Annotated in this window: 58 protein-coding genes and 1 tRNA gene (2 of these 59 cut by a window edge); 30 read left to right on the forward strand and 29 right to left on the reverse strand. The window is 61.0% G+C overall.

What is annotated here, in order from left to right:
* The 3 genes from fabI to ACQZ60_RS03610 form a co-directional block, all read right to left on the reverse strand.
* Positions 1 to 488 carry the 5' portion of an enoyl-ACP reductase FabI gene (gene fabI / locus ACQZ60_RS03600; protein ID WP_003521090.1) on the reverse strand. The gene continues 331 nt to the left of window position 1, outside the view, so 488 of the gene's 819 nt are visible here — the first part of the coding sequence; it begins with the start codon at positions 486 to 488; the stop codon falls past the left edge of the window.
* A 131-nt stretch (positions 489 to 619) separates the two neighbouring features.
* The gene (locus ACQZ60_RS03605; protein ID WP_448734773.1) at positions 620 to 1735 is read right to left on the reverse strand and encodes a DnaJ C-terminal domain-containing protein; all 1116 of its coding nucleotides are present in this window, start codon (positions 1733 to 1735) and stop codon (positions 620 to 622) included.
* A 211-nt stretch (positions 1736 to 1946) separates the two neighbouring features.
* A complete protein-coding gene (locus ACQZ60_RS03610) occupies positions 1947 to 2396 on the reverse strand; it encodes an RT0821/Lpp0805 family surface protein (RefSeq protein ID WP_059760835.1) in 450 nt (149 codons plus the stop codon).
* A gap of 56 nt (positions 2397 to 2452) precedes the next feature.
* On the opposite strand from ACQZ60_RS03610, the gene pdxH reads away from it, so the two are divergent.
* The gene (pdxH, locus tag ACQZ60_RS03615; protein ID WP_003521093.1) at positions 2453 to 3073 is read left to right on the forward strand and encodes a pyridoxamine 5'-phosphate oxidase; all 621 of its coding nucleotides are present in this window, start codon (positions 2453 to 2455) and stop codon (positions 3071 to 3073) included.
* A 31-nt stretch (positions 3074 to 3104) separates the two neighbouring features.
* Here the strand turns inward: pdxH and ACQZ60_RS03620 are convergent, their stop codons facing one another.
* Positions 3105 to 3884: a sulfite exporter TauE/SafE family protein gene (locus ACQZ60_RS03620; RefSeq protein WP_448734774.1), complete on the reverse strand. Its 780-nt coding sequence runs from the start codon at positions 3882 to 3884 to the stop codon at positions 3105 to 3107.
* A 154-nt stretch (positions 3885 to 4038) separates the two neighbouring features.
* Here ACQZ60_RS03620 and ACQZ60_RS03625 point away from each other — a divergent pair, with 154 nt between their 5' ends.
* Complete coding sequence (locus tag ACQZ60_RS03625) at positions 4039 to 4344, forward strand: pyrophosphohydrolase domain-containing protein (protein ID WP_448734775.1); 306 nt, start codon at positions 4039 to 4041, stop codon at positions 4342 to 4344.
* A gap of 54 nt (positions 4345 to 4398) precedes the next feature.
* Here ACQZ60_RS03625 and ACQZ60_RS03630 read toward each other — a convergent pair whose 3' ends face one another.
* The 5 genes from ACQZ60_RS03630 to ACQZ60_RS03650 form a co-directional block, all read right to left on the reverse strand.
* Positions 4399 to 4776, reverse strand: coding sequence for a hypothetical protein (locus ACQZ60_RS03630; RefSeq protein WP_448734776.1), 378 nt, complete (start codon positions 4774 to 4776; stop codon positions 4399 to 4401).
* Between the two features lie 138 nt (positions 4777 to 4914).
* On the reverse strand, positions 4915 to 5580 hold the full coding sequence (locus tag ACQZ60_RS03635; RefSeq protein WP_196379531.1) for an HAD family hydrolase: 666 nt from the start codon (positions 5578 to 5580) through the stop codon (positions 4915 to 4917).
* Between the two features lie 3 nt (positions 5581 to 5583).
* Positions 5584 to 6021, reverse strand: coding sequence for a bleomycin resistance protein (locus ACQZ60_RS03640; RefSeq protein WP_448734777.1), 438 nt, complete (start codon positions 6019 to 6021; stop codon positions 5584 to 5586).
* Positions 6022 to 6222: 201 nt separating this feature from the next.
* Positions 6223 to 7638, reverse strand: coding sequence for a metalloprotease TldD (tldD, locus tag ACQZ60_RS03645; RefSeq protein WP_448734778.1), 1416 nt, complete (start codon positions 7636 to 7638; stop codon positions 6223 to 6225).
* Between the two features lie 82 nt (positions 7639 to 7720).
* Positions 7721 to 8245, reverse strand: a complete 525-nt coding sequence (locus ACQZ60_RS03650) for an invasion associated locus B family protein (RefSeq protein WP_003521101.1) — start codon at positions 8243 to 8245, stop codon at positions 7721 to 7723.
* A gap of 443 nt (positions 8246 to 8688) precedes the next feature.
* Between ACQZ60_RS03650 and coxB the strand changes: the two genes are divergently transcribed.
* From coxB to ACQZ60_RS03710, 12 genes are all read left to right on the forward strand, one after another.
* Positions 8689 to 9552 carry a cytochrome c oxidase subunit II gene (coxB, locus tag ACQZ60_RS03655; RefSeq protein WP_003521102.1) on the forward strand — a complete coding sequence of 288 codons (864 nt, stop codon included), beginning with the start codon at positions 8689 to 8691 and terminating at the stop codon, positions 9550 to 9552.
* Positions 9553 to 9568: 16 nt separating this feature from the next.
* The gene (gene ctaD / locus ACQZ60_RS03660) at positions 9569 to 11269 is read left to right on the forward strand and encodes a cytochrome c oxidase subunit I (protein ID WP_003521103.1); all 1701 of its coding nucleotides are present in this window, start codon (positions 9569 to 9571) and stop codon (positions 11267 to 11269) included.
* 386 nt (positions 11270 to 11655) lie between these two features.
* A complete protein-coding gene (gene cyoE / locus ACQZ60_RS03665; protein ID WP_003521104.1) occupies positions 11656 to 12609 on the forward strand; it encodes a heme o synthase in 954 nt (317 codons plus the stop codon).
* Complete coding sequence (locus tag ACQZ60_RS03670; RefSeq protein WP_003521105.1) at positions 12609 to 12740, forward strand: hypothetical protein; 132 nt, start codon at positions 12609 to 12611, stop codon at positions 12738 to 12740. Before cyoE ends, ACQZ60_RS03670 begins: the two co-directional genes overlap by 1 nt.
* Before the next feature lie 29 nt (positions 12741 to 12769).
* Positions 12770 to 13387 (forward strand): cytochrome c oxidase assembly protein, encoded by a 618-nt coding sequence (locus ACQZ60_RS03675; RefSeq protein ID WP_448734779.1) that lies wholly within the window; start codon positions 12770 to 12772, stop codon positions 13385 to 13387.
* A gap of 61 nt (positions 13388 to 13448) precedes the next feature.
* Positions 13449 to 14324 (forward strand): cytochrome c oxidase subunit 3, encoded by an 876-nt coding sequence (locus ACQZ60_RS03680; RefSeq protein WP_003521107.1) that lies wholly within the window; start codon positions 13449 to 13451, stop codon positions 14322 to 14324.
* A 317-nt stretch (positions 14325 to 14641) separates the two neighbouring features.
* The gene (locus tag ACQZ60_RS03685) at positions 14642 to 15028 is read left to right on the forward strand and encodes a DUF983 domain-containing protein (RefSeq protein WP_003521108.1); all 387 of its coding nucleotides are present in this window, start codon (positions 14642 to 14644) and stop codon (positions 15026 to 15028) included.
* 10 nt (positions 15029 to 15038) lie between these two features.
* Positions 15039 to 15773 (forward strand): SURF1 family protein, encoded by a 735-nt coding sequence (locus ACQZ60_RS03690; RefSeq protein WP_448735310.1) that lies wholly within the window; start codon positions 15039 to 15041, stop codon positions 15771 to 15773.
* Between the two features lie 77 nt (positions 15774 to 15850).
* The gene (gene ispH, locus ACQZ60_RS03695) at positions 15851 to 16897 is read left to right on the forward strand and encodes a 4-hydroxy-3-methylbut-2-enyl diphosphate reductase (protein WP_003521111.1); all 1047 of its coding nucleotides are present in this window, start codon (positions 15851 to 15853) and stop codon (positions 16895 to 16897) included.
* Positions 16898 to 16989: 92 nt separating this feature from the next.
* Positions 16990 to 17958 carry a homoserine kinase gene (locus ACQZ60_RS03700; protein ID WP_448734780.1) on the forward strand — a complete coding sequence of 323 codons (969 nt, stop codon included), beginning with the start codon at positions 16990 to 16992 and terminating at the stop codon, positions 17956 to 17958.
* Positions 17955 to 18395 (forward strand): ribonuclease HI, encoded by a 441-nt coding sequence (gene rnhA / locus ACQZ60_RS03705; protein ID WP_425647741.1) that lies wholly within the window; start codon positions 17955 to 17957, stop codon positions 18393 to 18395. The genes ACQZ60_RS03700 and rnhA overlap by 4 nt, the downstream gene beginning before the upstream one ends.
* A 135-nt stretch (positions 18396 to 18530) precedes the next feature.
* Complete coding sequence (locus tag ACQZ60_RS03710) at positions 18531 to 18839, forward strand: Dabb family protein (RefSeq protein WP_003521114.1); 309 nt, start codon at positions 18531 to 18533, stop codon at positions 18837 to 18839.
* A gap of 147 nt (positions 18840 to 18986) precedes the next feature.
* Here the strand turns inward: ACQZ60_RS03710 and ACQZ60_RS03715 are convergent, their stop codons facing one another.
* Together ACQZ60_RS03715 and ACQZ60_RS03720 are read right to left on the reverse strand one after the other, a co-directional pair.
* On the reverse strand, positions 18987 to 19472 hold the full coding sequence (locus ACQZ60_RS03715) for a peroxiredoxin (RefSeq protein WP_003521115.1): 486 nt from the start codon (positions 19470 to 19472) through the stop codon (positions 18987 to 18989).
* 122 nt (positions 19473 to 19594) lie between these two features.
* On the reverse strand, positions 19595 to 20443 hold the full coding sequence (locus ACQZ60_RS03720; protein ID WP_059754112.1) for a protein-disulfide reductase DsbD domain-containing protein: 849 nt from the start codon (positions 20441 to 20443) through the stop codon (positions 19595 to 19597).
* Between the two features lie 161 nt (positions 20444 to 20604).
* Between ACQZ60_RS03720 and ACQZ60_RS03725 the strand changes: the two genes are divergently transcribed.
* From ACQZ60_RS03725 to ACQZ60_RS03735, 3 genes are all read left to right on the forward strand, one after another.
* On the forward strand, positions 20605 to 21210 hold the full coding sequence (locus tag ACQZ60_RS03725) for a YqgE/AlgH family protein (RefSeq protein ID WP_003521117.1): 606 nt from the start codon (positions 20605 to 20607) through the stop codon (positions 21208 to 21210).
* A gap of 106 nt (positions 21211 to 21316) precedes the next feature.
* Entirely contained in the window at positions 21317 to 21508 is a 192-nt protein-coding gene (locus tag ACQZ60_RS03730; protein WP_003521119.1) for a CsbD family protein, read from the forward strand.
* Between the two features lie 432 nt (positions 21509 to 21940).
* Positions 21941 to 23035 (forward strand): zinc-binding metallopeptidase family protein, encoded by a 1095-nt coding sequence (locus tag ACQZ60_RS03735; RefSeq protein WP_448734781.1) that lies wholly within the window; start codon positions 21941 to 21943, stop codon positions 23033 to 23035.
* Positions 23036 to 23179: 144 nt separating this feature from the next.
* Here the strand turns inward: ACQZ60_RS03735 and ACQZ60_RS03740 are convergent, their stop codons facing one another.
* The 4 genes from ACQZ60_RS03740 to thrC form a co-directional block, all read right to left on the reverse strand.
* Positions 23180 to 26095 carry an EAL domain-containing protein gene (locus ACQZ60_RS03740; RefSeq protein ID WP_035262976.1) on the reverse strand — a complete coding sequence of 972 codons (2916 nt, stop codon included), beginning with the start codon at positions 26093 to 26095 and terminating at the stop codon, positions 23180 to 23182.
* On the reverse strand, positions 26092 to 26691 hold the full coding sequence (locus ACQZ60_RS03745; RefSeq protein ID WP_003509108.1) for a GNAT family N-acetyltransferase: 600 nt from the start codon (positions 26689 to 26691) through the stop codon (positions 26092 to 26094). The genes ACQZ60_RS03740 and ACQZ60_RS03745 overlap by 4 nt, the downstream gene beginning before the upstream one ends.
* A gap of 93 nt (positions 26692 to 26784) precedes the next feature.
* Entirely contained in the window at positions 26785 to 28083 is a 1299-nt protein-coding gene (locus ACQZ60_RS03750; protein ID WP_448735311.1) for a M16 family metallopeptidase, read from the reverse strand.
* 21 nt (positions 28084 to 28104) lie between these two features.
* The gene (gene thrC, locus ACQZ60_RS03755; RefSeq protein WP_111784582.1) at positions 28105 to 29502 is read right to left on the reverse strand and encodes a threonine synthase; all 1398 of its coding nucleotides are present in this window, start codon (positions 29500 to 29502) and stop codon (positions 28105 to 28107) included.
* Positions 29503 to 29765: 263 nt separating this feature from the next.
* Between thrC and ACQZ60_RS03760 the strand changes: the two genes are divergently transcribed.
* The gene (locus ACQZ60_RS03760) at positions 29766 to 30305 is read left to right on the forward strand and encodes a PilZ domain-containing protein (protein WP_448735312.1); all 540 of its coding nucleotides are present in this window, start codon (positions 29766 to 29768) and stop codon (positions 30303 to 30305) included.
* A gap of 72 nt (positions 30306 to 30377) precedes the next feature.
* On the opposite strand, the gene ACQZ60_RS03765 is transcribed toward ACQZ60_RS03760, so the two are convergent.
* The 3 genes from ACQZ60_RS03765 to ACQZ60_RS03775 form a co-directional block, all read right to left on the reverse strand.
* Entirely contained in the window at positions 30378 to 30692 is a 315-nt protein-coding gene (locus ACQZ60_RS03765) for a BrnA antitoxin family protein (RefSeq protein WP_035262978.1), read from the reverse strand.
* Positions 30671 to 30949 carry a BrnT family toxin gene (locus ACQZ60_RS03770; RefSeq protein WP_035262980.1) on the reverse strand — a complete coding sequence of 93 codons (279 nt, stop codon included), beginning with the start codon at positions 30947 to 30949 and terminating at the stop codon, positions 30671 to 30673. Before ACQZ60_RS03770 ends, ACQZ60_RS03765 begins: the two co-directional genes overlap by 22 nt.
* A 71-nt stretch (positions 30950 to 31020) precedes the next feature.
* Positions 31021 to 31710, reverse strand: coding sequence for an HAD family hydrolase (locus ACQZ60_RS03775; protein ID WP_003520496.1), 690 nt, complete (start codon positions 31708 to 31710; stop codon positions 31021 to 31023).
* 222 nt (positions 31711 to 31932) lie between these two features.
* On the opposite strand from ACQZ60_RS03775, the gene ACQZ60_RS03780 reads away from it, so the two are divergent.
* Together ACQZ60_RS03780 and ACQZ60_RS03785 are read left to right on the forward strand one after the other, a co-directional pair.
* On the forward strand, positions 31933 to 32613 hold the full coding sequence (locus ACQZ60_RS03780; protein ID WP_035262986.1) for a GntR family transcriptional regulator: 681 nt from the start codon (positions 31933 to 31935) through the stop codon (positions 32611 to 32613).
* A gap of 45 nt (positions 32614 to 32658) precedes the next feature.
* Entirely contained in the window at positions 32659 to 33120 is a 462-nt protein-coding gene (locus ACQZ60_RS03785; protein WP_059775492.1) for a DUF1284 domain-containing protein, read from the forward strand.
* On the opposite strand, the gene ACQZ60_RS03790 is transcribed toward ACQZ60_RS03785, so the two are convergent.
* Positions 33080 to 34180 (reverse strand): hypothetical protein, encoded by a 1101-nt coding sequence (locus tag ACQZ60_RS03790; protein WP_035262989.1) that lies wholly within the window; start codon positions 34178 to 34180, stop codon positions 33080 to 33082. The two genes, ACQZ60_RS03785 and ACQZ60_RS03790, sit on opposite strands and share 41 nt — an antisense overlap.
* 237 nt (positions 34181 to 34417) lie before the next feature.
* Between ACQZ60_RS03790 and ACQZ60_RS03795 the strand changes: the two genes are divergently transcribed.
* Positions 34418 to 35563, forward strand: a complete 1146-nt coding sequence (locus tag ACQZ60_RS03795) for a site-specific DNA-methyltransferase (RefSeq protein ID WP_035262992.1) — start codon at positions 34418 to 34420, stop codon at positions 35561 to 35563.
* 331 nt (positions 35564 to 35894) lie between these two features.
* Here the strand turns inward: ACQZ60_RS03795 and ACQZ60_RS03800 are convergent, their stop codons facing one another.
* Positions 35895 to 36509, reverse strand: coding sequence for an HAD family hydrolase (locus ACQZ60_RS03800; protein WP_448734782.1), 615 nt, complete (start codon positions 36507 to 36509; stop codon positions 35895 to 35897).
* Positions 36506 to 37618, reverse strand: a complete 1113-nt coding sequence (mutY, locus tag ACQZ60_RS03805) for an A/G-specific adenine glycosylase (protein WP_448734783.1) — start codon at positions 37616 to 37618, stop codon at positions 36506 to 36508. The genes ACQZ60_RS03800 and mutY overlap by 4 nt, the downstream gene beginning before the upstream one ends.
* Here mutY and ACQZ60_RS03810 point away from each other — a divergent pair.
* The 6 genes from ACQZ60_RS03810 (at position 37531) to ACQZ60_RS03835 (ending at position 43772) form a co-directional block, all read left to right on the forward strand.
* Positions 37531 to 37767: a hypothetical protein gene (locus tag ACQZ60_RS03810; RefSeq protein ID WP_269314890.1), complete on the forward strand. Its 237-nt coding sequence runs from the start codon at positions 37531 to 37533 to the stop codon at positions 37765 to 37767. The genes mutY and ACQZ60_RS03810 overlap by 88 nt on opposite strands.
* The gene (locus ACQZ60_RS03815) at positions 37745 to 38209 is read left to right on the forward strand and encodes a hypothetical protein (protein WP_035263001.1); all 465 of its coding nucleotides are present in this window, start codon (positions 37745 to 37747) and stop codon (positions 38207 to 38209) included. The genes ACQZ60_RS03810 and ACQZ60_RS03815 overlap by 23 nt, the downstream gene beginning before the upstream one ends.
* 27 nt (positions 38210 to 38236) lie before the next feature.
* A complete protein-coding gene (locus ACQZ60_RS03820; RefSeq protein WP_448734784.1) occupies positions 38237 to 38761 on the forward strand; it encodes a DUF721 domain-containing protein in 525 nt (174 codons plus the stop codon).
* A 112-nt stretch (positions 38762 to 38873) separates the two neighbouring features.
* Positions 38874 to 39332: a hypothetical protein gene (locus tag ACQZ60_RS03825; protein WP_035263012.1), complete on the forward strand. Its 459-nt coding sequence runs from the start codon at positions 38874 to 38876 to the stop codon at positions 39330 to 39332.
* Between the two features lie 207 nt (positions 39333 to 39539).
* Positions 39540 to 40220: a DsbA family protein gene (locus tag ACQZ60_RS03830; protein ID WP_003520487.1), complete on the forward strand. Its 681-nt coding sequence runs from the start codon at positions 39540 to 39542 to the stop codon at positions 40218 to 40220.
* Positions 40221 to 40304: 84 nt separating this feature from the next.
* Positions 40305 to 43772, forward strand: coding sequence for a chromosome segregation SMC family protein (locus tag ACQZ60_RS03835; protein WP_035263003.1), 3468 nt, complete (start codon positions 40305 to 40307; stop codon positions 43770 to 43772).
* A gap of 424 nt (positions 43773 to 44196) precedes the next feature.
* Here the strand turns inward: ACQZ60_RS03835 and ACQZ60_RS03840 are convergent, their stop codons facing one another.
* On the reverse strand, positions 44197 to 45174 hold the full coding sequence (locus ACQZ60_RS03840; RefSeq protein WP_035260602.1) for a VOC family protein: 978 nt from the start codon (positions 45172 to 45174) through the stop codon (positions 44197 to 44199).
* A gap of 228 nt (positions 45175 to 45402) precedes the next feature.
* Between ACQZ60_RS03840 and ppdK the strand changes: the two genes are divergently transcribed.
* Positions 45403 to 48129, forward strand: a complete 2727-nt coding sequence (gene ppdK, locus ACQZ60_RS03845; protein WP_059754071.1) for a pyruvate, phosphate dikinase — start codon at positions 45403 to 45405, stop codon at positions 48127 to 48129.
* Here ppdK and ACQZ60_RS03850 read toward each other — a convergent pair.
* The 3 genes from ACQZ60_RS03850 to ACQZ60_RS03860 form a co-directional block, all read right to left on the reverse strand.
* Positions 48107 to 48379 carry a hypothetical protein gene (locus tag ACQZ60_RS03850; RefSeq protein WP_035260597.1) on the reverse strand — a complete coding sequence of 91 codons (273 nt, stop codon included), beginning with the start codon at positions 48377 to 48379 and terminating at the stop codon, positions 48107 to 48109. The genes ppdK and ACQZ60_RS03850 overlap by 23 nt on opposite strands.
* A gap of 191 nt (positions 48380 to 48570) precedes the next feature.
* Positions 48571 to 48969: a hypothetical protein gene (locus tag ACQZ60_RS03855; protein ID WP_035260595.1), complete on the reverse strand. Its 399-nt coding sequence runs from the start codon at positions 48967 to 48969 to the stop codon at positions 48571 to 48573.
* A 151-nt stretch (positions 48970 to 49120) separates the two neighbouring features.
* Positions 49121 to 50485: a dicarboxylate/amino acid:cation symporter gene (locus ACQZ60_RS03860; RefSeq protein ID WP_035260593.1), complete on the reverse strand. Its 1365-nt coding sequence runs from the start codon at positions 50483 to 50485 to the stop codon at positions 49121 to 49123.
* 519 nt (positions 50486 to 51004) lie between these two features.
* Between ACQZ60_RS03860 and ACQZ60_RS03865 the strand changes: the two genes are divergently transcribed.
* A complete protein-coding gene (locus ACQZ60_RS03865) occupies positions 51005 to 51925 on the forward strand; it encodes a DUF1499 domain-containing protein (protein ID WP_035260590.1) in 921 nt (306 codons plus the stop codon).
* A gap of 265 nt (positions 51926 to 52190) precedes the next feature.
* Here ACQZ60_RS03865 and ACQZ60_RS03870 read toward each other — a convergent pair whose 3' ends face one another.
* The gene (locus ACQZ60_RS03870; protein WP_035259880.1) at positions 52191 to 53099 is read right to left on the reverse strand and encodes an MBL fold metallo-hydrolase; all 909 of its coding nucleotides are present in this window, start codon (positions 53097 to 53099) and stop codon (positions 52191 to 52193) included.
* A 202-nt stretch (positions 53100 to 53301) separates the two neighbouring features.
* Here ACQZ60_RS03870 and ACQZ60_RS03875 point away from each other — a divergent pair.
* Positions 53302 to 53376: transfer RNA gene (locus ACQZ60_RS03875), tRNA-Gln, on the forward strand.
* A gap of 12 nt (positions 53377 to 53388) precedes the next feature.
* Here ACQZ60_RS03875 and ACQZ60_RS03880 read toward each other — a convergent pair.
* The 3 genes from ACQZ60_RS03880 to mqo form a co-directional block, all read right to left on the reverse strand.
* Positions 53389 to 53700, reverse strand: a complete 312-nt coding sequence (locus ACQZ60_RS03880; RefSeq protein WP_035259882.1) for a type II toxin-antitoxin system RelE/ParE family toxin — start codon at positions 53698 to 53700, stop codon at positions 53389 to 53391.
* Positions 53690 to 53971 carry a type II toxin-antitoxin system ParD family antitoxin gene (locus ACQZ60_RS03885; protein ID WP_035259884.1) on the reverse strand — a complete coding sequence of 94 codons (282 nt, stop codon included), beginning with the start codon at positions 53969 to 53971 and terminating at the stop codon, positions 53690 to 53692. Before ACQZ60_RS03885 ends, ACQZ60_RS03880 begins: the two co-directional genes overlap by 11 nt.
* A 184-nt stretch (positions 53972 to 54155) precedes the next feature.
* On the reverse strand, positions 54156 to 54688 hold the 3' portion of the coding sequence (gene mqo, locus ACQZ60_RS03890) for a malate dehydrogenase (quinone) (protein ID WP_448734785.1). 1216 nt of this gene lie beyond the right edge of the window; only the last 533 of its 1749 coding nucleotides appear in the window; the start codon falls outside the window, past its right edge; its stop codon occupies positions 54156 to 54158.

The raw sequence follows: 54688 nt of genomic DNA on the forward strand, positions 1-54688 counted from the left end.
CCCATGACGTTATAGTTCGGCATGACCTTTTCGGCGCCGTAATAGGTCAGCGTGATGATCGAGCCGCCGTCATTCATGACCGGCTCGGCGCGCTTGGCAACGGCGGCCAGCGAGAAGACGGAAATGTCCATGGTGCGGTTGAAATTATCGCGGCTGGTATCGAGGTAACGGCCGGTCAGCTCATCCTTGTCGGAAAAGGCGATGGCGTGCACGACGAAGTCGATCTTGCCCCAGTGCTTTTCCAGCCCGGCAAAAACCGCATCGATCGTCTCGAGATCGGTCACATCGCAGTGACCGGCCATGAAGGCGCCCAGTTCCTGCGCCAGCGGCTCGACACGCTTCTTCAGCGCGTCGCCCTGCCAGGTCAGCGCAACTTCCGCGCCCGCGTCGGCACAGGCCTTGGCGATGCCCCAAGCGATGGAACGATTATTGGCGACACCCATGATGAGGCCGCGTTTGCCAGCCATGAGGCCGGATGCCTGAGCCATTTTATGCTCCCTAGTACTTTTGATCGGTCCTGCCTATGGCATAGGCTGCAATCCTGTTCAAGATTGCCAAAGATCATCAACTGTTAGGGAGCGTAACAAAGGGTGCGTTGTCCCGGCTATTCGCAAAACTTTCACAAATAAAGGCCTTCGCGCATGTGCCGCATCAGGTCGGTCACCTTTTCATCCGGCTTTTCCAAGAGAACGATGCGCAATTCGATGACGAGATCGCCCTGTCCGCCCTTACCGTCGGTAAGGCCCTTGCCGGTAAGCCTCAGCACACGATCCGAGCCGGACCAGGCCGGAATGGTGATGTTTTCCTCACCGAGCGGTGTCCTGACTTTCGTTTCACACCCCAGAACCGCGTCGCTGAGCGATATCGGCAATGTCGTGTGAATATCGAAGCCACGAAGGGAAAAGGCGTCGTCACGGGCGGTCAGCAATGTCACGGCAAGGTCGCCGCGCGCCATGTTGGGAAGTTTCAGCCCCTGTCCCTTCAGCCGCAACACGTGTCCGTCGGTCATGCCGGCTTCGAGCTGGAAGCGAACCTCGCGTTCGTCGGCAAGCGACACGGTAACCCACTTGTGTTCCAGCAGATCGGCGACCGTGACGGTGGCCTCCGCAGTGATGTCCGGCGCTTTTTCGGGAGCCGGCTGCTGCGTGCGGAACCGGCGCACGAGAGCGCCGAAGAGATTGGCGGCGAGCGATGCAGGCGCTGCCCTGTCATCGCCTGCGCCGGGCTGCGCGGTCTCGCCGGCGCCCGGAATATCGCTTTTTGCGGCGCCCGCGGCAGCCTTTGCCGCTTCCGCCGCCTGCTGCACCTTGGGATCGTTCTGTGCTTCCGCGCCAAAAATCCGTTCGACGATATCTTCGGCGGTTTCCGCCTTGGCGTCGGTTTTCTGGCCGGTCTGCGCCCGGTTGCGGGCGTCCGCACGGGCCAGTTCCTCCATCAGCTTTTCAGCCGCCTTGGCGCGCTCGGCAGCCTCGCGCGCCGCTTCCCGCTGCTGCATGATGGTTTCGCCGCGCTGCTTCTTTTCGGCAGCCCTGCGGGCCTGATCGTAGAGATCTCGCTTTTTCGGGTCTTTGAGAAGATCATAGGCCTGCCCGATCTCGGCGAATCGCGCTGAGGCGTCGGGATCGTCGCGATTGGCGTCCGGATGGACGGTTTTCGCCTTCGTGCGCCAGGCGGCCTTGATTTCCTCGTGGCGGGCGTCACGTTTTACGCCGAGGATCGAATATGGATCGCGCATGCGAAACACCAGTTACGTTGGCTCAGGCGCTGCCGCCCTTCATGGCGCAATCCTGAAACTAACCCCTCCGAAAAGGGATGCCTGCGATCATTCGCCTGCACGCCCTCGGTTTAATCAACGTCGACTGTTGCAATAAGTTGCTAATCACTCCTTTACGGAGGAAGCGCGCCGCACCGGGGCCGGCTCTATTCCATATTTAAGGGTAAACAGATTATTTCTGCTCGAAGCGGGTCAGCAGCCATTCGCCGGTTTCCGACAGGCAGGCCTGTCCCGAATAGCTCGCAACGCCCTCGAAGGAGTGGCGCGTCGTCCTGAAATCGCGGCAGACGAAGCCGCTGGATTTGTCTTCGTGAATGGCGGTGACGACGCCGGCGCTGCCGGTGGCGGCATTGGCCCAGGGCAGCGGCTGGTCGGCGAGCTTGGCGAGATCGGCCGACGTCACCGCATTGCGGATCGTCGCATCGTCCGTCTGCGGCGCATTGTTCGGCTGGTTGGGAATGGAGGCCGTGGAAAGCGAGCGGTCGACCTTGTCGCCGCCGAACAGGTCGAGGCTGACGCAGCCGCTCAGCACCACAAGCATTGACACGACGGCGGAAACTTCCGCTACCGACGAAAGGAGGCTCTTTGTTCGACTGTTCGACTTTGCTATGACGGTCACCATCTTTCGCCAGAGATCATCTCTGGGGTCCAAATCAGCTCGGGAGCATTTTAGTCAATATGTCGGAAACGGGGTTAACATCCAGTGACTTCACGGAAGAAAATGAACCGTTCACGCTTTTTGCCGAATGGCTGAAGGATGCGACGGCTTCCGAAATCAACGATCCGAACGCGGTAGCGCTTGCCACCGTGGACGAAAATGGCCTGCCGAATGTGCGCATGGTTCTGCTGAAAGGCGTCGACGACCGCGGCTTTGTTTTCTACACGAATTTCGAAAGCCAGAAGGGTCAGGAGATACTCGGCCAGAAAAAAGCGGCCATGTGTTTCCATTGGAAAAGCCTGCGGCGACAGGTGCGCCTGCGCGGCGAGGTGGAGATCGTGAGCGACGAGGAGGCGGATATCTATTACGCCTCGCGCCCGCGCGGTAGCCGCATCGGCGCCTGGGCCTCGAAGCAGTCACGTCCTCTCGAAGGCCGTTTCGCGCTGGAAAAGGCGGTAGCCGAATATACCGCCAGATATGCCATCGGCGATATTCCGCGTCCGTCCTACTGGTCGGGTTTCCGCATCCGGCCGCTCAGCATCGAATTCTGGCACGACCGCAAGTTCCGCCTGCATGACCGCATCGAATTCCGCCGCGAGACGCCTGACGGTGCATGGTCCAAGGTCCGCATGTATCCGTAAGGGCGGTCAGGGCAGGCCATTTACGGCCTGCCTATTTCAGCAGCGAATCGAACAGCGGCAGTCCGATGACGGCGGAGATGGCGATCAGCCCATAGCAGATGCGCCGGAACGCCGCCTCGTCGGCAAGCCCGTGCAGTCGCGCGCCGGCATAAAGCCCGGCCCCGTAAAAGGGCAGGGCCAGCAGGAAAAAGACGAAGACATCGGCGGTGAACAGGCTGCTGACAAAATAGCTGCCGGTGGAGATCACGGTCGAGATCGCGAAATATAAAATGACATTGGCGCGCACGAAGGCGCCTTTGAGGGCGCCGCCGAGCCAATAGGCGACGACCGGCGGACCGCCCAGTTGCGCAGCCCCCGAAAACAGCCCGGCCAGAAACCCGGTAAAGAGGGTCAGCGGCGTCTTCGGCCGACCGCTGTAACGCCAGCCGGAAAGCAGAAACAACAGCAGCATCACGACCACGGCGGAGATGATCCAGCGCAGCGTCAGCGGATCGCCGTTGGAAAGCAGCATGGTTCCAAGCGGCACGCCGACAAAGGCGCCGGCCGCCATGATGAAGACTTCGCGCCGGTCCGCCATGCGCCATGCCGGCGGTATCATGCCGAGCGTCAGCACGGCGTCCACCACCAGCAGCACTGCCGAGGCGACACGCGGCCCGACGATGGCGCTTGCGAGCGGGATGAAGATGAGCGCCGCACCGAAACCGGAAAAGCCGCGGGCAAGGCCGGCGAGAAAGGCGGCGCCCGCAAACATGGCGAGCAGCGTCGGACTATGCGCGGTGATGAGGGACGAGAAAAAATCGAGGTGGGACATGGGCGATGGCACGGTTGTTCGAATATCTTTTCTCTATCCCGCTTGTATGTACATGTCGCGGAAATTTCAGTTCATGGCTGCGTGACGCCCTGACGGGTCGACGCCGCCAGAGAATCATGATTAGAGTTGTAGCGCATGAACAAAGGATGAACAAATGTTTGCTGACATGATGCCTCGGTTTGAAGAGGCCTCGCAAAAATATGCCGCTGAAAACGGAATATTCCGCGACCCGGACTGGTACATGCTGAAGCTTCAGGAAGAGGTTGGCGAGGTCACACAGGCCTGGAACCGGCTGACAGGACGGGGGCGCATCAAGGGCAGGAGCAAAGAGGAGATGAAGCGGGATCTCGCCGACGAAACCGCCGATCTGCTCGGCCATGTGCTGTTGCTGGCCCATTATAACGGTCTCGATATTGAAGAAGCGATCGAGCGTAAGTGGCGTTTCAAGCCGGGAGCCTGACGATGCGCCGAACGGCGGCTTGATCCTTGAGGTATCTCGCCTCTGGCGATGCGGCTAGGAGAACGCGACGATAAAGAACAGGATCGCAAGAGTGGCAGCCACAGGCGTCATCACCAGCCGCTCCGGGCGGCTTTTCGACATTGCGTTCAATCCAGCGCTCACCGCCAGATAGCAGGCGATGATCCAGAGGCCGGGTTCGATCCAGCCGGATGGCCAGATGTCTGCATAACCCGCCTTTTGCAGCGGAAAGGATGCGAAAAAGGCATAAATAAGCGGAGCCGCCACGCTGGCAATTCTTAGCCGGACCGGCAACACCCGGTGCGCACCGCCCCAGGCAAGGCGTCCGAAGGGTGCACCGGCTGCAAGGGCAATCTGGAATAAGCACAGAACCAGCAGTATCAGCGTTACGAGCGACACGGCAAAAGGCGGCATGATCACCCCGCTTATGGATGCGCCGACAAGGGCGCTCGGCAGATCTCGGCGTTACAGCCGAGATGAGCCTCATCATAAAGCCGGATGGCTAAGGACATGTGACGCCTCTCCGCGCTTTTAGCCCGATTTTCATCTCACTCAGGCTTGCGCCTTTTGCAGAAGGCCGGCCACCGCATGCAGGTCGCTTGCAACGGCAATGCACTTCTCCCGCATTTCCTCGGTCGGCGGCGCCACGTCCGGCACCATGATCGTCATCATGCCCGCCGATGTCGCGGAGCGCACGCCTGAATAGGAATCCTCCAGCGCAAGGCAGCGGCCCGGATCGAGGGAAAGCCGTCGGGCTGCGGTGAGATAGGGCATGGGTGCGGGTTTCGGCTCGGTATAGTCGCCGCGTGCAACGATGGTGTCGAAACGTCTGAGAAGATCGTGGGGGCCGAGATGGCGCGTCACCGAATCGTGCCGCGACGAGGTGGCGATGGCGCGGCGGATATCGAGCCGGTCGAGCAGATCGAGAATGTCGATGACGCCCGGCTTCAGCGCCACGCCCTCCGCCATCATCACGCCAAGATGCCGGAGCCAGGCGTCGCGGAAGCTGTCGATGGGAAAATCCGCACCATAGTCGGCAAAGATGGTGCCGGTGATGACGTCCCACGGGCTGCCGCAGACCTTCTGATAGGTCTCGACCTTCATTCCGTGGCCGCCTTCATCCGAGGCAGCCAGAAATGAATCGCGATAGAGCCTCTCGCTCTCGATCAGCAATCCGTCCATGTCGAAAACCACGGCCTGCGGAAGAAAAGGCAGCATGGCTTAACCGAACCGGAATGGGCGTTCGCCGAGGCTCTCGAACGGGCGGATCAGATAACCGTCGGGATCGGCGACGATGAATTGCCGGTTGCCCACTTCGACCGTGCCGCGCCTGTACCATTTTTCCTCCAGCGGCATGATGAGGTCGATGGAGGATCGCTCCAGCCGGGAGAGAATGGGTTGCAGGGAGGGAACGGCGAGTTGCAGGTTCATGCCGCGGCCGAGCGGAAATTCGAGCGCGGCATTGTCCGTCACGAATGTCCGGGTCGCGCCGATCTGGTCGATCATCAGCTGGGCATCTCCCAGCGCCAGATAGGTGAAACCCTCCTCGGGACGCTCATAGACCACATGAAAACCGATCAGGTCGCAATAAAAGGCGCGGCTTTTCTGCCAGTCGCTGACGGCAAGTTCAGGAACGAGGGCATTTCGTATGATGGTCATGGTCTCCTTTGCCGCGCAGGCCCGGGGTGGGAGGAGGGGCCTGCCATGAGGGATGATCTTACCGTCTTCCCGGCCGCATGCCAGAGGAAACCTCATCATGGCAGCCATGTGCGGGGTTATGGGCTGACAGGATGGCGACGCTGCGGGTGAGGACTGTCGCGGCAGGTTCGACGTCTCCCGCGACCGCGCAATGCCGTGGAACTACGCCTTCGTGCCGCCGACGGTGATCTGGTCCATGCGCAGATGCGGCTGGCCGACGCCGACCGGCACCCATTGTCCGGCTTTGCCGCAATTGCCGATGCCGGTATCGAGCTTGGAATCGTTGCCGATCATCGAGACGCGCTTCATCGCATCCGGCCCGTTGCCGATCAGCATCGCGCCCTTTACCGGCGCGCCGATCCTGCCGTTCTCGATGAGGTAAGCCTCGGTGCAGCCGAACACGAATTTGCCGGAGGTGATATCCACCTGGCCGCCGCCGAAGGAGACGGCATAGATGCCCTTCTTCACGGAAGCGATGATTTCTTCCGGCGTCTTGTCGCCTGATAGCATATAGGTATTGGTCATGCGCGGCATCGGCACATAGGCGTAGCCCTGCCGGCGGCCGTTGCCGGTGGGCTTGGCGCCCATCAGCCGGGCGTTCTGCCGGTCCTGCATGTAACCGACCAGCCTGCCGTTCTCGATCAGCACATTATAGCCGGAAGGCGTACCTTCATCGTCGATCGTCAGAGAGCCGCGGCGGCTGTCGATGGTGCCGTCATCCACCACGGTCACGCCGGGGGCGGCGACCATTTCGCCCATCAGGCCGGCGAAGGCCGAGGTTTTCTTGCGGTTGAAATCGCCTTCCAGACCGTGGCCCACCGCCTCGTGCAGCATCACGCCCGGCCAGCCGGAACCGAGCACCACATCCATGGTGCCGGCCGGCGCGTCGACGGCGGTGAGGTTGACGAGCGCCTGACGCAGCGCTTCATCCGCACCGCGCTGCCAGTTTTCCGTGGTGATGAAATCGCTGAAGCCGACGCGGCCGCCAATGCCGTAGGAGCCGCTTTCCTGCCGGTCGCCTTCGCCCGCCACGACGGCAACATTGATGCGGGTCATCGGCCGGATATCGCTGACGCGATGGCCGTCGGCCCGCAGGATGTCCACCACCTGCCAGCTTGCGGAAATGGTCGCCGTCACCTGCCGGACCTTGTCGTCCTTGTCGCGCAGATAGGCGTCGATATCGGTGAGGAGCTTCACCTTCTCCTCGAAGCTCGGGCTGCCGATAGGGTTCTCGTCGCCATAAAGCTTCTTGTTGGTGCGCTGCGGTGCGGCGGCATAGGAGCCGGAATAACCTTTGGTCACCGCGCCCACCGCATCGGAAGCGCGTTTCAGCGCGCCTTGCGACAGCTCGCCCGCATGGGCGTAGCCCACCGTTTCGCCGGCGACGGCGCGCAGGCCGAAACCCTGGTCGGTGTTGAAGGAACCGCCTTTCAGCCGGCCATTATCGAAAGTCAGCGATTCGGCCTGGGCATGTTCAATGAACAGCTCGCCATCGTCAGCACCCGCGAGCGCCTCGCCGACGAGCTTGCGCAATTGCGTTTCGTCGCAATCGAAGAGTTTTACAAGATCGTCGGTCATGGGAGGCTCCAGTCATTATCGTTCAATGACCGATTTAGGCACTGGAGCGGTCGGACGCAAGGCTGTCCGGCAATGGCAGGCTTTAAGGAAGCGCGTCGTAGCCTTCGGCGAAGCCGGAAAGCTCGATCGGAATACCGACGCGATCCTGATCCACGGCTTCGCGCAGCGCGAAAACCGCATTCTTGCCGGCGCGCAGAACCTTCAGCAGCTCGTCGTCGATATCCACTTCCACATAGCAGCCTTCGGAGAAGCAGCGGGTGAAATAGGCGCGGCCGATATTATTATTGTCGATATAAAGCTCCATGCCATCCTTCAAAAGCACGCCGAGCGGTGCGAGGATACGCAGGATGCGCGACTTGCGGTCGGCCGTCTTCAGCACCACCACCGAAAGCCCAACTTCCGGGCGGTCATCGGCAATGACGTTCTGCATCAGCGCGCATTGTTCTTCGGATGCGCCCGCCGGCTTGTCGCAGATGACAGACCATGCTCCGTGCGTCGACTTCGGCGTGCCGGGCGGCTGCTGTTGCGCCAGCGCCGCAGCGGCGGGAGCGATGATGGCAAGACCGGCGGCGGCAAGAAAAGTGCGCGCGAGCGGGGAAAGACGCATGGATACCTCTGGGATTCGAATCAGTGCGGCTATTTTGACGCCATAATCCGGAAAAAAAAGCCTCAGGCCTTCAATTCCAGCGGAGTTGGGCGGAAATAGGACCTGTCTTCCGGTATGGGCGTCTGATTTGCCCGGCGCGACATTCATTATCCGGCGATGAAACTGGCGGCAAAACCGGCTGCGAGAAGGGGCTTTCTCGCATTTGGGCTGTTTGAAACCGCGTTCGGCCGGTCCGGTGAGGCGTGGGGTGAGAGAAAGTCGCCGTGGATTGACCAATGGCAAAATTGGGGCGCATCCGTGTCCCGACGCATATTGCGGCAGAGGACAAACTGTGGTTTGAAGTTAGTACCATAAGCATGGATTCTGCGTCTGTGATTGATCTAGATCAGACGCGTGAGGGAGAGGGTACCGTGACGAATAGGATTTACGCAGCACTGGCGGGGATGACCTGTCTGCTCACGGCTGTCGGCGCCCACGCCGATCAGCCGGTGCATTGGCAAATGGGCATGCAGGAGGCCGCCACGCCGATCATGCACGAAATACGCTGGTTTGAACAATATACGCTCTGGTTCATTGTTCCGGTTACGCTTTTCGTTCTTGCGCTGCTCATCGTCGTCGCCCTGAAATTCCGCGCCGCGAAAAATCCGGTGGCTTCCAAGACCAGCCATAACACGGCGATCGAGGTGGTCTGGACGCTGGCGCCGGTTCTCATTCTCCTGTTCCTTGCTTTCCCGTCGTTCAATCTCTTGAACGCGCAGCTCACGCAGCCGGAAAACCCCGACGTGACGCTGAAGGCGACCGCCACGCAATGGCTGTGGAGCTATGAATATACGGCCGCCGAAGGCGCCGAGCCGGTTTCCTTCGACAGCTACATGCTGAAGGACCAGGATCGCGCCGCCGCGGGCAAGGAAGACAGGGCCCGCTATCCGCGTCTTCTGGCGGTAGACAATGAAATGGTCGTTCCGGTCGGCAAGACCGTTCGCCTGCTCGTCACTGCCGCGCCGACGGATGTGATCCATTCCTTCGCCATGCCGGCTTTCGGCGTCAAGATCGACGCCGTTCCCGGCCGCCTGAACGAAACCTGGTTCAAGGCGGAAAAAGAGGGCCTTTATTACGGTCAGTGTTCCGAGCTTTGCGGCAAGGACCATGCCTTCATGCCGATCGCCATTCGGGTGGTTTCCGAACAGCAGTACAACACCTGGCTCACCGCCGCCGCCTCTGACCTGAGCGGCGCGAACCGGGCGCTGATGGCCTCTGTCGATGGCGCTCCGCGCACCGTCGACGTTGCCGCCAACGAAACCAACTGACTCTGGAGTGAGGACAATGGCTGGACCTTCCGCACACGACGATCATCACTCGCATGGTCATTCCGCACATGACGATCATTCGCATGATGCGCATCATTCCCATACGCCGGGCTTCTTCGCCCGCTGGTTCCTGTCGACCAACCACAAGGACATCGGCACTCTCTATCTGATCTTCGCGATCATCGCCGGTATCGTCGGCGGCGGGCTTTCCGTCGTCATGCGCATGGAGCTTCAGGAGCCGGGCATCCAGATCTTCCACGGTCTGGCGTCCATGGTGTACGGCTTCGAGGGTGACGCCGCCATCGATGGCGGCAAGCACATGTTCAACGTGTTCACCACCGCGCACGCGCTGATCATGATCTTCTTCATGGTCATGCCGGCGCTGATCGGCGGTTTCGCCAACTGGATGATCCCGATCATGATCGGCGCTCCGGACATGGCTTTCCCGCGCCTGAACAACATCTCCTTCTGGCTGATCGTTCCGGCTTTCATCCTTCTCATTCTCTCGCTCTTCGTCGAGGGCCCTGCGGGCGCCTACGGTGTCGGTGGCGGCTGGACCATGTATCCGCCTCTATCGACCAGCGGCATGCCGGGGCCGGCGGTGGATCTGGCGATCTTCGCGCTGCACGTTTCGGGCGCGTCGTCGATCCTCGGTGCGATCAACTTCATCACCACCATCCTCAACATGCGCGCTCCGGGCATGACGCTGCACAAGATGCCGCTCTTCGCCTGGTCGGTCCTCGTCACCGCGTTCCTGCTGCTGCTTTCGCTGCCGGTTCTGGCGGGCGGCATCACCATGCTTCTGACCGACCGCAACTTCGGCACGGCATTCTTCTCGCCGGAAGGCGGCGGTGACCCGATCCTTTACCAGCATCTGTTCTGGTTCTTCGGCCATCCGGAAGTGTACATCCTGATCCTGCCGGGCTTCGGCATCATCAGCCACATCGTCTCGACCTTCTCCAAGAAGCCGGTCTTCGGTTACCTCGGCATGGCCTATGCCATGGTCGCCATCGGCGCCGTCGGCTTCATCGTCTGGGCCCACCACATGTACACGGTCGGCCTGTCGCTCGAAGCGCAGCGTTACTTCGTCTTCGCCACCATGGTCATCGCGGTGCCGACGGGTATCAAGATCTTCTCGTGGATCGCGACCATGTGGGGCGGTTCGCTGACCTTCTCGACCCCGATGGTCTGGGCGATCGGCTTCATCTTCCTGTTCACGGTCGGCGGCGTCACCGGCGTCCAGCTCGCCAATGCCGGTCTCGACCGTTCGCTGCACGACACCTATTACGTGGTGGCGCACTTCCACTACGTTCTGTCGCTCGGCGCGGTCTTCGCGATCTTTGCCGGCTGGTATTACTGGTTCCCGAAGATCACCGGCTACATGTACAGCGAATTCCTCGGCAAGCTGCATTTCTGGGTCATGTTCGTGGGCGTGAACCTCGTGTTCTTCCCGCAGCACTTCCTCGGTCTTGCCGGCATGCCGCGCCGCTACATCGATTATCCCGATGCCTATGCCGGCTGGAACATGGTATCCTCCTACGGTTCCTACATCTCGGCCGTCGGCGTGCTGATCTTCCTCTTCTGCGTCTGGGAAGCCTTCGCAAAGAAGCGGATCGCCGGCAACAATCCCTGGGGTGAAGGTGCGACGACGCTCGAATGGCAGCTGTCTTCGCCGCCGCCCTACCACCAGTGGGAACAGCTGCCGCGCATTCGCTGATGCGCGGGCCGGAAGGCGCGGGCAGGGCCTGCGAATTCCCGGCGCTGAAAATGAGGGACGGCGCGGTTCGGTCCGTGCCGTTTCCCGAACGGGCAGTCTCTCCTGCCGCGTGACATTTTGTCCAAGCGATGCCTGCCGTCCGACGTGATACACGCCCCGGACGTGATAAATGCCAAATCTGGCCTTTATGAAATGCAAGCGCAGACGAATGGCGGCATGGTGCGGCGAAAAGCCGGAAAATGGCATCGGTTTTGCCCGGCGCCGCTCATGCCAGGACGTTCGGGACCCATGAATTGACGCATCGCGCATGCCGGAAATCACATTCGTTTTCGGGCCGGTGCAGGGGATGTCGCTTCACGCGGCGTTCGAAGGAAACAGGACAGGAAATGAGCATTATCGACAATCGCGACATGCTGGGCGTGAAGGGCTCCGAACTTTCGGAAGCCGGCGCGCGCGATTATTTCGAATTGCTGAAGCCGCGCGTCATGTCGCTCGTCGTCTTCACGGCCTTTGCGGGCCTCGTGCTGGCGCCGGGTGAAATCAACCCGGTGCTCGGCATCATCGCCATTCTCTGCATCGCCGTCGGTGCCGGCGCATCCGGTGCGCTCAACATGTGGTACGATGCCGATATCGACGCCGTGATGAGCCGTACCGCCAGACGGCCGATCCCGTCCGGCCGCATCGCGCCGCGCGAGGCGCTGGCCTTCGGGCTGACGCTTTCGGCCTTTTCGGTGGTCATTCTCGGCCTTGCGGTCAACTGGTTCTCGGCCGGCCTGCTCGCCTTCACCATCTTCTTTTACGCCGTCATCTATACGATGTGGCTGAAACGCTCGACGCCGCAGAACATCGTCATCGGCGGTGCGGCCGGCGCTTTCCCGCCCATGCTCGGCTGGGCCTGCGTCACCGGCGGCGTTTCGCTGGACAGCATCATCCTGTTCCTCATCATCTTCCTTTGGACACCGGCGCATTTCTGGGCGCTGGCGCTGTTCAAGATGCGTGATTACGGCGCCGTCGGCATTCCGATGATGCCGAACGTGGTCGGCGAACGCTCGACCAAGAACCAGATGATCGTTTATGCGGTGCTGACCGCGGCCGCGGCCGTCGCACCTTATTTCACCGGCCTTGCGAGCGCCGGCTACGGCATTTTCGCCGCCGTTCTGAGCGCGATCTTCGTCTACTGTTCGCTCGATGTCCGGCGCATGCCAGAAGGCGACGAGAAGATGCTGCCGGCCAAGAAGATGTTCGCCTATTCGGTGCTTTACCTTTTTGCGATTTTCTCCGGCCTTCTGGCCGATCATTTCGCGCCGGCCCTGAAGGCCGTCATGTCGGGAGTCCTGTGATGGAAACGGTGGAACTGAGCGCGGCGCAGAAAAAATCGAGACGCGGGCGCAACATCGCGCTCGGCGTTCTGCTCGCCGGCCTGGTGGTGCTGTTCTACATCATCACCATCATCAAGATCGGCTCGCACTGACGCGCTGATCGAGGGGAGAGGAGGAGGAGATGGCGAATATGGAAGCGCAGACGGCAGGGACCGGCAGGCAGCGGGTGAGCAATCGCTCCATCCTCGTGCTTTGTCTGGTGTTTTTCTGCGCCATGATCGGCATGGCCTATGCCGCCGTGCCGCTTTATACGCTGTTCTGCCGCGTTACCGGCTATAACGGCACCACCCAGCGCGTCGAGCAATATTCCGACGTCATCCTCGACAAGACTATCAACGTCACCTTTGATGCCAATACGTCGAACGGCCTCAACTGGGATTTCCAGCCGGTCGACAAAAAGGTCACGCCGAAAATCGGCGAAACGGTGCAGGTGACTTTCAAGGCGACGAACCGTTCACCCATGGCGACCACGGGCACGGCGGTCTTCAACGTCACACCGATGGAAGCCGGCGCCTATTTCAACAAGGTGGAGTGCTTCTGCTTCACCGAAACGACGCTGCAGCCGGGTGAAACGCTGGAGATGCCGGTGGTGTTCTTCGTCGATCCTGACATCGCCACGGCGCGCGAGACCAAGAGCATTCATACTTTGACGCTGTCCTATACGTTTTATCCGGCCAAAACCGAAAAACCGGTTGCGTCCTTGCCGGTAAAGACTTCATCTGGCGAAAGCAAATTGTGAGAGGAGATCTGGCCTTTTATCCGAGGCCGGATCAGGGAAGAGACATTCGGGGATTGTCGCAATGGCAGATACGCATCAGAAGAACCATGACTACCACATTATCGATCCAAGCCCCTGGCCGCTTCTGGCCTCGATCGGCGCCTTCATCCTGACCTTCGGTGGCGTCTGTTACATGCGTTACCTGTCGGGCGGCTCCTTCAAGCTGTTCGGCGCGGAACTGGCCAATCCCTGGCTGTTCTATATCGGCCTCGTCATCGTGCTTTACACCATGTACGCATGGTGGTCCGATACGATCAAGGAAGCCCATGAGGGCAACCACACCCGCGTCGTCTCGCTTCACCTGCGTTACGGCATGATCATGTTCATCGCCTCGGAGGTGATGTTCTTCGTGGCGTGGTTCTGGGCCTATTTCGATGCCAGCCTCTTCCCGCACGAGGCCATTCAGGCGTCGCGCCTCGAATATACCGGCGGCCAATGGCCGCCCAAGGGCATCGAGGTGATCGATCCCTGGCACCTGCCGCTCTACAACACCGTCATCCTGCTTCTGTCGGGCACCTGCGTCACCTGGGCGCACCATGCCCTGCTGCACAATGACCGCAAGGGCCTGATCACCGGTCTGTTGCTCACCGTCGCGCTCGGCGTCCTGTTCTCCACCGTGCAGGTTTACGAATACATGCACGCGCCGTTCGACTTCAAGAATTCGATCTACGGCGCGACCTTCTTCATGGCCACCGGTTTCCACGGTTTCCACGTCTTCGTCGGCACGGTCTTCCTGCTGGTCTGCCTGTTCCGCGCCGTTGGCGGCGGTTTCACGCCCAAGCAGCATTTCGGTTTCGAAGCGGCTGCCTGGTACTGGCACTTCGTTGACGTCGTCTGGCTGTTCCTGTTCTTCGCCATCTATATCTGGGGTGGCTGGGGCGCGCCGCTGCACGGCTGATTGCGCCGGCTAGGGACCTGGAGCCAAAGCAAGGCATCCTGTGGAGCGAGCGGGTGCAACTTGTTTCTTCTCCCCGCCGGGGAGAAGTCCGCGGCAGCGGGATGAGGGGGCGAGGCCGGCAATTGGCGGCGACGGTGCCCCCTCATCCGCCCCTTCGGGCCACCTTCTCCCCCTCGGGGAGAAGAAACACGCGGCAACGCCGGGCAACGAACGGTTGCCCCGGTTTGGAGGCGAGCTTCCTGCAGGCTCGACGTCATCAGCGTGCTTGACCCGAGGACTGGTCAGGAGGGGTCTGGATAATTTCGCGGGAGGTCGTCATGTCTGAACCATCAAACGGCAATTTCGCGCCGGTCGATCCCATCAAGGTCGGGCTCAAAGGCTGCTGCCCGCGCTGCGGCAACGGACGGCTGTTCGACGGCTTTCTGACTATAAAACCCGCCTGCAGTGCCTGCGGACTGGATTACGGTTTTGCCGATGCGGGCGATGGCCCGGCGGTTTTCGTCATGCTGATCGTCGGTTTTCTGGTCGTCGGGCTGGCGCTCTGGTTCGATCAGCGTTTTGCGCCGCCGGTCTGGGTGCATGTCATGCTGTGGTTGCCGTTTACGGTGATTGTCTCCCTCGTGCTGCTGCGCAAGCTGAAAGGGATCATGATTGCGCTGCAATACCGCAACAATGCAAGCGAAGGCAGGCTTGATCGTGAATGACGTTTCCCACATGAAGGCGGCGGAAAGGCGGGTCTGGTTCGCCGCGCCGCTGGTGCTGCTGGCGCTTGCCATTCTTCTCGGGCTCGGCACCTGGCAGGTGAAGCGTCTCTACTGGAAAGAGGCGCTGATTGCCGATATCGAGGAGCGGCGGAGCGCGAGCCCGGTGCCGCTCTCCGACATAGAGGCGATCGCGAAAAGCGGCGGCGATATCGAATACCGCACGGTCAGTCTTTCCGGCACCTTCGATCATGCCCGCGAGCGGCATTTCTTCGCCACCCATCAGGGGCAAACCGGCTATTACATCTATACGCCGCTGACGCTTGCCGATGGCCGCATTCTCTTCGTCAATCGCGGCTTCGTGCCCTTCGAGATGAAGGAACCCGCCAAACGGCCCGACGGGCAGGTTGCCGGTACGGTGACGATCACCGGCCTTTCGCGCGCGCCGCTGGTTGCAAAACCGTCCTCGCTGCTGCCTGATAACGATATCGCCAAGAACATCTTCTACTGGAAGGATCTGGCGGCCATGGCCTCCAGCGCCGATATCCCGCCCGACCGGCTGGTCCACCTCTTCGTGGATGCTGACAACGCGCCTAACCCGGGCGGCTGGCCGCAGGGTGGCGTGACGCTGATAGATTTGCCCAACAATCACCTGCAATATGCGATAACGTGGTATGGGTTGGCGGCGGCCCTTGTCATCGTCGCCGGTTTTGCCTATTTCCGGAACGGTAAGGCGCAGGGTGAATAAAGCGCAGCCCGTCCGGTAAGGCAGCTTGTCGGGCAAGGCCATGAAGCACGGCCCAAGCAGCAGGCCAAGGAGCTGGAATGAACATCGCCGTTTCCAAACCCCCTTTGACGATAAGGCTGTGCGGACCGCGCGGCTTTTGCGCGGGCGTGGACCGGGCGATCCAGATCGTCGTGCTGGCGCTGAAGGCCTATGGCGCACCCGTCTATGTCCGCCACGAAATCGTGCATAACCGTTATGTGGTGGAAGGGCTGGAAGCCAAGGGCGCGGTTTTCGTCGAGGAACTGCATGAAATTCCGGCCGAGCACCGCGAGCAGCCGGTGGTTTTCTCGGCCCACGGCGTGCCGAAATCCGTGCCGGAGGATGCGCAGGCGCGTAATCTCTTTTATCTCGACGCCACTTGCCCGCTGGTCTCCAAGGTTCACAAGCAGGCCATGCGCCACCAGCGGCTTGGCCGCCATGTGGTGCTGATCGGCCATGCCGGCCACCCCGAGGTCATCGGCACCATGGGCCAGCTTCCGGAAGGAACGGTCTCGCTCATCGAGACGGTGGAAGATGCCGGCCGTTACGAACCGGCGGACCGCGAAAATCTCGGCTTCGTCACCCAGACGACACTTTCGGTCGATGACACGGCTGGCGTCATCGCCAGGCTGCAGGAACGTTTCCCGGCCATTCAGGCGCCCGCCGCCGACAGCATCTGTTACGCAACCACCAACCGTCAGGATGCGGTGAAGCAGGCGGCCCCCGGCTGCGACCTCTTCATCGTCGTCGGCGCGCCCAATTCCTCCAATTCCAAGCGGCTTGTGGAAGTGGCGCTGCGGGCCGGTGCACAGCGCTCCGTGCTGGTGCAGCGGGCCTCGGAAATCGACTGGAATGAAATCGGCGATATCCGCACCGTCGGCCTTTCGGCTGGCGCATCCGCACCGGAGGTCATCGTCGATGAGATCATCGAAGCCTTCAAGGCGCGTTTCGATACGACGCTCGATCTCGCCGTGACGGTCGAGGAAACGGAACATTTCCTCGTCAATCGCGAGCTGCGCAGCATCGAGCTGACGACGGACGACATGGCTTTCGTGAACGGCAATGCCAATGATGCGCTGCCGCCGAAAACCGCCGCCGGTATCTGAAGCGGGATGGCGCTGAATGCGGGCGGTTTCCGTCCCACCTGCGTCATCTCCACCCGAGATTTCCACTCCATCCTTCATCAAGAGATTTGAAATTGGCAGTTTATACGGACATCACCGAAGATGATCTGAGGAATTTCCTCACGCAATATGACGTCGGCAGCCTCACCTCCTATAAGGGCATTGCCGAAGGCGTCGAAAACTCCAATTTCCTGCTGCATACCACCAAGGACCCGCTGATTCTCACGCTTTATGAAAAGCGCGTGGAGAAATCCGATCTGCCCTTCTTCCTCGGCCTCATGCAGCATCTGGCCGCCAAGGGCCTGTCCTGCCCCTTGCCGCTGCCGCGCAAGGATGGTGAGTTGCTGGGAGAGCTGTCGGGCCGGCCGGCGGCGCTCATCTCCTTTCTCGAAGGCATGTGGCTGAGAAAGCCGGAAGCGAAACATTGCCGCGAAGTCGGCAAGGCGCTGGCCGCCATGCATCTGGCCGGCGAGGGGTTCGAGATCAAGCGGCCGAACGCGCTCTCCGTCGAAGGCTGGAAGGTGCTTTGGGACAAGTCCGAAGACCGCGCCGATGAGGTGGAGAAGGGCCTGAAAGACGAGATTCGCCCGGAAATCGATTATCTCGCCGCCCATTGGCCGAAGAATCTGCCGGCCGGCGTCATCCATGCGGATCTGTTCCAGGACAATGTGTTCTTCCTCGGCGATGAACTGTCCGGCCTGATCGACTTTTATTTCGCCTGCAACGACCTGCTCGCTTATGACGTGTCGATCTGCCTCAATGCCTGGTGCTTCGAAAAGGATGGCGCTTACAACGTCACCAAGGGCAAGGCGCTGCTGGAAGGTTACCAGTCGGTGCGCCCGCTGAGCGCAGCGGAGCTGGAGGCGTTGCCGCTTCTGGCGCGGGGTTCGGCGCTGCGTTTCTTCCTCACCCGCCTTTATGACTGGCTGACGACGCCGGAAGGCGCGCTGGTGGTCAAGAAGGACCCGCTGGAATATCTGCGCAAGCTGCGGTTCCACCGTTCCATCGCCACTGTCGCCGAATATGGGCTGGCGGGCGAATGAAACATGTCGATATTTTCACCGATGGCGCCTGCTCCGGCAATCCCGGTCCCGGCGGCTGGGGCGCCGTGCTGCGTTACGGCGAAGTGGAGAAGGAACTCTCCGGCGGCGAGGCCGAGACCACCAATAACCGCATGGAATTGATGGCGGCGATTTCGGCGCTCAATGCGCTGAAAAGCCCCTGCGAGGTCGATCTTTATACCGACAGCGCCTATGTGAAGGACGGCATCACCAAGTGGATTTTCGGCTGGAAAAAGAAGGGCTGGAAAACCGCCGATAACAAGCCGGTCAAGAACGTTGAACTATGGCAGGCGCTGGAAGCGGCGCAGCAACGCCATAAGGTCACCCTGCACTGGGTCAAGGGCCATGCCGGCCACCCGGAAAACGAGCGCGCCGACGAATTGGCGCGAAAGGGCATGGAGCCCTTCAAACGGCGGTAATGGAAGCCTGCTCTATTTCGGGCCGGGCAAATCCGCGCTGGCGGCCCCGTTATCGGGGGTTGTGAAAACCGAAACCCGACCTATCTTGTCGTCAAGGGGCGCTCCGGTAGCGCTCAACGGAGGAGAGAAATCCGGATGATCCTGCATTGTGTATTTCTACGCTTCAAGGCTGCAACGGCCTCTTCTGAAAAACACGCAATATTCGAGGCGATTGCCGCCCTGAAGGATGTGATACCCGGCATCATCGATGTGAAATACGGCCAGAATGTCTCACCCGAGGGGCTGAATGGCGGTTTTGTCGACGGTTTCATCGTGACGCTGGAAAGCCCCGAGGCCCGCGACGACTATCTCGCCCATCCCAAGCACATGGAAGTGGGGGAACGTCTCGTGTCGCTCACCGATGGCGGTCTCGCCGGGCTTCTGGTGTTCGATATGAATGTTTGAGAGAGCGGCTTCTCGTCGCTCTCTTCCGTGATGCTCGGGCTTGTCCCGAGCATCTGCAACGTCTCGATTGAATTGGACGTGATTAGATCCTCGGCACAGCGCCGAGGATGACGTCTTATCTAGGGCCAAGAGGCCTTCTTCTTAATGTCAAAGTTGCTCGATCATCGCCGCAGCGGCCGAGACCGTTGCCTGGCCGGGGTTTTCTTCCACGTTGAGCGACTTCACCACACCGTCTTCCACCAGCATCGAATAACGCTTGGAGCGCACGCCGAGGCCGCCGGCGGAAAGATCGGCGTCGAGGCCGAGCGCCTTGGTGAAAGCGGCGTCCCAGTCGGCGAGGAAGTGGATTTTGCCCTGACCGCCGGAGGATTGCGCCCATGCGCCCATCACGTGCCAGTCATTGACGGCGACGACGGCGATATCGTCAACGCCCTTGGAAAGAATGGTGTCGCGGTTTTCGAGATAACCCGGCAGGTGATTCAGCGAGCAGGTGGGGGTGAAAGCGCCGGGAACGGCGAAGAGAACCACCTTCTTGCCGCCGAAAAGCGCGTCCGTGGTGGTTTCCACCGGGCCGTCGGCCGTCTTTTCCTTGAAAGTTGCGGAAGGCAGTTTTTCGCCGATCTTGATGGTCATGTCCGTGCTCCTGTAGCCGTTCGGTTCGCGCGACTATAGAGCAACCAAATGAAACGTGTCATGCGGTTTTCGCAGGAAATTCCATTGCAGACGCGGCCGCTCAAACGTGACCGCCGAACCGATCAGGGCTTTGGAAAATGGAGCATCGTTTCCATGGCCCGGTCGCCGGATTTGACCAGGATAGGCCAGCTATTGCCCTGCACCTGATAGGTTTTCGGCAGGCCCTTGATGTTCATGTAGAAGGAGAGCTTGCGCTTGTCGCGCACCAGGTTCTGCGGCTCGTAATAGGCAAAGCCAGAGGGGCCGGCAATGAAGATTTCGGTCTCCTTCGGCGCGTTTTCCGGAAGCTGCAATTGCACGCCGAGCATGGTCTTGTCGGGCGTGATGTGGAAATCGATCACCTTGAAATCGTCGGATGCCGCCTCGGGCAGCGTTTCGCGCGCCTCCTCCAGCAATCGCCGTTCCTCGCGGTCGTCATCGCCCGCATTGCCGCGCTCGATTGAAAACTTCGCCTCGAAGGGAATGCAGATATTCTGGCACACGCCGATGAAGGCGGTGAGATCGATTTTCCCGCCTGCCGCCGGGTCCGTGGCTTTCAGCTGAAACGGAAGACTGACGGCGTGGTCATAGCCGATATCGGTGATGTCGCCGTTTTCGATCAGCTTCGGAACCGGATAAGCCATGGTGGTGAGCGCCGCGCCGCTCGCCGGATCGGGCGTGATCTGCGGCGGTATGCCCGCTTCGCCCGGTTCGCGCCAATAGGTGATCCAGCCGTCCTTCGGCTCGATCTGCAGCACGCCGCGCACCACGCCGTCGGCATCCATGGCAAGGCTTGCCACGCGCATCTGACCGCCTTCGCTTCTGGCCCAGTCGGTAATCTCGCCCTGGGCGGCTTCAGCACCGCCAAGTAGGGCAGCAAATGCCGCTGCAAAACGGAAATGTGAAAATCGAAAGAATATTCTGGCGCTCATGCTTTCCGTCTAACCCAACATCGCCCGGCGGACCAGTTACGAATTCGTGCGGTTCATCATTTTCGGTTGATTGATCGGGCGCTATGCCGCATCCTGTCCTTTGTCGAAGTGCGAACGCCGTTTTCCGTTAAACGACGGAATGCGGTCTGCTGGAGGCGCCGGTGAGCTTTTCAACCCTGATGGACAAACGCGAACGTGGCTTTCTCGATGGTCAGTTCCTCATCGCGATGCCGGGGCTGGACGACGGCAATTTTGCCCGTTCGGTGATCTATATCTGCGCCCATTCGGATGCCGGCGCCATGGGCTTCATCATCAACCGGCCGCAGCAGATCACCTTTACGGATATTCTGCTGCACCTGAAACTGGTGGACAGCAACGACGCCATCATGCTGCCCAACCGCACCCGCGAATTCCCGATCCAGTGCGGCGGCCCGGTGGAATCCGGCCGGGGTTTCGTGCTGCATTCGGACGATTATTTAAGCGAATCCAGCATTCCGGTCAGCGATGACATTTCGCTGACGGCAACGCTCGATATCGTCCGCGCCATTTCCAACGGCCGCGGTCCGCAAAGGGCGACCATGATGCTCGGTTATGCCGGCTGGGGTCCGGGCCAGCTCGAAAACGAGATCGCGAATAATGGTTGGCTGAATTGCCCGGCTGCGGAGGAACTGATCTTCGACCGCGGGCTGGACAATAAATACGAGCGGGCGCTGGCGCTCATGGGCGTCGATGCGCGCATGCTCTCCACGGATGCCGGGCACGCCTGAGCCCCTGCATATTCCCGCCCGTTTTGGCTGGAACCAAATCCCGACCCCTGACGTTACTCACCCGGAAAGCCGGACAGACAGTACGGCTCAACGAGGGAGTAGTATTATGGGTAGCACATCTGACAAGATCGCCGGTAAAGCCAATGAAGTTGCTGGCAAAGTGAAGAAGAACGTCGGCGAAGCGACGGGCAATAATGAATTGCGCGCCAAGGGTGCCGCCCAGGAAGCCAAGGGCAAGGTACAGACCAGCGTTGGCAAGGCGAAAGACGCCGTCAAGGGCGCCGTCGACCGCATGTAATTTCGCCTGACGAGTTGCGCCTCTTTCGATGCGGCGCTTCGGAGCGTATGTGTTGACCGCACATGCGCTCCTGTCGTCTGGGATGTTCCGAAGGCGGCCGCCTGTTACGCCCTTCATAGTGGCCACCGTGGGCGACCGTTGCCAATCATTGATGCTCCTGCGCTCCGGGCTTACCCCCCTCTGTCCTGCCGGACATCTCCCCCTCAAGGGGGGAGATCGACCTGAGGCGAGGTCTCGCCCATCTCAATGCTTGAGAATGGAGTGGTGGAAGAGCGTCTTGCCGATCTCCCCCCTTGAGGGGGAGATGTCCGGCAGGACAGAGGGGGGTAAGCCCGGAGCGCAGGAGCACCAATGATTTTCAGCTGTCGTCTACGATGCATGTTGGCATCGTATGTTTCCTCCACCCACCCGATCCATCGCAAGGTTTCATCGATGAAGCTTTTTTCCTGCGCATCCTGCGGCCAGCCGGTCCATTTCGACAATCGTTTCTGCGTTTCCTGCGGTCATCGTCTGGCCTTCGTGCCGGAGCGGCTTTCCATGGAGGCGCTGGCACCTGCGGGTGAGCCGAACTGGCAGATCGTCGCGGACCCGCAAAAACAGGTGCGGTTCTGTGCCAATGAAGTGAACGATATCTGCAACTGGTCGGTGCCGGCGCAAAGCGACAGCGCCTTTTGCCCGGCCTGCAGCCACAACCGTCTGGTGCCGGATATCGCGACGGATGAGGGCATCGCACAATGGCGTCGCATCAGCCAGGCGCAGCGGCATCTGTTTTATTCGATCCTGCGGCTCGGCCTTCCGCATCCCAATCGCGATGCCGATCCGGCCGGTGGGCTGGTCTTCGACTTTCTGGTGGATGAGGTGGCGCCCGATGGTTCCGTCATTCCCGCCATGACCGGTCACGATGAGGGCCTGATCGCCATCCGCGCCGCGGAAGCCGACGATGTCACCCGCGAGCAGGTCCGCGCCAATATGAACGAGCCGTACCGCACCATGCTCGGCCATTTCCGCCACGAGGTGGGGCACTTCATCTGGAACAAGCTGGTGCGGGATGAGAACCGCCTGGAGGCCTGCCGCGCCGTCTTCGGCGACGACAGCGAGGATTATGGCGCCGCTCTGCAACGCAATTACGAAGAGGGGCCGCGGCCCGACTGGCAGGAAAGCTTCATCAGCTCCTATGCGTCCGTCCACCCCTGGGAGGATTTCGCCGAATGTTTCGCTCATTATCTCCACATCGTCGATACGCTGGAGACGGCGCGCGCCTTCGGCGTGGCCATCGATCCCGATGGGCATGAAGAAATGGCGGCGGAGGTGACTTTCGATCCCTACAACGCCCGCAGCGCCGAACAACTGGTCAAGGCCTGGATTCCGCTCAGCGTCGCGATCAATTCTATCCAGCGCAGCATGGGGGAGGCGGACCTCTATCCCTTCGTGCTGACGCCGCCGGTGGTGGTGAAGATGGAATTCATTCACGACCTCCTGCATGGGAGGGTGGCGGCGGATGCGCAGCCGGTGATGATGGTTCAGTAAATATGCGGCGTGCAGATTGAAAATCCGAGACGTTGCGGGGAGCATTAGCCCTCTCCGTCGTCATCCTCGGGCTTGTCCCGAGGATGACGTGGAATTTGAGGAGGAGACTGCGCCCCCCTCGCTTCCATGTACGCAATACTCCGCTTACGAAGCTCGCTTCGTCGGCTGGAACCGTTCCCGCAGAAGCTTCAGCGCCGCATCGCCCGAAACCGGGGTGCCGAACAGGAAGCTCTGGCCGAAATGGCAATTCATGCGCGCCAGTTCGGCCGCATCCTCGGGCGTTTCGATGCCCTCCGCCACGACCTGCATGTCGAGCGCCCGCGCCATGGCGATGACGGAGCGCAGGAGCACGTTGCGCTTGTCGCTGGTATTGGCCACCAGCGCCTTGTCGAGCTTGATCGTGTCGAAGGGGAAGCGGGTCAGATAGGCGAGCGACGAATAGCCGGTACCGAAATCGTCCATGGCGAGGCTTAAGCCCGTTTCCTTGAGCTTGGAAAGCACCAGCCGCGCCTGCTCCGGGTTCTCCATGACGACGGATTCCGTCAGTTCCAGCTTCAGCTGCTGCGGATTGCAACGCGTGCGGGTCAGCATGCCGCGCACGTCATTGTACAATTCATTGTTCAGCAGCTGCGCGCTGGAAATATTGACGGAAATGAAGATCGGCATCTTCTCTATGGCGTGCTGCCAGTCCATCAGATCGGTCGCCGCCCGTTCCAGCGCGAACATGCCGAGCGGCTCGATCAGGCCGGAGGCCTCCGCAATCGGAATGAACTCGCTCGGCGGGATATTGCCGCGCTTGGGGTGCTCCCATCGCATCAGCGCTTCGAAACCGGCCAGCTCGCCATCGTCGAGCTTGACGATTGGCTGGTAGGCCAGCGACAGCTCCTTGCGCTCGATGGCGCGGCGAAGGTCGCTCTCCATCTGCAGCCGGTCGGTGCCCGACGTGCGGAAGGCGGGGCGGAAGGGCTCGACGCGATTGCCGCCGGCGCGCTTGGCGCGATACATGGCGAGTTCCGCATCGCTCAAGAGTCCGGCCGCACTTTCCTGCTGGTCGATCCACGAAACGAGGCCGATGGAGGCGGTGAGGATGATTTCGCGATTGGCGAAATTGATCGGCACCATGATAGCCTTGTTCACCGCATCGGCGAAATCGGCCACACGCTGCGGATCGCGCTCCGAGGTCAGGATCAGGCCGAACTCATCGCCGCCAAGACGCGCCAGCGTATCCTGCGGTTTCAACAGACGACGCAGACGACGGGTCAGCGCAATGAGGATATTGTCACCGGCGGCAATGCCGAGCGTATCGTTGACCAGCTTGTAGCGGTCGATATCGATGGCCATCACGGTCGGGCGCACGCCGTCGCTGTCGGAAGACAGGTTGAGGATCGATTGCAGGCGGTCGAGGAACACCTGCCGGTTCGGAAGCCCGGTCAGATTGTCGTTCATCGCATCCTGAAGCAGCCGCTCGACGGAATTCTTCTGCTCGGTAATATCGGTGATGGTGCCGACGCAGCGGATGATTTCGCCGTTGGAGCCGAGAACCGGACGGGCGCGGATTTGCAGCCAGTGGAAATGCCCGTCTTCGGCGCGAATGCGGAACTCGTGGTTGAGGCGGCCCTTGCGATGGTCGAGCAGCACGTCGAGCGTCGCCTTGAACCGGTCGCGATCGTCAGGGTGCAGGCGCGGCAGCCAGTTGCGCGCAGCGCCGTGCATGGCGCCGGGTTCCAGCCCCAGCCGGTTGGAAATATCGGGCGTGGTGACGATGCGGTCGCGCGTCACATCCCAGTCCCACACCGTATCGCCGCTGCCCGTCAGCGCCAGCGATTGCCGCTCGAGATCGGAGAAGAGACCCTGCTGATAGGCGCTGCCGGCAAACGCGTGCTGAATGACGGTGAAGCCGATCAGCAGCACGATCAGCACCAGCCCGCCGCCGAGTGCGGGCTGCACAATGTCATTGTCCAATTGCCCCGTGACCGTCAGCCAGCTGCCGAACAGCCAGACGAGGATAAGCGCCCAGGAAGGCACGAGCAAAATCGCCCGGTCGTAACGGTTGAAACCGAGATAGACGATAAGCGCGATGCCGGCCGTTGCGGTGAGCGCAAAGGACACGCGCGCAATGCCGGAGGCGACCGAGGGATCGTAGATCGCCACGCCGAACAGCAGCGCCAGACCCACCACCCAGGCAAAGGTCGCATAACCGAGATGCGCATGCCATCGGTTGAGATTGAGATAGGTAAACAGGAAGACCACGAAGCTGGAGGCGAGCGCCACTTCCGCGCCCGCCCTCCATATTCGCTGATCGCTTGAGGTGACAGTGATGAGCTTTTCGAGGAAGCCGAAATCGACGCATATATAGGCGAGCACCGCCCACGCGAGCGCGGCCGAGGCCGGCAGGACAGAGGTTCCCTTGACCACGAACAGGATGGTCAAAAGCACGGCGAGCAGGCCGGCAATGCCGAGCACGATGCCGCGATAGAGCGTAAACGCGTTGATCGTGTCCTTGTAGGCCTCCGGCTCCCACAGATAGAGCTGCGGCAGCTGCGGCGTGGAAAGCTCGGCGACGAAGGTGATGACGGAGCCGGGATTGAGGGTGATGCGGAACACGTCGGCATCCGGGCTCGGCTGCCGGTCGAGTGCGAAACCTTCGCTCGGCGTAATCGCCATGATGCGCTGCGAGCCGAGATCGGGCCAGAACAGCTTGGAATTCACGAGGCGGAAATGCGGCGCGACGATCACGCGCTCCAGCTGCTCTTCCGAAACGTTGGCAAGTGCGAAAACCGCCCAGTCGCCCTGATGGTCGGTGGAGCTGGCGCGCACCTCGATACGGCGGCGAATGCCGTCGGGGCCGGGCGCGGTCGAGACCTGAAAGGCTTCGCCCTGGTTGGCATAGATATCGGTGGTGGCCGTCAGGTCAAGCGCCGTGTCGTCACGGGAAATCTTCACCGGCTCGAAGGCGTAGGAATAGGAAGAGAAAAGCAGGAAAAGCAGGAAAAACGGCGCAGCCAGCGCGATTGCCGCCAGACGTTTCGCAAGGCAAGGCGCAGTGTGATTGTAGGTCATGTATCGTACTTCGTTCCGCCGGAGCTTTGCTTGTCGGCAAGAAGGGAAAACATCATATGATCCCGCCATTGGCCATTGATTTTCAGATATTCCCGCAGGAGGCCTTCCCGCTGGAACCCGGCATTTTCGAGAAGCCGGATGCTTTTGAAGTTTTCCGGAATACAGGCTGCCTCGATACGGTGCAACTGAAGTCCGTTAAAGATGTATGGTATTACCAATTTTAATGCGGCAGACATATGGCCTTGGGCGGCGTGCCGTTCGCCGATCCAGTATCCGATCATGCAGCTTTGCGCCGCACCCCGGCGGATGTAACCGATGGTGATGCCGCCGACCAGCAGCGTCTCTTTCTCGAATAGCAGGAAGGAAACGGCGGTGCCGGAGGAAAATTCCTGGCCGTTGCGTACCACGCGCATGCGGAAGGCGCCTTCCGTCAGCTCGTCCGGCCGCCAGGTCGGCTCCCAGGGCTGAAGAAACTGCCGGCTTTCGGAGCGCAGCACATGCCATTGCTTGAAATCGCCGTAGCGCGGCAGTCTGAGAAGGTGATTGGCGCTGCGCAGTTCGGGCGTGTCGCTATGTCGGGAAAGAAAACGCAGCATTCACGATCCCTGTGCGGCAGACATCGCCATCCGCGAGCGGGATGGCGAAAAAGATGAGCGGTCTTCGCCTTTAAATCCCGCTCTCATATCGGTTTATCCGTTCGCCTTTATCCTTGCGGGCTGCTGCGCGGAAAGCGCCGCAGTGATGTCGGAAAGAGGCGGCAGATGTTCGAGTGGGCCAATTGCGGACAATGTCGGAACTGTATCGAAAAACAGCCGTCCCGCAAGATCGGTCAGGCGCGCGCGGGTGATGTCGCCAAGGCGCTCCATCATCTCCTCATTGGGGATGGGCCGGCCGTAAAGCATCATCTGCCGGGCCATCTGGCCGGCGCGGGCGGCCGGGCTTTCCTGGCCCATCAGCAGCTGCGCGCGGATCTGCGCGCGAGCACGGTCGATTTCCTCCTGATGGATGACCTGCGAGGACTTGCGCAGCTCCTCGACAATGACCGGCACCAGTTCCGGCAGGTCGTTGCCGCCAGTGGCCGCATGCACGCCGAAGATGCCGGTATCGGAAAAACCCCAATGAAAGGCGTAGACCGAATAGCACAGGCCGCGATATTCGCGCACTTCCTGGAACAGGCGGGAAGACATGCCGCCGCCCAGGATATTGGCGAGGATCTGCGAGCAATAGAAGTCGCGGGCGTGATAGGCCTTGCCCTCGAAGCCGAGAAGCACCTGCGCGTCCATGAGGTCGCGGGTCTCGCGGATTTCGCCGCCGGTATAGATTGCCTTTTCCATGACCGGTGTTGCCGCCGGCAGCTGCGGCAGCGAGGCGAAACGTTCTTCCACCTGCTTCACGAAGCTTTCGTGGTCGACAGCACCGGCCGCCACGACGAAAATGCGGTCCGTCGTGTAGTTGCGGGCGAGATAATGCCTGATCTGGCCTGTCGTGAAGGATTGAACGGTTTCCGGCGTGCCGAGGATCGGGCGGCCGATGGTCTGGTCGCGATAGGCGACACCGGAGAAATTGTCGAAGATCACGTCGTCGGGCGTATCTGTGGCTGCACCGATCTCCTGCAGGATGACGTTTTTCTCCCGCTCCAGCTCTTCTTCGTCGAACAGCGATTCCGTCAGGATGTCGGCAAGGATATCGACGGCGAGGGGGACGTGGTCTTTCAGGACGCGGGCGTAGTAGGAGGTTGTTTCCGTCGATGTCGCGGCGTTGACTTCACCGCCGACATTTTCGATCTCTTCGGCGATCTGGCGGGCGGTGCGGCGCGCCGTACCCTTGAAAGCCATATGTTCGAGAAGATGGGCGATGCCGTGTTCGGCAGTCGTCTCGTTGCGGGATCCGGATTTGATCCACACCCCAAGAGCGACGCTTTCGAGATGCGGCATTTTTTCCGTGACAACGGTCAACCCGGACGAAAGCCGGGTCACATTAACTCTCATACTCAACGTCTTTCCGCGTCTCTATTTGCCGGCGCGTGCATGGCTGCCGATGAAGGTTTCCACGGCTTTCAGCTCTGCATCCAGAATGTCGAAACGCTCCTCCCGGTTCATAATGTCAGCTAACCATACTGGAAGCGCAGGCTCGATTGCGCAAGCGGATTTTACAGCGGCCGGGAATTTAGCCGGGTGAGCGGTCGACAGGACAACCATCGGGCTTCCCGCTTTTTCGTGCTTTTCCGCCACGAAAACACCGGTCGCCGTATGCGGATCGATGAGGTAGCCGGTTTTCTCAAGCGTGTCGCGGATCGTTGCCGCCACCTGCTTTTCGGTGGCGCGGCCGGCGCGGAAATCCTTCTTGATGAATTTCAGCGCATGCGGCGGAATTTCAAATGCGCCGGACTGCTTCAGCCCGTCCATCGATGCCTTCACCGCGGCGGAATCACGGCCATAGGCTTCAAACAGCAGCCGCTCGAAATTCGAGGAAATCTGGATGTCCATCGAAGGCGAGGTGGTGGGCTTGACGCCGCGCATCTCGTAACGGCCGGTCTTCAGCGTGCGCGCCAGAATGTCGTTGTCATTGGTGGCGATGACGAGCTTGTCGATCGGCAGGCCCATCTTCTTGGCGACGTAACCCGCGAAAATATCACCGAAATTGCCTGTTGGGACGGTGAAGGAAACCTTCCTGTCGGGACCGCCGAGCGAAAGCGATGCGGTGAAGTAATAAACCACCTGCGCCATGATGCGCGCCCAGTTGATGGAATTGACGCCGGAAAGCTTCACGCCGTCACGGAACTTCACGTCGTTGAACATTTCTTTGACCAGCGTCTGGCAATCGTCGAAATTGCCATTGATCGCCAGCGCATGCACGTTGGAGGCGGTGGAGGTCGTCATCTGGCGCTGCTGCACCGGGGAGACCTTGCCGTTCGGGAAAAGGATGAAAATGTCGGTGCGCTCACGCCCGGCAAAGGCGTCGATTGCCGCACCGCCCGTGTCGCCTGATGTGGCGCCGACAATGGTGGCGCGCTCGCCGCGTTCGGAAAGCGTATAATCCATCAGGCGGGCGAGAAGCTGCATCGCCACATCCTTGAAGGCGAGCGTGGTGCCGTGGAAAAGCTCCAGCACGAAGGTGTTCGGGCCGGTCTGCGTCAGCGGCACGACGGCCGGATGGCGGAAGGTCGCATAGGCGTCGTCGATCATCGCCCTGAACTTGTCGGCCGGAATTTCACCGCCGGTGAAACGGTAGAGAACCTCGAAGGCGACATCCTGATAGGACTTGCCGCGCAGGTTGCGGATTTCCTTCTTCGACATGGAAGGCCATTTGCGCGGAACATAAAGCCCGCCGTCACGGCCAAGGCCCGCCAGAAGCGCGTCGCAAAAACCAAGCGAAGGGGCCGCACCCCTGGTCGATACATATTCCACGAGATAGTCCCTTATCCGTTACCGATTGATCGGCATCTTTTCCGCAGCGTCTTACCGGAATGAGGCGGTTGGGCAGCTAATGAAGGGCTTTTTTGAAAATTCAAGCAAAACCGAACATGCCAATCGATTTTTTCCGGCGTCGCTGCTATAGACCATCGCCAACCTGCGTGAAAGGTCAATAAACAGCGTCTCCGGTTCTGTTCCGGGACAATGGAGAGGGAATTAGAAGAGTGTCAGGGAATTTCTTGCGTTTGTCCGCCGCGATGTCGCTTCTGGCCGTCGTTGCAGGATGCAATTCCTCCAACCCGTCGGACTCGCTTGCCGTCAACCCGCCGGCGGCGCAGGCCGCACCGACGGCTGCCGTGGTTCAGGCCAATTGCCCGGCCGTGACGGTTCTCGATGCCAACGCCGTTCATCGCGTCTATGCCGGAGGCGCGAAGGACGATCCGCAGAAACTCGCCTATCAGGTCTCGCTGTCCGATACGACGCGTTCGTGCACCGCCAATGAATCGACGCTCACCGTGAACGTGCTGGCCCAGGGCCGCCTCGTTCCCGGCCCGATGGCCAAGCCCGGCCGCGTGACCGTGCCGATCCGCGTGACGGTGAAGGACGGCGACGGCGAGATCTACGGCGAAACCACCGCCTTCGCCGTCGATGTTCCGGCAGGCGGGGCGGGCACGCAGTTCATCTTCAACAACGACCACGTCGCCATCCCCAACGGACCGGGTGGCGCACCGAAGTCTGTCAGCGTCTTCATCGGCTTCGCCGAGCAGGGCGCAAAGGCCAAGACCAAGCGCCGGTGATTTGACGGGCGAAATGTAAAAAACCGGAGGCTGCTTTTGCGGGCTCCGGTTTCTTTTTGAATGGCAACGGATTTAAATACCAGCTGCCTTTCGCAAGGCCTCGTTGATGCGGCTCTGCCATCCTTTGCCACCTTCGCGAAAACGCTCCACCACGTCTTCATCGAGGCGCAATGTTACCTGTTTCTTCGGCTTGTCCACCGGCGGGCGGCCACGCGTCTTTCTGTATTCATCAATTGCTTCGAAGAAAGCAGGAGGCAAAACGTCTCGGGCGGGGCGTGCATTTGCCAGTTCCTGATCCGTCATTTCCGGGAAATCGACGGCGTCCCAGTCCGCTTTGGTATAGCCGCGTCCGGGTTTGAATTCTTTTAGTTTTGCAACTTTGGCCATGGCAACCTCCTTCTTTCCCTGGAACTCGCCCGTCGGAAGCTGATGATGGATATTGCTTCTGTCCCGACAGTCGCAAAAACAACGGCCATAGTCCCGTCCCGGAAATATCCGATCGCTTTGAAGCGCGAACTTCCCGGTTCGGTCAGGCTTTTCTCGATGATGGCGTTCTCCCAATCAAACCCATCGATATCTTCAAAATCGAAGCCGTGCTTCTCGATATTGGCGAGCCGTTTGTGCTCATCCGATATGATTTTCATGAATTAATGTAGCTACATTTATTAAAATATCAATGCTGCCACTCAGATCACGAAAGAAGCCCCTTCACAACTCAAAAAGCGCCTTCCCACTCCGCCATTGCCGCAATCACGGCCGGCAGGTCCTGCATGCGCGAGATCACCGTTTCGGCGCCCGCATCCGTCAGCCGGTCGGCGTGGCTCGGATAGGTGTGGGATGCGCCGGTGAAGCCGATGACGCGCATGCCGGCGGCTCTTGCGCCGTGGATGCCGTGCACGGAATCCTCGACCACGACCACGCGGTCGGGGGAAACGCCGAATTGTGCCGCGCCGTGCAGGAAGATGTCGGGCTTCGGCTTCACGCGGTCGGCTCCAAGGTCCTTGGCGGAATAGATATGCGGCGCGAAATAGGGCTTCAGGCCCACCTTCGTCAGCATCATGTCGAGGCGGTGGCTCGATGAGTTCGAGCAGATGCAACGCGGCGTGGTCAGGCGCGACAGGGCGAATTTCACGCCCTCGATGATCTTCACATCGCGTTCCAGCCGCATGTCGAGCAGCTTTTCCGACTTGTCGAGCAGCGAGGCGGAGAGCGGAATGCTGGCTTCGCTTTCCACCTGCAGAAGAATGTTCTTCCAGGTCATGCCGGCGAAGCGCTCGCCCATTTCCTCGACGGAGATCGGATATCCGGCTTCGGTCAAGAGGCGGGATTCCACCTGCGCCGCGATGATTTCGGAATCGACCAGAACGCCGTCACAGTCGAAAATAATGAGGTCGAAGCCGCTCATGGGCGCTCCCTGTATCGGATTTGGCTGGAAGAAAATGATGCCGGGCTTTTAGACCATGTCCGCGCCAAGCTCAACCGGCTCACCCGCAAAGGTCGGTCCCATCAGGCTCATAGCTCGGTCGGCCCGTGTAAGCGACTGTGCCGCCTCGAATATTTGGCTTGGCGTTACTCTTTCGCGCAAAAACAGCTACACACGGCCGCGCCATATGCGTTATGGGATGTTATGCCCAAGCCAGAGAAAACCACGCCCGAAGACACCATTGCCGCACGCATCAGCCGCACGCTCGCCGACCGCATCGTTCGCGGTGAGCTGTCGCCGGGTGAAAGGTTGCGGCAGGACCACATCGCCGCCGAATTCGGCGCGTCGCATGTGCCGGTGCGCGAGGCGTTCCGCCGGCTGGAAGCGCAGGGGCTTGCCGCCAGCATTCCGCGCCGGGGTGTCCGGGTGGCGGATTTCGGCCTTGACGATGTGCGCGAGGTAGCGGAAATGCGCGCCGCCCTTGAAGTTCTGGCGCTGCGCCACGCCATTCCCAACATGACACCCGCCATTCTCGACCAGGCGGAGGCGGCGACGCTCGAAGGCGACAGCGCCGTCGATGTGCAGCATTGGGAGGAGGCCAACCGCCGCTTCCACCGCCTCATCACTGCGCCCTGCAACATGCCGCGCCTGATGGAGGCGATCGACGGTCTGCATGCGGCGAGCGCCCGCTTCCTGTTTTCCGCCTGGCGCGCCGGCTGGGAGCGCCGCACCGATACCGATCACCGCGCGATCATCGACGCGCTGCGTGGCGGTCGCGCCGAAGAGGCGGTGCGTATCCTCGACGGACATGTGCAATGGATCGGCCGCAAGGCAATCCGCACCTCGTCCGGCTCGGTGCGCGACGCCTTCGCCATCGTCGGATAGGGCGGGCCCGTGACCGTCCGCCTCCGGCCCCACCATCTTCTCTGTATGCTCACTTACGTGGGCAAGGGATATACGTCCGGCTTCGTCGAGAATTACGACCGTGTCGCCGCCCGCCTGAATACCGGCGAGGAGGACATCGAGCTGGTGGATGGTCCGGATGATATTTGCGAAGGCCTGTTGTGTGAAAGCCATGCCCACTGTTTCAACGAGGGCGTGGTGCAGCGGGACGAGACGGCCCGCCTTTCGGTGGCTGTGCTTTTGGGCGAGGCACTGACCGCCGGCAGGCGGTTGCAGGCGACGCCTGACTTTCTCGCGAAGATGCGTCTGGCTTTCGCCGCAGGCGAGATCAGGCCGGCCTGTCGAGGCTGTCAGTGGATAAGACTGTGCGACCGTATCGCGGCGTCAGGCTTCGCAGGCGTGAAAATCGGCGAAGGTCCGGAGCCTCCGGCCGGGCGGCGGCCGAGGCCTACTCCGGCACATCCGTCTCGGTTCTCTCGGCGGCCTTGACCGTCGCCTTGATCTCCTTCGGCTCGCGGCCGGATTTCTTGTCGTAGCTCACCTTCACCGAATATTCGCCGGGATGCAGGGTTTCCTGATGCTGCGTGCCGTAACGGCCGGAAATCTCCTTCTGCGTGCCCTGAAGATCCCTTGTGGTTTCAACGATATCGATCCGTTCCGCACCGGGCGCCTTGATGGCGAGAACGCCCGCATCGAGATCGAGGGTGATTTCGGTTCGTTTTCCGGCAGTCACGGTGAATGGTTGTTCCACCGTCACCTTGCCCAGACGCGCGCGCATGACGAAGTCGCCAGCGGGCATTTCCATGATCTTGCCGGTGCCGTAAATGCCGTTGATGGTCTCACGCGTGCCATCCAGCGTTTCCCTGGCCGACATCGCTTCGAAGCGGATATCATCCGTTTCCACCGCCCTGCCGCCTTCCGCATAAACGGCCTTGGCGATCACCACGCCGCTTGGAATGACCAGCTCGTGGCTGATCTTCTCGCCTGCCTTGATGGCAAGCTTCTCCTCAGCCCGCGCCGGGCCGATGCTGCCGGTGAGCACGACGTCTCCGGCCGGCACGAAGACAGTATTCTGGCCATAGACGCTGTCCTTGAAATCGCCCTTGGTGATTTCCGTCTTCGCCTGCGTTTCCACATCGCCGCCGGCGCTGCGTTTCGGCACGACGGTCAATTCCGCAGCGTCGAAATTCACCTTCGGCCTCGCGACGCTTCCGTCCTTCACCTCGAACGACACTTCGCGGGTCACATTGCCCAGCGCCGCCACCCCGACATATTTGCCCGCCGGCAGTTTCGCCTCGAAGGTGGCGTCATAGGAGCCGCCGGCATTGTCGTCGGTCCGCCCGCCGGAACGGTCTGCCTTGTAGAAATCCCACCGCACCCTGTCGCTGTTGCCAAGCGAGGGGCCGCCATCAAACAGGACCGCATCGGTGACGACGTTATATTGCGGGGCCGGTTGCTGCGCCTGCGATGGCGCCGGCAGCGCCGTTGCGAAAAGTGCGGCGCAGACGACATTCATGGAAAAAGAAGCCATTTTCATCACGGACCCCATTGCGGATTACCCCCTGCCATAATGGCTCTTCCCGCCGCGCCGATATGCGGGGACAGGAGAACCCGTTGTGCACAACGTTTTTGCCCGACTTCGGGTTCCCCCGCTGGCCGCCGCAAATCGCGCCTGCGGGCCGCGACAGCCATTTATTTCGCATTTTCCGTGACTTGTTCAGGCTTTGATAACCATCTTCGGTAACCATAAGCATCAGTAGAGAGTAAGCGTATGGAGCGAGTACCAATGGCAGCAGTTTTTCCGCTGGCCGATTTTCGGCGTGCCGGTTTTGATCGTGCGGGCGAGAGCGACGCCTGGAAAGACAGCATCATCAAAGGTGATTGTGTCGCTGCCTTGGATGCCCTCCCGAGCCAGTCGGTCGATGCGATCTTCGCCGATCCACCCTATAATCTCCAGCTTGGCGGCACGCTTCACCGGCCCGATCAGTCGCTGGTCGATGCCGTCGATGACGAGTGGGACCAGTTCGCCTCCTTCGAGGCCTATGACGCCTTCACCCGCGCCTGGCTGCTCGCCTGCCGCCGCGTCCTGAAGCCGAACGGCACCATCTGGGTCATCGGTTCCTACCACAATATCTTCCGCGTCGGCTCCATGCTCCAGAACCTCGATTTCTGGATCCTGAACGACATCGTCTGGCGCAAGACCAACCCCATGCCGAACTTCAAGGGCCGCCGGTTCCAGAACGCCCATGAGACGATGATCTGGGCCAGCCGCGATCCGAAAGCCAAGAACTACACCTTCAACTACGATGCGCTGAAGGCCTCCAACGACGATGTGCAGATGCGCTCCGACTGGCTGTTCCCGATCTGCAGCGGCAACGAGCGGCTGAAGGGCGACGACGGCAAGAAGGTGCATCCGACCCAGAAGCCGGAAGCGCTGCTGGCGCGCATCATCATGGCCTCCACCAAGCCGGGCGATATCGTGCTCGACCCGTTCTTCGGCTCCGGCACCACGGGTGCGGTCGCAAAACGTCTCGGTCGTCACTTCGTCGGCATCGAGCGCGAACAGGATTATATCGACGCGGCATCCGCCCGCATCGCCGCCGTCGAGCCGCTCGGCAAGGCGGAACTGACCGTCATGACCGGCAAGAAGGCCGAACCGCGCGTTGCCTTCAACACGCTGGTGGAAAGCGGCCTCGTCCGCCCGGGCCAGGTGCTGACGGATGCACGACGCCGTTATAGCGCCATTATTCGTGCCGATGGTACGATTGCATCCGGCGGGACCGCCGGCTCCATTCACCGCCTCGGCGCGAAGGTGCAGGGTCTCGACGCATGCAACGGATGGACCTTCTGGCATTTCGAAGACGGCGACGCGCTGAAGCCGATCGACGATCTGAGAGCGATCATCCGCAGTGAAATGGCAAAGGCTGAATAGTCAAAAGCCGTAGAGGCTGGAGACGGACGATCCACCGCCCGCCCTTGCCAGGATACGTCTCCGTCCGGTTTAGTACCTTCAGTCCCGGAAGGAGAACGACCAACGCCCGGCACTTCGGTGTCGGGCGTTGGTATTTTCGAGTATCCTATTTTAGCAAGACAAGTTTCGCGCAAGAGATCGGCAATACTGTCTCAAATCAGAGCAGTGGTTGTGAAAATCCGGTTCGGAAAAATCACAAAAACATTGCGTCCGATGCCGCTTGCGGCAGGACTGGCGCAGGCCGGAGACCGCCATTTCCGCCTGCGCCAATTTCTTTTCCCGATCTGGGAATTTATCGGACTTCCACTCCATATTCCCGCAAATCCTGCCGCAGCTTTTCCGCGCCGGTGAAGTGCACGGCCTGCCAGCCCGCCGCTTTCGCCCCTTCGACATTCACGAGCGTATCGTCAATGAAGAGGGTGGCGGCGGGGTTGAGGCCGAATTCCCTGGCATGCAGATCGTAGATCGCCACATCGGGCTTCAACAGTTTCACATCGCCGGAAACGGTGACGCCGCGCGGCAAAGTGAGGAAGGGGAACATTTTCTGCGCCTCGCGGAAGGTGTCGGAAGCGAAGTTGGTCAGCATCGTCACGTCGTAGCCGCTGTCGATCAGCGCAACCATGATCGCGACGCTGTCGTCATAGGAATGCGAGACCATCTCGTGCCAGAATTTGCGGAAGGAACGGATGTGCTCTTCCCGCTCCGGAAACTGCTCCACCAGCAGCGCTTCGGCATCTTCCCAGCGGCGTCCGCGATCCTGTTCGAGGTTCCAGTCATGGGTGCAGACGTTTTCGAAGAACCATTGGCGCTCGTCGGCATCGGGAATGAGGCGGCTATAGGGAATATGCGGATCGTAGTGGATCAGCACCTTGCCGATGTCGAATACGATATGCTCAATCTTGGTCATCGAAATTTCCTGCGTTCATCGAATGCGGATGGAATAGCTTGGGCGATGACTTTTTTCATCACCGTTGGCAGCGCCTGTGCGTCAAGATTTGTAACCGGCTCCCACCATCCGTCATCCGGGCCGACTTTAAGGCCGTCCGGCACCTGTGCGCGATAGACCGTGAGCCGTAGTTCGAAATGGGTGAAGACATGCACGATGACGCCCGCCGCCTGCCAGCCGGCGGCAAAGGGCGCATGGCTCGCCTCCGTGCCGCCGTCCATGCGGGCGGTCCATGCCGTTGTCGGCACCTCGGTCATGCCGCCGAGAAGCCCGCTTTCGATGCGCCGGCGAAGCAGGATTTCACCGCTCGCATTCACCGCCACGAAGGCAGCCCCGAGCCGCACCGGCTTGGCCTTCTTCGCCGCCTTGACCGGAAAACGCTCCGGCTCGTCATGGGCAAGTGCAAGACAGTGGCCGTTGAACGGACAGAGCGCGCAGGCCGGCCGCTTCGGCGTGCAGATCGTCGCGCCGAGATCCATCATCGCCTGGGCAAAATCGCCGGGTCGGTCAGAAGGGGTAAGCTCGGCCACCTTCTCTTTCATGGCGGGCTTTGAGCCCGGCAGGGGGGCATCTATTGAAAAGAGGCGGGAGATGACGCGCTCCACATTGCCGTCCATCACCGCCGCCTGCCGGTTGAACGCGATGGCCGCCACGGCGGCGGCGGTGTAGTCGCCGATGCCGGGCAGTTGCTTCAGGCCCTCTTCGCTGTCCGGAAAGATGCCGTCATGCTCGCGCGCCACGGCTTCGGCGCATTTTTTAAGGTTGCGGGCGCGGGCATAATAACCAAGCCCCGCCCAGGCCGCCATGACATCCTCGACCGGCGCCGCGGCCAGATCGCTGACGCTTGGCCAGGCGGCGAGAAACTTCAGGAAATAGGGTTTAACCGCCTGCACCGTCGTCTGCTGCAACATGACCTCCGACAGCCAGACGTGATAGGGATCGGCGCGTTTTCCCCGTGCCGCCATGGCGGGAGACGTGCGCCATGGCAGTTCGCGATGGTGCCGGTCGTACCATGCGAGAAGTTGTTCCGCTGTCGGATGTGATATGTGTTGCCGCGTATGTGTGTTCATCGCCGCTGAACATAGACACGGCACGGCAATCTGCAACAGCAGCCTGCGGCGGCGGCGTGGAAAACCGCATCCGGCAACGAATGCCCGACATCGAAACCCATGATCCGATTTTGGAGGAAGAGCCCCATGCTGAATGCGCTGCTGGATAATATACCCCAACCGCTGCTTTATGTTATCGGGGTTCTGTTGGCCCTGTGCCTGATTGGGAGCCTGTTGAACCATATTGGCCGTCTGTGTTTCGGGCGTCAGAACAGCGTGGCCTTTGTGGTTTCCCGCCTGATCGGCGAAGTCCGTGAACTGGAGAAGATGAGAGGCAAGCCCTCGCGCCGCTTTCGAATTATCGAATCCGGTTTCTGGGCGATTTTCTGCCATGGCCTGTGGATATACCTCTCCATCGTGCTCACCTGCATGTTGGTGATTGCCGTTATGTCGGATAAGCCGGGAATATCGCATCTGAAGTTTTTGGCTGGGGCCTATTTCCTCTTTGGATGTTTGGTGGCGGGAATGATACGCTTGGGCGCCTGCCGGGACTGGCGACGATTTCGCGCATTGTTGCGCGGAGAAGAAGATGACGATGGCGCGACCGCTTGAGGTCAGTTGGCCTCTGTCGAGGAGAGCATGAAGAAACCCGCAGATTCATTCCGCAAAGGCGTCGTGCAGATCGCCGAAGTCGCCAACGGCATCATGGACCCCGTGCTGTCGAAACGGGCGGGCATCAACACAGCACTGCTCGGCTCCTGGGACGAGATCGCCGGCGAGGACTTCGCCGATTGCACCCGGCCGGAAAAGATCACCTGGCCGCGCCGCGACGAGGGGCCGGATCGCGGCGGCTATCAGCCGGGCGTGCTGACGATTGCCTGCGAAGGCGCGCGCGCCCTGTTTCTCACCCATGCGCAGGGCGAACTGATTGCCCGCATCAACGGCTTTTTCGGCTTTCCGGCGGTGCGTCAGATCAGGATCGTGCAGAAACCGGTGTCCCAAACCATCACCCGCCGACGCAAACCGCAACCCCTGCGCGGCGATGCGGCAAAACGTCTCGATGACATGATGGACGGCATCGAGAGCGAGGCGCTGCGCAAGGCGGTGGAGAGGCTGGGCACGGCGGTATTGCAGAAAAAGCCACCGCAACGAAGTTTGAAATAGGACGAAATTTCAGAGGTGGCTTCTGATTGCGCGGTAAATAGAATTTCATTCTCGATTTCAATTTGTTGGCCGACGATTTCCGAATTACTCCATGGCTCAAAGGAGTATGCCGATGGAAATCAAGGAAACACCAGAAATGTGGGTTGTGCGTTTTGGTCAACGCCTGCGGATACCCGATGTCAGACAGGCTGCTGCCGAATATTCGGCAATCATAGACAGGCAGCTCGCCGAGCACCGCCTGGAAGCCGATGGGCCTTGGATTTTCATTTCCCACAACCTGCCAAGAGATAGCAAATCCCTGTTTGACTGGGAGATATGCCGCCCGATAAGAAAACCCGTGCAGTGGGATGAGACAATCGAGCTTCATCATCTCGAACCAATCATCGTTGCAAGCAGGGTGCATCAAGGATCACTGAGATCGTTATTCACCAAAGGATATGCCCCGCTGGTTGCGGAGATAGAAATGTCTCGCCACCATTTCTCGGGTGAGAGCCGTGAAATTTATCACGGCTGGAACGGGCACGGCTCGTCTTATCACAATATCGAAATCCAGTTTGGTCTATCGCGTTGAGGTCATAAGGGGCGCTTGCTGCGACCATTGCCCGCACCCTCTGTATTCAGGGCTTGTTTCTCTTCGTTGTTTTTGCGCTTTCGCCTTCTCGAAGTCACGATTCTTTGACAAGGAAGTTCCAGAGCCCGCTTGTCGCGCTGCCGGTGCTGGTGGTATCGGGTTAGCGAATTGCGCATCAGGCAGTTTCAAATCAACACGGGTGTTTCCATGCCGATTTCCGAATTGAATATTACCAGACGCAGCCTCCTCGGCGGCGTTGCTCTTGCCGCCGTTGCCACGGCCCTGCCGTTTGCCTTCACGCCCGGTATCGCCGAGGCGCAGGAATTGCCTGAATCCACCGGCGATGTGGATATGGCTGCGGTGATGAAGCCCGGCCCGCTGCCGGAAGCCGCGCTCGGCGATGCCAACGCACCCGTCAAGATCGTCGAATACATGTCGATGACCTGCCCGCACTGCGCCAACTTCCACAACAAGACCTTCGAAGAGATCAAGAAGAAGTACATCGATACCGGCAAGGTCTATTTCGTGCTGCGCGAATTCCCGTTCGATCCGCGCGCCGCCGCCGCCTTCATGCTGGCGCGCTGCGCCCCGGAAGGTCAGTATTTCCCCTTCGTTTCCATGCTGTTCAAGCAGCAGCAGAGCTGGGCAGTCGCCCAGGATGCGCGCGCCGCTTTGCTGCAAATGTCGAAAATGGCCGGTTTCTCACAGGAGTCTTTCGAGGCCTGCTTGACGAACCAGAAACTTCTGGATGATGTGAACGCAACGATGCAACGCGGTGCGACGGAATTCGGCGTCAACTCCACGCCGACTTTCATCATCAACGGCAAGAAATACGCGGGAGACATGTCGGTTGAAACCATGTCGGCTGTCATCGACAAGCTGCTCTGATCGCCGAACCCTCAAAGGAACGGGCGGCGGATATCTCCGTTCGCCCGTTTTTTATTGCCGTTTTTCTGTCCGGAGCATGGCGGCATGAAGTTCAACAAGCTCCGCCTCATCGGTTTCAAGTCCTTCGTCGAGCCATCCGAATTCATCATCGAGCCGGGGCTTACCGGCGTCGTCGGCCCGAACGGCTGCGGCAAGTCCAATCTGGTCGAAGCGCTGCGCTGGGTGATGGGCGAAAATTCCTACAAGAACATGCGCGCATCCGGCATGGATGACGTCATCTTCTCCGGTTCCGGCAACCGCCCGGCCCGCAACACAGCCGAAGTCGGCCTTTATCTCGACAATTCCGATCGCACCGCGCCCGCCGCCTTCAACGATGCCGATGAAATTCAGGTCACACGCCGCATCGAGCGCGAAAACGGCTCGGTCTACCGCATCAATGGCAAGGAGGCGCGCGCCAAAGATGTGCAGCTTCTGTTTGCCGATGCCTCCACCGGCGCGCGCTCGCCCTCCATGGTGGGGCAGGGGCGCATCGGCGAACTCATCAATGCCAAGCCGCAGGCCCGCCGCCAGCTGCTGGAAGAGGCGGCCGGCATTTCCGGCCTGCATTCCCGCCGCCACGAAGCCGAGCTGCGCCTGCGCGCCGCCGAGACCAATCTGGAGCGGCTGGAAGACGTCACCGCCCAGCTGGAAAGCCAGATCGAAAGCCTGAAGCGTCAGGCCCGGCAGGCCAACCGTTTCAAGATGCTGTCAGCCGATATCCGCGCCCGCGAAGCTACCCTGCTGCACATCCGCTGGGTCGAGGCGAAGGAAGCCGAGGGGGAGGCGGAAAGCGCGCTCAATCAGGCCACCAACATCGTCGCCGAAAAAGCGCAGGCGCAGATGGAAGCGGCCAAGCAGCAGGGAATCGCCAGCCTCAAACTGCCGGAACTGCGCGAGGACGAGGCCCGCGTCGCCGCCGCCCTGCAACGCCTGCAGATCGCCCGCACCCAGCTGGATGACGAGGCGAACCGCCTGCTGCGCCGCCGCGATGAGCTGGCGCGCCGCCTGTCGCAGCTTGGCGAGGACATTATCCGCGAGGAACGGCTGGTCTCCGATAATGCCCAGATACTGGCGCGGCTGGATGAGGAAGAAGCCGAACTCCTCGAAATCCTCTCCGATTCCGGCCGCCATGCCGAAGAAATGCGCGAAGCCTTCGAAGCCGCCGCTATCAAGCTGGCGGAAAGCGAAGCCATCTTCACCGCGATAACCGCCGAACGGGCCGAGGCCTCCGCCGCCCGTCAGCAACTGGAGCGGGCGATCCGCGATCTTTCCGATCGCAAGCTGAGGCTGGAGCGGCAGTCGCAGGAGGCATCCGCCGAGATCGATGCCATCGACGAAAAACTTTCCGGCCTTCCCGACCCGTCCGAACGGCGCGAAGCGGTCGAGGCGGCGGAGATCGCGGTCGAGGATGCCCTGATCGTGGCGGAGGAGGCCGAGGCCGCCGTCGCCGAGGCGCGTTCCGCCGAAGCGCTGGCGCGCGCGCCGCTGGAAACGGCGCGGAACCGGCTGAACGCGCTGGATACGGAAGCGCGCACCATCACCAAAATCCTTGCCTCCAGCGCCGCCGCCAATGGCAGCTTTACACCGGTGGCGGAAGAAATGACGGTGGAGCGCGGTTTCGAGGCGGCATTGGGTGCCGCCCTCGGCGACGATCTCGAAAGCCCGCTCGATCCCGCCGCGCCCGCCTATTGGGCCGGAAATGGCGATGGCGCTGATGATCCCGCCTTGCCGCAGGGCGCGAGGCCGCTTCTGGATTATGCGCAGGCGCCGGAAGCCCTGCGCCGCGCTTTGGCGCAGATCGGTGTCGTCGCAAACACTGCGGAAGCCCTGCGCCTGCTGCCGCATTTGAAGGTTGGCCAGCGGTTGGTGACGCGCGAAGGCGCGCTGTTTCGTTGGGACGGTCACATAGCCAGCGCCGATGCGCCGGGTGCCGCAGCACTTCGCCTGTCGCAGAAGAACCGCCTCGCTGAAATCGAGACAGAACTGGATGAGGCACGCTCCATTCTGGATGAGGCCGAAGACCAGCTTGCCGCGAAAACCGAAGAAATCCGCAGCAGCGAATTGCGGCTCTCGGAAGTGCGCGACAGAAGCCGGCTTGCGACCCGCCATCTTGCCGAGGCGCGCGAGGCGCTCACCGCCGCCGAAAGGGCCTCGGGCGATCTTCTACGCCGTCGCGATATCGTGTCCGAAGCACTGAACCAGATCGGCGCGCAGATCGACGAGATCGCCGTTCAGGAGGAAAACGCCCGCATCGAAATGGAAGACGCGCCCGATCTTTCCGTGCTGGATCTGCGGCTGCGCGAAAGCCAGCTCGAAGTTGCGACCGACCGCGGCCTTCTGGCGGAGGCCCGCGCCCGCCATGAGGGTGTGAGCCGCGAGGCGGAAAGTCGCCAGCGCAGAATTCAGGTAATCGGGCAGGAGCGCTCCACCTGGCAGTCGCGCGCGGCAAGTGCGGCCGATCACATCGCGACATTGCGCGAACGCGAGGAAGAGGCGCGCGAGGAAATCGCCGAGCTGGACATAGCGCCGGAAGAATTCGACGAGAAGCGCCGCAACCTTCTCAACGAATTGCAGAAGACCGAAGACGCCCGCCGCGGGGCCGCCGACCGGCTAGCCGAGGCGGAAAACCTGCAGCGCGGCGCCGACCGTGTGGCGGCAACCGCGCTTTCGGAACTGGCCGAAGCGCGCGAAAAACGCGGCCGTGCCGAAGAACGGCTGGTTTCCGCCCGCGAAAAACGACAGGAAACCGAACACCGCATCCGCGAAACGCTGAATACCGAGCCGCATATGGCGTTCCGCCTGACCGGCCTTGGCCCGGACCAGCCGAAGCCGGACATTCGCGATGTCGAGCGCGATCTCGACCGGCTGAAGATCGAGCGCGAGCGGCTGGGCGCGGTCAACCTGCGCGCCGAGGAAGAGCAGGCCGAGCTTTCCGCCAAGCTCGAGGCGCTGATTAAGGAACGCGACGACATCATCGACGCCGTGCGCAAGCTGCGCGCCGGCATCCAGAACCTCAACCGCGAAGGCCGCGAACGGCTGATCGCCGCTTTCGATGTGGTCAATTCGCAGTTCCAGCGGCTGTTCACCCATCTCTTCGGCGGCGGCACGGCGGAATTGCAGCTGATCGAATCCGACGATCCGCTGGAAGCGGGCCTGGAAATCCTCGCCCGCCCGCCGGGCAAGAAACCGCAGACCATGACGCTGCTGTCCGGTGGCGAACAGGCGCTGACGGCCATGGCGCTGATCTTCGCGGTCTTCCTCACCAATCCCGCGCCCATCTGCGTGCTGGACGAAGTGGATGCGCCGCTCGACGACCACAATGTCGAGCGTTACTGCAACCTGATGGACGAGATGGTGGCCTCCACCGAGACCCGTTTCGTCATCATCACCCACAATCCCATCACCATGGCGCGCATGAACCGCCTCTTCGGCGTCACCATGGCCGAACAGGGCGTCTCGCAGCTCGTCTCCGTGGATTTGCAGACCGCCGAGCAGTTGCGCGAAGCCGTCTGAGGCTTCTTTTCCCCTTCGCCCACCATCGCGAATTTATCTGGCCGTATCACCCATTCGGGTGAGCGACAATGCGCGGTGTTTTGCTATGTTTTCCGCAAGGGCCAAAGGGCTCGTCACAGACCCCACCATCCGGTTTCCTGTACCGGATGGAATGCCTTGCGAGGCCGCTGCCGTGGCCTCGCAAGGCTTTCTTTTTCGGCTGAAGAATACGGGCGGGCTCCCTCATTCCTGTGCTTGTCACAGGAATCCAGCCAGCCCAAGTCCTTGGGCTGAAAAGAGTCTTCCGCCGCGCAGACGCGCGTCGACTGGATTCCTGTGACAAGCACAGGAATGAGGAAGGGGGGCGGTGAGGCTCTGTAGTGTTCGGACGAATTTGTGTGAGCATTTTTTGCGGCACCCGCTTCGTATCGAGCGTATGGACCACTCACCCCGGCACCAGCCGCAACCGCGTGCCCCAGGGGTCTATCGCTTCCACGACGTTATTCTCCATCTCCACCAGCACATAACCGGCGGCCCGCAGCCGCGTTTTCTGCGCCTCCAGATCATCGGGGTTGCGAACGGTGAGAGAAAACCAGTCGAGGCCGGTTTCCATGGCGTTGCGTTCCTTCGCGCCACGGCTGTTCCATGTATTCACCGCCAGATGATGATGATACCCGCCGGAAGAGAGAAACGAGGCATCGGCGCGCGCGTCCTGCGTCGGTTGCAGGCCGACGGCCGTTTCGTAGAAGGCGCGGGCGGCGGCGATTTCGCCGACCCGCAGGTGTACATGCCCGATGCGCATTCCCGGCGGGGCAGCCTCGTAGTCGCTTCTTTTGGTATCGGTCAGCTTCACCAGATCGTCGACATCGAGCGGTTCGGTGCCCATTTTCACCACGCGGCCGCTCCAGACCCATGTGTCCTTCGGCCGGTCGCTGTAAACCTCGATGCCGTTGCCCTCGGGATCGTTGAGATAGATCGCCTCGCTGACATTGTGGTCGGCAAAACCGGAAAGCGGCACCTGTTTCAGCGCCGCATGCACCAGCCAGCGCGCCAGATCCTTGCGCGAGGGCATCAGATAGGCGATGTGGAACAGGCCGGCGGAGGTGGGGCTTTCGAAATCCGCGGCCGGCTTGTGCACCAGATCGAGCAGCGGCACGGTGCCGACGCCGAGCGTCACGCCTCTGGCCGTGCGCTCCACCTCGTTCATGCCCAGCACTGAACGGTAATACTCGATCATCTGGTCGAGATCGCGCACGCGCAGCGCGGCCTGGCCGATATGCATCGGCGTCGTCAGCGCGAAGGGAAGGGCGGAGGCGGCGCCTGCGACGGGCACTGCGCCTTCGGCTCTGAGCGCCCCGGCAAGCGCGCTGGCGGCACAGGAAATTCCGGCAAATTTAAGCGTATGGCGGCGGGTAAATTGCATGAATAATCTCTTTGTCGGCGATTTGAATGGCTTAGGCAACACTCCAGTTCAGCGCACTACACGAATGCGTCAATCATGCCGTTATTCGGCCTTTGCGGCAATTCTTGCGCGCAATTTGCCGCAATTATGCTGCACTGCGATGTAAACTGCACGTTGCGGCGTTTCCAACGTGCCGCCAATGCTGTAGATGATAGAAAAATGACAACGCTTCTGGGTGGAGAGCGTGGAATGAAAAAGTGGGTTTATACCTTCGGCAACGGTGCTGCCGAAGGCAGGGCAGGTGACGTTGCGATATTGGGCGGCAAGGGCGCGAACCTTGCCGAAATGGCAAGTCTCGGCCTTCCCGTTCCCCCCGGCCTCACCATCATAACCGATGCCTGCGCCCTTTATCACAAGAATGGCCGCGATCTTCCCGAAGAGCTGAAGCTGCAGGTCATGGCCGGCCTGCACGGCATGGAAACCGTGACCGGCAAGACCTTCGGCGGCAGCCACTCGCCGCTGCTCATCTCCGTCCGCTCCGGCGCGCGCGCCTCCATGCCCGGCATGATGGATACCGTGCTGAATTTGGGTCTCAACGACCGCACCGTCGAGGCGCTGGGCCACGATGCGGGCGACGCGCGTTTTGCCTGGGACAGCTACCGCCGCTTCATCCAGATGTATGCCGATGTGGTCATGGGCCTGGATCATGAGCTGTTCGAGGAAATTCTCGAGGACGAGAAAGGCCGCCTCGGCCACGAATACGATACCGACATGTCGGCGGTCGAATGGCAGCATGTCGTTTCGCTTTATAAAAAGCTGATCGAGGATGAGCTGGACGAAGCCTTTCCGCAGGACTGTCACGTGCAGCTCTGGGGTGCCATCGGCGCCGTCTTCGCCAGCTGGACCAACCACCGCGCCGTGACCTACCGGCATTTACACAATATTCCGGGCGACTGGGGCACGGCGGTCAACGTTCAGGCCATGGTCTTCGGCAATCTCGGCTCGTCTTCGGCAACCGGCGTCGCCTTTACCCGCAACCCCTCGACGGGTGAGGCGGAGCTTTACGGCGAATTCCTCGTCAACGCTCAGGGCGAAGATGTGGTGGCGGGCATCCGCACGCCGCAATCCATCACCGAGGCCGCGCGTCTGGCCTCCGGCTCCGACAAGCCCTCGATGGAAAAGCTGATGCCGGAGGCGTTCAGCGAATTTCTGGCGATCTGCAAGCGGCTGGAAAACCACTATCGCGACATGCAGGATCTGGAATTCACCATCGAGCGCGGCAAGCTCTGGATGCTGCAGACCCGTTCCGGCAAGCGCACCACCCGCGCGGCCATGAAGATCGCCGTCGATATGGTCGAGGAAGGGCTGATCTCGCAGGAGGAAGCCGTCTGCCGCATCGAGCCCTCGTCGCTCGACCAGTTGCTTCACCCCACCATCGATCCCGGCACATCGCGTCCCATTATCGGCTCCGGCCTGCCGGCTTCGCCGGGGGCGGCGACGGGCGAAATCGTCTTTACCGCCGAAGAGGCGGTTGCGGCGGAAGCCGAAGGCCGCCGTGTCATTCTGGTGCGCATCGAAACCAGCCCGGAAGATATTCATGGCATGCACGCCGCCGAAGGCATTCTGACGACGCGCGGCGGCATGACCAGCCACGCCGCCGTGGTGGCGCGCGGCATGGGCATTCCCTGCGTCACCGGCGCCGGCTCCATGCGCGTCGACATGCGCAACAAGGTGCTGATCGGCGTCGGCTGTATGCTCAAACGCGGCGATGTCATCACCATCGACGGTTCTTCGGGCCGGGTGCTGAAGGGCGAAGTGCCGATGACGCAGCCGGAACTCTCGGGCGATTTCGGCAAGCTGATGGAGTGGGCCGACAGCCTGCGCCGCATGACCGTGCGCACCAATGCCGATACCCCGGCCGACGCCCGCGCCGCCCGCGCCTTTGGCGCTGAAGGCATCGGCCTCTGCCGTACCGAACATATGTTCTTCGAGGGCGACCGCATCCACGTCATGCGCGAGATGATTCTCGCCGAAAGCGAAAAGGGCAGGCGGGCGGCGCTCGATGAGCTTCTGCCGATGCAGCGCTCGGATTTCACCGAGCTTTTCCAGATCATGCATGGCCTGCCGGTGACGATCCGCCTGCTCGACCCGCCACTGCACGAATTCCTGCCGAAGACCGATGGCGAAATCGTCGAGGTGGCGGCCGCCATGGGCATGCCGCAGACCGTGTTCCGCCAGCGGCTGGATGCGCTGCATGAATTTAACCCCATGCTCGGCCATCGCGGCTGCCGTCTCGCCATTTCCTATCCGGAAATCGCCGAAATGCAGGCCCGCGCGATTTTTGAAGCCGCCGTTGCCGCAGCACGCATCACCGGCGCGCCGGTCGTGCCCGAGATCATGGTGCCGCTTGTCGGTCTGCGCGCGGAACTGGATTACGTCACCGAAGTCATAGACGGCGTCGCCGCTGCGGTGGCGCAGGAAACCGGCATGGAGATCGAATATCTGACCGGCACCATGATCGAGCTGCCGCGTGCGGCCCTGCGTGCCCATGTCATTGCCGAAGCGGCGGAATTTTTCTCCTTCGGCACCAACGACCTGACGCAGACCACCTTCGGTATTTCCCGTGACGATGCGGCGCGTTTCATCAATACCTATCAGCGCAAGGGCATCATCGAGCGCGACCCGTTCATCTCGCTCGATTTCGACGGCGTGGGCGAGTTGATCCGCATCGCCGCCGAACGCGGCCGCCAGACGCGGCCGGAGCTGAAGCTCGGCATCTGCGGCGAACATGGCGGCGACCCGGCCTCGATCCATTTCTGCGAGGACGCCGATCTCGACTACGTGTCTTGTTCGCCCTTCCGCGTGCCCATTGCCCGCCTGGCGGCGGCGCAGGCAACGCTGGCGGCAAAGAGGGATGAGGGCAGGGTGGCGAGCAATGTCGCCTTCATTCCCGTCAGGGGTTCTGTTGGACGATGATGCGCCGCTCCACCACCACGGGGCGGTAGAACATGTCGCGGTTCATCTGCGCCTGCCAGGCGCGGTTGTCGGCGCGGCGGTCCATTTCCAGATCGAGAAGGCAACCGGCCATCGGGTCCGTGCCGGGGCGGAAACCATAACCCCGGCATGTCGCCTCATCCCGCGCCCGACGCTCTTCCGGCGTCAGCGTCTGGCAGGCGGTGAGCGCCAGCATGGCGGCAAGCGCGCCGAAGACGATGGAAACACGCATTTTGTTTCTCCCTTAACATGACGGCCGTACGGCACTTTTATTGCCGCGATTGATACGCCTGTTTTGATACGGGGAAAAGCCGCGTAGGGGCGGAAAGTTGCATCAATCCATCATGGAGAATGGCTTGGCAGGCGGCGGCGATAGCGGTGTCAGGCGGCGTGGCGTCGTAAAATCCGACATACTCCCGTTGCTCAGGAATCACGAAGAAAAGACGGCGGGAACAAACCCTGTTGAATGAGCCAGTCGCCGAGCAGAACCGTGAGGATGGCGATGAGGACGATGCCGCCGATAAATGCGAGGAGGCCGAGCGTGGCGCGGGGCCACCGGCGGGTTTGATAAAGGTAAATCGCAAGCCCGATGGGTGCGAGCAGAACGGTGGTGATCTTGGCGGCGGAGCTGCGCCGGAGGTCCCGCTTTTCGGCATCCTCTATCTGCCACCAGGCAAATAGCGTGATGATGCCGATCATCTGCACCAGATCGTTTGCGGTAAAGGATGCTGGAGGCCCGGCGGGCCAGACGGCCGCGTCGATCAGAAGCCCGAGGGAGATGAAAGCGAGCAGGCCGACATAGATCCAGTTACGTTTCGCCATGCACAGTTTCCGCTCTAAATTGCGCTATTGCCCGTGCCGCTATCGCTATCGATGAAATTGGCACCGTCAACCCCAAACTATCAGGGAACAACGGGAATGATCCGCATGGGGCGTCTCCCTTTTCAGCGGAAACGCCCCATGATTATCGCTGTCAGGCCGGCGCTGCTTCCCGGTCGTCGAGCGCGTCGATATCCTTGGCGTTGTTATAGAGGGCCTCGTCCAGAATGCCCTCGCGCTTGGCGACGATGGTGGGCACCAGCGCCTGGCCGGCGACGTTGACCGCCGTGCGGCCCATGTCGAGGATCGGGTCGATGGCGAGCAGCAGGCCCACACCTTCCAGCGGCAGGCCGAGCGTCGAAAGCGTCAGCGTCAGCATCACCACTGCACCCGTCAGACCTGCCGTTGCGGCGGAACCGAGCACGGAGACGAAGACGATCAGCACATATTCCTGGATGCCGAGCGGCACCTGGAAGAACTGCGCGATGAAAATCGCCGAAATCGCCGGATAGATGGCGGCGCAGCCGTCCATCTTGGTGGTGGCGCCGAGCGGCACGGAGAAGGCGGCATATTCGCGCGGCACACCGAGGCTCTTTTCCGTCACGGTTTCGGTGACGGGCAGCGTGCCGATGGAGGAACGCGACACGAAGGCGAGCTGGATGGCCGGCCATGCGCCCGCAAAGAAGCGCGACGGCTTCAGGCCATGGGCGAGAAGCAGCGCCGGATAGACCACGAAAAGCACCAGCGCGAGACCGATATAAACGGCCGCCGCGTACCAGCCGAGCTGCGACAGCGTCGTCCAGCCATATTGATCGACCGCGCGGCCGAGCAGGCCGATGGTGCCGATGGGGGTGAGGCGGATGACCCACCACAGGATTTTGCGCACGATGGCGAGCAGCGACTGGTTGAAGGCGAGGAACGGCTCCGCCGCCTTGCCCGCTTTCAGCGCCGCGACACCGAAGGCAATCGACACCACGAGCAGCTGCAGCACGTTGAAGTTCAACGAGGTGCTGGCCGCGCCATTATTGAGCTTGGTAGAAGCTTCGAGGCCGAAGACATTGGCCGGCACAAGGCCCTTCAGGAAATCCAGCCAGGAACCGGTGGAAGAAGGTGCCGCCGCTGCCGTATTGGCAATCGCCGTGTTGACGCCCGGCTGGATGACGAGGCCAAGCACGATACCGATGACGACGGCGATCAGTGCGGTGATGGCGAACCAGAGAAGTGTCTGCCAGACGAGCTTCGCCGCATTGGAGAGGTTCTTGAGATTGGCGATGGAGGCGACGATGGCCGTGAAGATCAGTGGCGGAACCAGCGCGCGCAAAAGCTGCACGAAAATGCTGCCGATGGTTTGCAGTGTCACCGAAAGCCAGTTGGGGCTGCCGGCGGCATCGGGACCGATGTTGCGCGCAACGAGGCCGAGCAGCAGGCCGATGACCATGGCGATCAGAACCTGAAAGCCGAAATTGCGATAAAAGGGTTTAGGCCCGGAGGGACCGGCGGACGTCGTTGCCTGTGACATGACATGTCTCTTTATTGTGCAAGAAAACGAGAATGTTGCACTTTTTACACGCATTCTCGAGGGAGGTCGCCGAGAATACGCCGATTTCCTCAGCAATTAAGGGATGAACATGCGTATTTATTGCGTTGTCGGGGAATAATTCTCTTTAGGTGAGGCAATGCGGAAAAATATTCCGCGCCTTCGTCGCCTTCGACGTCAGAGTCCTAAAACCTATAGTTTGGCAGTGTCATAGCCTGATATTCCGTCACCCCGGACCTGATCCGGGGTCCAGCGCGATCAAGTCCATGATCGCAAAAGACTCATCCCTCACGGCGCAGCATGGCTGGATGCCGCATCATCCTCGGGCTTGTTCCGGGGACCGGCATGACGGAGAAGTTCGCGCGCTTTAGCGTACGGATCGCCTCCTCCTTTGTTTTCCTCGCCGCAAATCCGGTCTATGACATCATATGCAGGTGATTCTCTGCCAGAATTCGGGTGCAACGCTTTTTAGCCAATGCGATCTAACGGATATCCGCTTTCATGACTGTGCGTTTCGTCCGGCCTTTTTCAGTTGCAGCCTATCTTTCCCGCTATCTCGGTCTTGCGGCGCTTGTGCTGTTTCTCATCGCCGCCGGCATTCATCGTTTCGGGCCGCTGACGACGCCCGATCTCGTCGGTCTCATCATCATCGCCGCCGGCATCGCTCTCGCGGCCGTGCTTCTGGCGTTGATCGGGCTTCAGCGGCTGTGGACTAGGGGCGCGCGCGGCGGCCTTTCGGCGCTGGCGGCGTTGCTTCTCTCGGCCCTGCCGCTCGGCGTGGTCGGTTACGGCGCTTTTCTTTATTGGCAGCAGCCGAAGATTTACGACATCTCCACCGATCTGACCGATGTGCCGGAATGGCTGGTGACGCCCGCAGCCAACCAGCAATGGCTGACACGATCCGCGACCATTGCCAAGGAAGACCGCGACGCGCAGGCTGAAGCCTATGCCAGCCTCGCCGGCCGCCGTTATGAAGGCGCAATCGACCGCATCTATGCCGCCGCCAAAAAAATGGCCGCCGCCCAGAATATCCGCATCGTCCACACGAAGGGGGTGATCGGGGCGGAAGATGCGCCCTCCGTCGGCGTTCCGGAGCAGGACAGGACGCAGCCTGCGGAAGAAGGGCCGGTCGAGGATCTGCCCTCCATCGTGCCGGTGCCCATGGCCCGCCCGACGGACGCGCCGTTGCCCACCTTCTTTAACGGTAGCGGCGTGGTGCTGATGCAGGGCGAAACCCGCACGCGCATCTGGGGCCTGCGTTTCGATATCCTCATCCGCCTCAAGGAAGAGGCCGAAACCACCATCGTCGATGTCCGCGTCGCCTCCCGCTACGGGCCGCACGATCTCGGCATGGGCGCTGCGATTGCCGAAGCCTATCTCGATGCGCTGGATGCGGAGATGCAGGGGTTGAACGACAATTGATGTGTAGTTGACGCTACGCTTCATCTTGATGAGAAACGAGAGTGTGCCGCCTGTTTCTTCTCCCCGCCGGGGAGAAGGTGGCCCGAAGGGTCGGATGAGGGGGCTACGTTGCCGAATATCTCTACCCTTGCCCCCTCATCCCGCTGCCGCGGACTTCTCCCCCTCGGGGAGAAGAAACAGGCGGCATCCACTCGATCCAATCGAGGCTTGGAGTGAGAGGTGAGGTCGCAACGCGCCCTGAAATCTCGCGTGCCCAAAATATCCGCTATGCCGGAAAATACTCACCCAGCAGCGAAGGCGCACCATCCGTCTGCACCTCGCCCTTTTCGATCAGGTCTTCTATATGCGCCAGCACGGAAAGTGCGGCGGCGCCATGCAGGCGCTTGTCGGTGCTGGCATAGATTACCTTCACCATATCGGCGATCAGCCGGTCGCCTTCGCGGATACGCTTCAGAACCGCCTTTTCCCGCATGCGGCGGTGGGCGCGCAAGCCCCGCATGAAGGCGGCGGGGTCGGTGACCGGGCCGCCATGGCCGGGCAGGAACAGCCGGTCGTCGCGGGTCAGCAGCCGTTCCAGCGAGGCCATGTAGTCGCTCATCGCCCCATCCGGCGGCGCGACAATGGTGGTGGCCCAGGCCATGACGTGATCGGCGGAAAAGACGATGCCGCTGCCATCGAGCGCGAAGGCGGCGTGGTTGGCCGTGTGTCCCGGCGTATGCAGCGCGGTAAGCCGCCACCCGTCGCCGGAAAGGCTTTGGCCGTCGCCAAGCGCGATATCGGGCACAAAAGCCGTATCGGAACTTTCGGCAAAGGGGTTTGTCTCGCCCGCGTGCAGCGGGCGGGCGGCCCGGTGCGGGCCTTCCGCCACCGTTATCGCCCCGGTCGCTTCCTTCAGCCGCCGGGCAAGCGGAGAGTGATCGCGGTGGGTATGGCTGACGAAGATATGGGTGACCTCGCGGCCCTTCAGCGCCGCCATCAGCGCCTGAAAATGCGCCTCATCCTCCGGGCCGGGATCGATGACGGCGACGGAACGGTCGCCGACAATATAGGAGTTGGTGCCATGGAAGGTGAAGGCGGAAGGATTGTTGACGGTGATGCGCTGGATCAGCGGGGCGACGGGAACCGCCTCGCCATAGGCCGGCTGGAAATCGAGATCGAATGCCGGGTCCGCCATCGAGACCTCCTGAAAAATGCCATGCCAGCTTGAGCCGCAGCCTCAACCGCGCCATCGCCAAGCCCTAACATGCGAACTTCGCCACGGCACCCAAAAAGCTTGAATTTTGTGAAAAAATAAGTCGCCGGGTCATTGCCGGGCCGGGCAGGCTTTGCTAATCAGGCGCGGTTCAGGCAGCGGCGTTTCGCCTTCGCTGCCCTGTTGGGGCGTCGCCAAGCGGTAAGGCACCGGTTTTTGGTACCGGCATTCCCAGGTTCGAATCCTGGCGCCCCAGCCATCTTTTCCAAAGTCAGAACAACGTTTGCAGGTCCCGGCGACCATCGATCACGCGAACGATTTCCACGGAATATATTTCGCCGCCATCGGTATCCGGCACGGTTTCGTAGAGAATGATATAAGGTGCTTCAACGAGCATACGGGCGGACGGAAAAATTTCCGGGTGACGCTCGCCAAGGCGAGGATGGTCGACCAAGCGCTCCGCTTTGGCGCGGAACCGAGCGAAATATCGCTCTGCGGCAAGAGGCTGTGATTTGCCGATGTCGATATAGATTTTCTTCACATCGCTACGTGCGCGGGGCGTCCAGACAAGCTTAGTGGTCACGATTTTTCAACGAGGCCAGTTCTGCACGCGCTTCATTGAGCGCCTCGTCGAAATCCACTTCGGTTGAACCGCCACTGGCTTTGCCCTCAGCCCACAATGCGCGCAGCTTGGCGATGTCGTCGCGTCGCTGAACCCATTTTGCCGACCAGTCTCGCATCGCTTCACGGATGACTTCGCTGCTGCTGGCATAAGCACCGCTTTCCACGGCATCACGCAAGATTTCGGCGTGCTGGGGCGTCATCGAAACGCTGATCTTTTCAACGTTGGCCATGTTATTTCTCCATGGTGTTTGGTAGGAATTATTACCACCAGGTGGTCTTTGACGCGAGATGTTTTTTCGACGCCCTGGTGGCAATACACCGGAGGATGCCGGTGCGGGTGGAGAAGTCATCTCCAACAAAAAACGCCGCGCATCCAGAGACACGCGGCGTCAAACCTAAAAATCGCGAAATGCCTTAAAGCGCGATATCCGGCACCTTCTTCACCGGCGCACCTGCAGGGGCCGCACCGGCGCCCTTCAGCGCCTCAAGGTCGATCTGCGGCGGGGTGGGCAGCTGCAGGTGTTCGGCGGTGTAGGCCCATTCCTGCTGCACCTTTTCCGGGTCGTCATTGAGCTTCGTGCCGTAGCTCGGCACGATCTGGCGGATCTTGGCCTGCCATTCAGGCGTGGCCACCTTGTCCTTGAAGACCTTTTCCAGAACGCTGAGCATGATAGGGGCGGCCGTGGAAGCGCCCGGCGAAGCGCCGAGCAGGCCGGCGATGCTGCCGTCCTTGGCGGCGACGACTTCGGTGCCGAGCCGCAGCACGCCGCCCTTTTCTTCGTCGCGCTTGATGATCTGTACGCGCTGGCCGGCCTGCCACAGGCGCCATTCGCCCTGCTTGGCATTCGGGAAATATTCCTTCAGCGCGGCAAAACGGTCGTCATCCGACATCATCAGCTGACCGGCGAGATATTCCACCAGCGGATATTCATCGATGCCCACCCGCA

The organism is Agrobacterium sp. 22-223-1 (assembly GCF_053522385.1).

Excerpts from the sequence above, each read along its gene's own strand:
- mutY (WP_448734783.1), bottom strand. The coding sequence starts at position 37,618 with ATGAACACACATACGCGGCAACACATATCACATCCGACAGCGGAACAA.
- ACQZ60_RS03710 (WP_003521114.1), top strand. The coding sequence starts at position 18,531 with ATGATCCTGCATTGTGTATTTCTACGCTTCAAGGCTGCAACGGCCTCT.
- ACQZ60_RS03775 (WP_003520496.1), bottom strand. The coding sequence starts at position 31,710 with ATGAGCGGCTTCGACCTCATTATTTTCGACTGTGACGGCGTTCTGGTC.
- ACQZ60_RS03635 (WP_196379531.1), bottom strand. The coding sequence starts at position 5,580 with ATGCTGCCTTTTCTTCCGCAGGCCGTGGTTTTCGACATGGACGGATTG.
- ACQZ60_RS03830 (WP_003520487.1), top strand. The coding sequence starts at position 39,540 with ATGCCGATTTCCGAATTGAATATTACCAGACGCAGCCTCCTCGGCGGC.
- ACQZ60_RS03885 (WP_035259884.1), bottom strand. The coding sequence starts at position 53,971 with ATGGCCAACGTTGAAAAGATCAGCGTTTCGATGACGCCCCAGCACGCC.
- ACQZ60_RS03865 (WP_035260590.1), top strand. The coding sequence starts at position 51,005 with ATGACTGTGCGTTTCGTCCGGCCTTTTTCAGTTGCAGCCTATCTTTCC.
- ppdK (WP_059754071.1), top strand. The coding sequence starts at position 45,403 with ATGAAAAAGTGGGTTTATACCTTCGGCAACGGTGCTGCCGAAGGCAGG.
- ACQZ60_RS03820 (WP_448734784.1), top strand. The coding sequence starts at position 38,237 with ATGAAGAAACCCGCAGATTCATTCCGCAAAGGCGTCGTGCAGATCGCC.
- ACQZ60_RS03815 (WP_035263001.1), top strand. The coding sequence starts at position 37,745 with ATGCTGAATGCGCTGCTGGATAATATACCCCAACCGCTGCTTTATGTT.
- coxB (WP_003521102.1), top strand. The coding sequence starts at position 8,689 with ATGACCTGTCTGCTCACGGCTGTCGGCGCCCACGCCGATCAGCCGGTG.
- ACQZ60_RS03730 (WP_003521119.1), top strand. The coding sequence starts at position 21,317 with ATGGGTAGCACATCTGACAAGATCGCCGGTAAAGCCAATGAAGTTGCT.
- ACQZ60_RS03605 (WP_448734773.1), bottom strand. The coding sequence starts at position 1,735 with ATGCGCGATCCATATTCGATCCTCGGCGTAAAACGTGACGCCCGCCAC.
- cyoE (WP_003521104.1), top strand. The coding sequence starts at position 11,656 with ATGAGCATTATCGACAATCGCGACATGCTGGGCGTGAAGGGCTCCGAA.
- ispH (WP_003521111.1), top strand. The coding sequence starts at position 15,851 with ATGAACATCGCCGTTTCCAAACCCCCTTTGACGATAAGGCTGTGCGGA.
- ACQZ60_RS03690 (WP_448735310.1), top strand. The coding sequence starts at position 15,039 with ATGAAGGCGGCGGAAAGGCGGGTCTGGTTCGCCGCGCCGCTGGTGCTG.
- ACQZ60_RS03680 (WP_003521107.1), top strand. The coding sequence starts at position 13,449 with ATGGCAGATACGCATCAGAAGAACCATGACTACCACATTATCGATCCA.
- ACQZ60_RS03760 (WP_448735312.1), top strand. The coding sequence starts at position 29,766 with ATGTCGCTTCTGGCCGTCGTTGCAGGATGCAATTCCTCCAACCCGTCG.
- ACQZ60_RS03855 (WP_035260595.1), bottom strand. The coding sequence starts at position 48,969 with ATGGCGAAACGTAACTGGATCTATGTCGGCCTGCTCGCTTTCATCTCC.
- ACQZ60_RS03675 (WP_448734779.1), top strand. The coding sequence starts at position 12,770 with ATGGCGAATATGGAAGCGCAGACGGCAGGGACCGGCAGGCAGCGGGTG.
- ACQZ60_RS03630 (WP_448734776.1), bottom strand. The coding sequence starts at position 4,776 with ATGCCGCCTTTTGCCGTGTCGCTCGTAACGCTGATACTGCTGGTTCTG.
- ACQZ60_RS03860 (WP_035260593.1), bottom strand. The coding sequence starts at position 50,485 with ATGTCACAGGCAACGACGTCCGCCGGTCCCTCCGGGCCTAAACCCTTT.
- ctaD (WP_003521103.1), top strand. The coding sequence starts at position 9,569 with ATGGCTGGACCTTCCGCACACGACGATCATCACTCGCATGGTCATTCC.
- ACQZ60_RS03750 (WP_448735311.1), bottom strand. The coding sequence starts at position 28,083 with ATGAGAGTTAATGTGACCCGGCTTTCGTCCGGGTTGACCGTTGTCACG.
- ACQZ60_RS03870 (WP_035259880.1), bottom strand. The coding sequence starts at position 53,099 with ATGGCGGACCCGGCATTCGATCTCGATTTCCAGCCGGCCTATGGCGAG.
- ACQZ60_RS03625 (WP_448734775.1), top strand. The coding sequence starts at position 4,039 with ATGTTTGCTGACATGATGCCTCGGTTTGAAGAGGCCTCGCAAAAATAT.
- rnhA (WP_425647741.1), top strand. The coding sequence starts at position 17,955 with ATGAAACATGTCGATATTTTCACCGATGGCGCCTGCTCCGGCAATCCC.
- ACQZ60_RS03620 (WP_448734774.1), bottom strand. The coding sequence starts at position 3,884 with ATGTCCCACCTCGATTTTTTCTCGTCCCTCATCACCGCGCATAGTCCG.
- ACQZ60_RS03790 (WP_035262989.1), bottom strand. The coding sequence starts at position 34,180 with ATGGGGTCCGTGATGAAAATGGCTTCTTTTTCCATGAATGTCGTCTGC.
- ACQZ60_RS03785 (WP_059775492.1), top strand. The coding sequence starts at position 32,659 with ATGCTCACTTACGTGGGCAAGGGATATACGTCCGGCTTCGTCGAGAAT.
- ACQZ60_RS03670 (WP_003521105.1), top strand. The coding sequence starts at position 12,609 with ATGGAAACGGTGGAACTGAGCGCGGCGCAGAAAAAATCGAGACGCGGG.
- ACQZ60_RS03840 (WP_035260602.1), bottom strand. The coding sequence starts at position 45,174 with ATGCAATTTACCCGCCGCCATACGCTTAAATTTGCCGGAATTTCCTGT.
- tldD (WP_448734778.1), bottom strand. The coding sequence starts at position 7,638 with ATGACCGACGATCTTGTAAAACTCTTCGATTGCGACGAAACGCAATTG.
- ACQZ60_RS03795 (WP_035262992.1), top strand. The coding sequence starts at position 34,418 with ATGGCAGCAGTTTTTCCGCTGGCCGATTTTCGGCGTGCCGGTTTTGAT.
- ACQZ60_RS03740 (WP_035262976.1), bottom strand. The coding sequence starts at position 26,095 with ATGACCTACAATCACACTGCGCCTTGCCTTGCGAAACGTCTGGCGGCA.
- ACQZ60_RS03715 (WP_003521115.1), bottom strand. The coding sequence starts at position 19,472 with ATGACCATCAAGATCGGCGAAAAACTGCCTTCCGCAACTTTCAAGGAA.
- ACQZ60_RS03745 (WP_003509108.1), bottom strand. The coding sequence starts at position 26,691 with ATGCTGCGTTTTCTTTCCCGACATAGCGACACGCCCGAACTGCGCAGC.
- ACQZ60_RS03650 (WP_003521101.1), bottom strand. The coding sequence starts at position 8,245 with ATGCGTCTTTCCCCGCTCGCGCGCACTTTTCTTGCCGCCGCCGGTCTT.
- ACQZ60_RS03765 (WP_035262978.1), bottom strand. The coding sequence starts at position 30,692 with ATGGCCAAAGTTGCAAAACTAAAAGAATTCAAACCCGGACGCGGCTAT.
- ACQZ60_RS03640 (WP_448734777.1), bottom strand. The coding sequence starts at position 6,021 with ATGACCATCATACGAAATGCCCTCGTTCCTGAACTTGCCGTCAGCGAC.
- ACQZ60_RS03720 (WP_059754112.1), bottom strand. The coding sequence starts at position 20,443 with ATGAGCGCCAGAATATTCTTTCGATTTTCACATTTCCGTTTTGCAGCG.
- ACQZ60_RS03850 (WP_035260597.1), bottom strand. The coding sequence starts at position 48,379 with ATGCGTGTTTCCATCGTCTTCGGCGCGCTTGCCGCCATGCTGGCGCTC.
- pdxH (WP_003521093.1), top strand. The coding sequence starts at position 2,453 with ATGTCGGAAACGGGGTTAACATCCAGTGACTTCACGGAAGAAAATGAA.
- ACQZ60_RS03835 (WP_035263003.1), top strand. The coding sequence starts at position 40,305 with ATGAAGTTCAACAAGCTCCGCCTCATCGGTTTCAAGTCCTTCGTCGAG.
- ACQZ60_RS03685 (WP_003521108.1), top strand. The coding sequence starts at position 14,642 with ATGTCTGAACCATCAAACGGCAATTTCGCGCCGGTCGATCCCATCAAG.
- ACQZ60_RS03780 (WP_035262986.1), top strand. The coding sequence starts at position 31,933 with ATGCCCAAGCCAGAGAAAACCACGCCCGAAGACACCATTGCCGCACGC.
- ACQZ60_RS03810 (WP_269314890.1), top strand. The coding sequence starts at position 37,531 with ATGGCAGTTCGCGATGGTGCCGGTCGTACCATGCGAGAAGTTGTTCCG.
- ACQZ60_RS03770 (WP_035262980.1), bottom strand. The coding sequence starts at position 30,949 with ATGAAAATCATATCGGATGAGCACAAACGGCTCGCCAATATCGAGAAG.
- ACQZ60_RS03610 (WP_059760835.1), bottom strand. The coding sequence starts at position 2,396 with ATGGTGACCGTCATAGCAAAGTCGAACAGTCGAACAAAGAGCCTCCTT.
- ACQZ60_RS03800 (WP_448734782.1), bottom strand. The coding sequence starts at position 36,509 with ATGACCAAGATTGAGCATATCGTATTCGACATCGGCAAGGTGCTGATC.
- ACQZ60_RS03735 (WP_448734781.1), top strand. The coding sequence starts at position 21,941 with ATGAAGCTTTTTTCCTGCGCATCCTGCGGCCAGCCGGTCCATTTCGAC.
- ACQZ60_RS03825 (WP_035263012.1), top strand. The coding sequence starts at position 38,874 with ATGGAAATCAAGGAAACACCAGAAATGTGGGTTGTGCGTTTTGGTCAA.